A 57671-nucleotide genomic window follows, 5' to 3' on the forward strand; every position below is an offset into this window, starting at 1 on the left:
CACCCCCAGATCGGTTGTGGGTGACGACTGTCGCTTTTGGCTCTTTGCGCTGGGTGGCAAAGGGGGAGGGGGGGGGGGGGGGGGGGGGCCTTCCCCCCCCCCCCCCCCCCCCCCTCCGCCGTCTCGCCGAACGCGATGTTCCACGTGGAACATCGGCGTCAGCTCAAAGGCATCGGCATGGCGCCATCAGCTCAAGGACGTCAGCTCAAGGACGTCAGCTCAAGGACGTCAGCCCACGCGCGTCAGGCAGAGCGCGTAGTCGCCGCCGCGCCCCGAGTGGTCGTACTCGGCGTCGCCGTTGGAGCAGGCGTCTCTGTAGTGCTTGCCGCCGTGCCGCTCCACGACGCGGTACGCGGCCGAGCCCGACGTGCAGTCGACGACCTTCAGGGTCGGGTCGGAGTCGGAGCCGCTCTTGCTGACGCAGTCACCGGCGGACGCCGAATTCGCGTCGTTGCCGCCCATCGCGACTCCCGCGACGATGAGGGCGAGCACCAGCAGCGGCGCCAGCATGACGTACGCGCCGCCGCGCAGGAAGATCGGCTTGCCCGGGTTCATGGGCGGTCCGAAGCCGCCGTTGGGCGCGGGCAGCTTGTTGAACTTGCCGCGCGGCCCGAGGTTGATCAGCACCGTGATCGGCGTGATGACGAACGAGGCGATGCTCCACCAGCCCTGCCACAACGTCTTGGTGGTCATCTCCCGGTGCGTGGCTATCCCGCAGGTGCGGCAGTAGTTCGCCCGTCGCTTCAGGAAGCGCATGATGATCAGGAAGCCCTGGTGGCCGCGGACCGTGGCCTGCACGGCGGGGAAGCCCCCGCAGAAGGTGCACGCCGGGCCGCCGTCCGGCGCCGTCTGCGGCCCGGTCTGCGGGTAGCCGAACGGCTGCTGCCCCTGGCCCTGCGGCGGCCCGTACGGGTTCTGGCCCGGCTGGCCCTGCCCGTACGGATTCTGCCCGTACGGATTCTGGCCGTAGGGGTTCTGGCCGTACGGGTTCTGTCCCTGCTGCGGAGGCGCGGGCGGAGGCGGTGCTGTCTGCTGTGCGTACGGCTGGCCGTAGGGATTGCGGCCAGGAGGTGGCGGAGTAGCCACGGTTTCCCCCATGTGTGGTGTGCGTCCCGGCGCGACGCCGGGGTCAGGAGCGGAGTCGGGTCATCGTGGCGGCCACCCCGGCGTAGAGCAGGGCGAGGACGGTGATCAGCGCTGGGGAACGGCCGTCGGGCGGCAGCATCAGGGCGGAGACCGCCGCGGCGCCTACGAAGGCGACGTTGAAGGCGACATCGTAGAGGGAGAAGACGCGCCCGCGGTAGGAGTCCTGGACGTCGGTCTGCACCACGGTGTCGGTGGCGATCTTCGCGCCCTGCATGGTGAAGCCCAGCACGAAGGCCGCGACCATCATCGGCCCGACGGCGAACGGGAGCGCCAGCGGGAGCAGCAGCACGGCGGACGCGGCGGCGCACACGGTGATCCAGCCGCTGGTGCCGAAGCGGCCGGTGGCCCACGGGGTGAAGACCGCCGCGGTGAAGAATCCGGCCGCGGACAGGCCGACCGCCAGGCCGAGCAGGGCGAGACCGGCGTCGGTGTCCGAGGGGTCGGACCAGGCGTAGCGGCTGAGCATCAGCAAGGTGACGGTCAGGGCGCCGTAGCAGAAGCGCATCGCCGTCACCGCGCCCATCGCCCGTCGCGCCGCGGGCCGTTGGCGCAGATGCCGCCACCCGGCGGCCAGGCCCTGCGCGGTGCCCGCGAGCGCCGTGCGCAGCCGCTGCCGCACCTCGGAGGGATCGGGCCCGAGCCGGTCGCGGCCCAGCGTCAGCGCGGACAGCCCCGCCACCAGATAGACGCCCGCGCCGAGCAGCACGGTCGCCGCGTTGGCCCCGGCGCCCTCGGGCAGGAAAAGGTGCACGACGAAGGCGACGCCGCCGCCCGCGGTCGCCGCGAGCGTCCCGGCCGTCGGGGACAGGGAGTTGGCGATCACCAGCCGCTCGGCGTCCACGACCCGCGGCAGCGCGGCGGACAGCCCCGCGAGCACGAAGCGGTTGACGGCGGTGACCGACAGGGCGGAGAGATAGAACAGCCAGTCCGGCACGTGCAGCAGGATCAGCGCGGCCGTCCCGCAGGACAGCACCGCCCGCAGCAGATTGCAGGAGAGCAGCACCTGCCTGCGCCGCCAGCGGTCGAGCAGCACGCCGGTGAACGGGCCGAGCAGCGAGTACGGCAGCAGCAGTACGGCCATGGCGGAGGCGATGGCGCCGGGCGAGGTCTGTTTCTCGGGCGAGAAGACGACATAGGCGGCCAGCGCGACCTGGAAGACGCCGTCGGAGAATTGGGACAGCAGGCGCACCGCGAGCAGCCGCCGGAAGCCCGACAGCCGCAGCAGCACGCGAAGATCGCGCACAACAGCCATGGTCACAGCCTCACATGACGCGGAAGGCCCCGGGCACGCGACCCGGGGCCTTTCCTTGGTACTGCGGTGGTGCCGTCCTGCGGCGGTGCGGTCCCGCGGTGACGCTGTGGCACCGTGCCGCCGGACGCGGCGTTGTCCGGCTCAGCCGGTCAGCGCTCGACCTCGCCGCGGATGAACTTCTCCACGTTGTCGCGGGCCTCGTCGTCGAAGTACTGCACCGGCGGGGACTTCATGAAGTACGAGGACGCCGAGAGGATCGGGCCGCCGATACCGCGGTCCTTGGCGATCTTCGCCGCGCGCAGCGCGTCGATGATGACACCGGCGGAGTTCGGGGAGTCCCAGACCTCCAGCTTGTACTCCAGGTTCAGCGGGACGTCACCGAAGGCGCGGCCCTCGAGGCGGACGTACGCCCACTTGCGGTCGTCCAGCCACTGCACGTAGTCCGACGGGCCGATGTGGACGTTCTTGGCGCCCAGCTCACGGTCCACGATCTGCGAGGTGACGGCCTGCGTCTTGGAGATCTTCTTGGACTCCAGGCGCTCGCGCTCGAGCATGTTCTTGAAGTCCATGTTGCCGCCCACGTTGAGCTGCATGGTGCGCTCCAGCAGGACACCGCGGTCCTCGAAGAGCTTCGCCATCACGCGGTGCGTGATGGTGGCGCCCACCTGGGACTTGATGTCGTCACCGACGATCGGCACACCGGCCTCGGTGAACTTGTCCGCCCACTCCTTGGTGCCGGCGATGAAGACCGGGAGGGCGTTGACGAAGGCGACCTTCGCGTCGATGGCGCACTGCGCGTAGTACTTGGCCGCGACCTCGGAGCCGACGGGCAGGTAGCAGACGAGGACGTCGACCTGGCGGTCCTTGAGGATCTGGACGATGTCGACCGGGGCCTCGGTGGACTCCTCGATCGTCTCCCGGTAGTACTTGCCGAGACCGTCGTTGGTGTGGCCGCGCTGGACGGTCACACCGCTCTGCGGGACGTCGCAGATCTTGATCGTGTTGTTCTCGCTGGCTCCGATGGCGTCCGCGAGGTCGAGGCCGACCTTCTTCGCGTCGACATCGAAGGCGGCCACGAACTCGACGTCACGTACGTGGTAGTCGCCGAACTGCACGTGCATGAGACCAGGCACCTTGCTGTCCGGGTCGGCGTCCTTGTAGTACTCGACACCCTGCACCAGCGACGCGGCGCAGTTGCCTACGCCAACGATGGCTACGCGAACCGAACCCATACCGGTTGCTCCCTGTGTAATCGTCACGCGGTTCCCCGGTTTTCGGGTCGGCCGCCGTTCTCTTGGTTGTTGTCGTGTGTGTCCTGCTCGGAGTCCGGGCGCGTGGTGCTGCGTCCGGCCCGCTCGGTCTCGATCAGCTCATTGAGCCAGCGGACCTCGCGTTCCACCGATTCCATGCCGTGCCGCTGAAGCTCGAGCGTGTAGTCGTCGAGCCGTTCGCGGGTGCGCACGAGTGAGGCGCGCATCTTCTCCAGCCGTTCCTCGAGGCGGCTGCGCCGCCCCTCGAGGACCCGCATCCTGACGTCCTTCGACGTCTGCCCGAAGAAGGCGAAGCGAGCGGCGAAGTGCTCGTCCTCCCAGGCGTCCGGGCCGGAGTGGGCGAGCAGCTCCTCGAAGTGCTCCTTGCCCGCGGCCGTCAGCCGGTAGACGATCTTCGCCCGGCGACCGGCGAGGGGTGTCGCGGGCGGATCGCTGTCCACCACCGACTCCTCGATCAGCCACCCCTGAGTGACCAGCGTCTTCAGGCAGGGATAAAGACTGCCGTAGCTGAAGGCGCGGAACACCCCGAGCGAGGTGTTGAGCCGCTTGCGCAGCTCGTACCCGTGCATAGGGGACTCGCGCAGCAGACCGAGAACCGCGAATTCGAGGATTCCGGAGCGCTTGCTCAATCCCTCGTCCCCTCGTTCCGGCCGGTCGCCGCTGTCCCGTACTGTGTGCCGACCCGATGCCTCCGCACGATGCATCGGAGCGATGTGTCGGTGCGATGTATCGAGTCGATACATCGGGACGATAGAACGGTTCGACACATCATGCAAGGCGGTCCGCGGTGACCGCCGTCACAGCGGGTGTCACAACATGAAACCTGTGAGGCGTCAACCGTCCGTTATGTGATGAACGCTCGCATCGTGCGTCTTTTGACCGTGCGTACTCTGTTCGCCATGCAGAGCACCGGGAACCCTGGGACGTCGGCGTGCGTCTTGGTCCTGGGTGCAGTGCGGCCTGACACAGCCGCACTCAGGGGGACAGACCGGAATGTCATCGATGCCTGCAGGCGATCCCGCCTGTCGAGGAGTAGCTGTTCATGAGCGAGCACCGTCGCAAGCCGCCGCAGTCGCCCTCCGGCGGCCGTGCTGCCGCCAGGCGCGGGGGACAGCAGCCGACGCCCCCTGCGTCAGGCGGCCGACGCGCGGTCGGCGGCCCCCCCGCCGGTTCCCCTAGCGGTATGCCCAGTGGCGGTACGCCGCCCGGCGGTACCCCGGGCGCCGTACCCGGCCGTCCCCCCGGCCCTCCCGGCGGCGTGCCCAGCGGTTCCCCTTCCGGCACCGGCGGCCCCGGTGTCCCCTACGAAGGACGCGCCGCGGCCCGCCGCGCCGCCCAGGGACGCGGCGGTGGCGGCAACGGCGGCGGTCGCCGCAGAGGCACCGGCGGCCCCGGTGAACCCGGCGGCCCCGCGGGCCGGGGAGGCCGCAGGCCCGCCAAGAAGCGCTTCATCGACTACCCGCGCTTCGGCAAGCAGGGCTGGCGGCACTGGGTGCCCTCCTGGCGCCAGGTCACCGCGCTGTGCATCGGCTTCGTCGGCACCCTGGTCGGCATCGCGGGCATCGCGTACGCCATGGTCGACATCCCCGACGAGAACAAGGCGGCCGTCGCCCAGAACAACGTCTACTACTGGGCCGACGGCACCCGCATGGTCGCCACCGGCGGTGACTTCAACCGGCAGAACATCACGTACGACCAGATCCCCAAGGCCATGCGCTACGCGGTGATCTCGGCCGAGAACAAGACCTTCGAGACCGACTCCGGTGTCGACCCGATGGGCATCACCCGCGCGCTGTTCAACATGGCCAAGGGCGGCGAGACGCAGGGCGGCTCGACCATCACCCAGCAGTACGTGAAGAACTCGATGCTCGACCAGTCGCAGACGGTCAGCCGGAAGTTCAAAGAGCTGTTCATCTCCATAAAGGTCGGCGCGAAGGTCGGCAAGAACGACATCATCACCGGCTACCTGAACACCTCGTACTTCGGCCGCGGCGCCTACGGTCTCCAGGCCGCCGCGCAGACGTACTACGGCGTGGACGCGGTCAAGCTCGACCCCAGCCAGTGCGCCTTCCTGGCGGCGTTGCTCAAGGGCCCGACGTACTACGACCCGATAGGCGCCACCAACATCGACACGTCGGCCACCGCCGAGGCCAACACCAAGCGCTCCACGCAGCGCTGGGCCTGGATCCTTGACCAGGAGGTCAAGTACGGCCACATGACGGCGACCGAGCGCGCCAAGTACACCAAGTACCCGATGCCCCAGGGGCTGAAGGTGCAGGCGGGCATGAGCGGTCAGATCAGCTACCTGGTCGACACGGTGAACAACTACGTCACCACGCACTCCTCGCCGAAGATCACCCAGAAGGACCTTGACCTGGGTGGATACCAGATCTACACGACCTTCGACAAGGCCAAGGTCAACGCCCTGAAGAAGTCCGTCGAGGCGGTCCGCAAGGCGAACATCAAGCCCGGCGGCTCGCACAAGTACCTGGGCGACGACCCCGACTACAAGGGCACGGACGCGGACAGCAATGTGCAGTTCGGCGCCGCCTCCGTGGTGCCGGGCGACGGCAAGATCGTGGCCATCTACGGCGGCGAGGGCTACGAGCACAACGAGTTCAACAACAACGCCAACACCGCCGGTGTGCCGGTCGGCTCGACCTTCAAGCCGTTCGTGCTCTCCGCGGCCATGATGTACGGCACCAACCACAGCGACGGCAAGCCCATCACGCCGGACAGCAAGTACAACGCCAACGACCTGCTGGTGATCAAGGACCACGACGGCAATGTGGTCCTCGACAAGGAGAACAAGCCGTTCCGGCAGAAGAACGAGGACTCGATCAAGCACGGCTACGTCACGCTGACCAAGGCCATGCAGAACTCGATCAACACCCCGTTCGTCCAGCTCGGCGAGGACGTCGGCCTGCCCAAGGTCAAGGCGACGGCGGAGAGCGTGGGCCTGCTCGACGAGAGCATGGCCACCATGGTGCCGTCGTTCTCGATCGGTACGTCCACGCCCAGCGCGATCCGGATGGCCGACGCGTACGCCACCTTCGCCAAATCCGGCGTGCAGGTGGACCCGTACTCGGTCACCAAGGTGATCCACAACGGTGACCAGATCAACGGCTTCTCGCGGCCCAAGCCCAAGCAGGCGCTGCCGGACAACATCGCCAACAACGTCACCAAGGTCCTGCAGAACGTGGTCGAGAACGGCACCGGCACCAAGGCCAAGGCCCTGGGCCGTACCGCGGCGGGCAAGACCGGTACCACCGACAGCCCCGGCGGCACCCGGTCCGCGTGGTTCGTCGGCTACACCCAGCAGCTCTCCACGTCCGTGGTGATGTTCCGCCAGGACACCAAGGCCAAGAAGCTGCTGCCGATGTCCGGCACCGGCGGCAACTCCTCCATCCACGGTGGTGACCTCCCGGCCACCATCTGGACCGACTACATGAAGGCCGCCCTCGGCAACTCCGAGGACCCCGGCTTCCCGGACGCCAGCAAGATCGGCGAACCGCAGAACGAGCCCGGCGCCCCGTCGCCGACGCCGTCCATGACGACGCCGCCGCCGAGCCCGACCGACACCGCGACCACCCCGCCGCCCACCACGACGACGCCGCCGACCACCCCGCCGACGACGCCGCCCACCACGCCGCCGACCACGCCGAGCGGCCCGTGCCTGCCGTGGGACCAGACCTGCAACACGCCGACGCCGAGCGACACCCCGACCACGTCGGGCAGCACCGGAGGACCGGGCGGCGGCGGAGGCAACAGCGGCGGAACATCCACCCGCAAACCCGGCGACGGAGGATGACGGACGGCGGCTGACGGGGGACACCAACCGTCGCTGACAGCAGACAGCGACGGTTGGTGTCCCCGGGGACTCTCGCTCACACAGACCGGTACGGCAGGATGTTCGCCATGACGAGCGTGCGCGACCGCGAAGAGGCCGACCGGCGAGAGCTCCCCGTGCGACCCTCCGACGAGGACCCGGTCGCCGCGGCCGGCAGTGAGTTCCTGGGCGGGCCCACCGGACGGTGGGCCCGCTCCGGCGGTTACCGCTGGTGGAACCCGGTCCGCGTGATGGTGCTCGTCGTCATCGGAATGTTCGCCCTCGGCATGGCGCAGAAAGCGTCCTGCTACTCCGGCGGCTGGTTCCAGGGCGGCTCCCCGCAGTACATCCACGCCTGCTACTCCGACATCCCGCACCTGTACTCGCAGCGCGGCTTCGCCACCGACCTGGTCCCGTACTTCGACCGCATCCCGGACTCGGTCTCCGGCAGCGGCTTCCACTACCTCGAGTACCCGGTGCTCACCGGCCTGTTCATGGAGGTCGCCTCCTGGCTGACCCCGCACGGCGGCGACCTCCAGCACCGCGCGCAGATCTACTGGATCGTGAACTCCGCGATGCTGATGATCTGCGCGGTCGTCCTCGTCACGTGCGTGGCGCGCACCCAGCGGCGGCGCCCCTGGGACGGCCTGCTCATCGCCCTGTCCCCCGCGCTCGCGCTCACCGCGACCATCAACTGGGACCTGTTCGCCGTCGCCCTGACCGCCGTCGGCATGCTGCTGTGGGCCCGCAGCCGACCGCTGGCCGCGGGCATCCTGATCGGCCTGGCCACCGCGGCCAAGCTCTACCCCGTCCTGCTGCTGCTCGCGCTGTTCCTGCTGTGCCTGCGCGCCGGGCGGCTACGGGCCTTCGGCACGGCGCTCGGCGGCGCCGTCCTGTCCTGGCTGGTGGTCAACGGCCCGGTGATCCTGCTCGCCCGGCACGGCTGGTCGGAGTTCTACAGCTTCAGCCGCACCCGCGGCGTCGACTACGGCTCGCTGTGGCTGATCGTCATGCAGCGCACAGGCAACCCGCTGACCGGCGTGAGCGCGTACGTGGCCGCCCTGATGCTGCTGCTGTGCGCCGGGATCGCCGCCCTCGCGCTGTACGCCCCGCGCCGCCCGCGCTTCGCACAGCTCGCCTTCCTGCTGGTGGCCGCGCTGGTGATCAGCAACAAGGTCTACTCGCCGCAGTACGTGCTGTGGCTGCTCCCGCTCGCCGTGCTCGCCCGCCCGCGCTGGCGCGACCTGCTGATCTGGCAGGGCGCCGAGGTGCTGTACTTCATCGGCATCTGGATGCAGCTCGCGTACGTCACCGGCGGCACCAAGCACCACGGTCTGTCCGCCGACGGCTACCACCTCGCCATCGCCGTGCACCTGCTCGGCACGCTCTACCTGTGCGGCATGGTCATCCGCGACATCCTCCTGCCGCAGCACGACGTACTGCGGCAGGACGGCGACGACGACCCCTCGGGCGGAATCCTGGACGGCGCGGAGGACGTGTTCGTGCTCGGCGCCGTCCACCACGAGCCGCGGCACGCGGCGCCCTTCGCCGGACAGCGGGTCGAGTGGGGCACCACGATGCCGACGGACTCCGCGCCCACGACGCCTTCGCCCGCGACGACTTCGCCCGCGGTGGACGAGAAGGACTAGACGGCTGGAGAAGAAGCCGAGGAGGGAGCGACAGGCGTCCTACGACGGGTGGCGGTCCACGACCCGGTCGAACTGGGTCGTGGTGTGCCGCAGGTGCGCCACCAGCTCGTCGCCCACCGCGGGCGGCGCCACGTCACCCGGCAGGAACAGGATCGACACCTGCATGTGCGGCGGCTCCGCGAACCAGCGCTGCTTGCCCGCCCACACGAACGGCGACAGATTGCGGTTGACGGTCGCCAGGCCCGCCCGCGCGACCCCCTTGGCCCGCGGCATCAGACCGTGCAGCGCCTTCGGCGCCTCCAGGCCCACACCGTGCGAGGTGCCGCCCGCCACGACCACCAGATGGCCGTCGGCGGCCGACTTCTCCTGCCGGTAGCCGTACCGGTCGCCCTTGACGATCCGCGTGACGTCGAGCACCGCGCCGCGGTACTCCGTCGCGTCGTGGTCGCCGAGCCACATCAGGGTGCCGATCCGCGCCCGGAACCTGGTCTGCGGGAACTGCTGCCTGAGCTGCGCCAGTTCGGCCGCCTTGAGGTGGCTGACGAACATCGTGTGCAGCGGCAGCCGGGCCGCCCGCAGCCGCTCCATCCAGGCGAAGACCTCCTCGACCGCGTCCGTACCGTCGGTGCGGTCCAGCGGCAGGTGGATCGCGAAACCCTCCAGGCGTACGTCGTCTATCGCCGTGTGCAGCTTGACCAGGTCGTCCTCGGCCACGCCGTGCCGGCGCATGCTGCTCATCACCTCGATGACCACCCGCGCGCCGACCAGACCGCGCACACCCTCCACCGAGGACACCGAGCGGATCGCCCGGTCCGGCAGCGGCACCGGCTCCTCGCCCAGCCGGTACGGGGTCAGCACCAGCAGGTCGCCGCTGAAGTAGTCCTTGATCCGGGCGGCCTCGTACGTCGTGCCGACGGCGAGCATGTCGGCGCGCAGCCGGGTCGCCTCGTCGGCGAGGCGCTCATGGCCGAAGCCGTACCCGTTCCCCTTGCATACCGGCACGATGCCGGGGAACTGGTCCACCACGGACTGGTGGTGTGCACGCCAGCGTGCGGTGTCGACGTACAGGGTGAGGGCCATGGCCTGGTCGGGACCTTTCCTTGAGCGAGCCTTCGGCGGGCCGCGCGCGGGCCTTGTCGTGGCCCATGCGCGGGCCCGGGGTCAGCGACGCGACATGTAGATGTCGAGCGCCTTGTGGAGCAGCTTGTTGAGCGGGAAATCCCACTCGCCCAAGTATTCGGCAGCCTGCCCGCCCGTGCCCACCTTGAACTGAATCAGACCGAACAAATGGTCGTTCTCGTCCAGGGAATCGCTGATTCCGCGCAGATCGTAGACGCTGGCGCCCATCGCGTACGCGTCCCGCAGCATCCGCCACTGCATCGCGTTGGACGGCCGCACCTCACGCTTGTGGTTCGCCGAGGCGCCGTAGGAGTACCAGACGTGCCGGCCGACGGTCAGCATCGTCGCCGCGGCGACCGCCTCGCCCTCGTGCACCGCCAGGTAGAGCCGCATGCGGTTGGGGTCCTCTGCGTTCAGCGAGGTCCACATCCGCTGGAAGTACGACAGCGGGCGCGGCCTGAAGTGGTCGCGCTCGGCCGTCACCTCGTAGAGCTTCTGCCAGGTCGGCAGGTCGTCGTAGCCGGCCTGGACCACCTCGACACCGGCCTTCTCGGCCTTCTTGATGTTGCGCCGCCAGAGCTGGTTGAAGCCCTTGAGGATGTCGTCCAGCGAACGGTTCTCCAGCGGGACCTGGTACACGTACCGCGGCTGTACGTCGCCGAAGCCCGCGCCGCCGTCCTCGCCCTGCTGCCAGCCCATCCGGCGCAGCTTGTCCGCGACCTCGAAGGCGCGCGGTTCGATGAAGTCGGCCTCCACGTCGCGCAGCCGCTTGACGTCCTGGTCGGCGATGCCGGTCTTGATGGTGTTCGCCTCCCACCGGCGGATGATCACCGGCGGGCCCATCTTCACGGTGAAGGCGCCCTGCTGCTTGAGGTGGGCGAGCATCGGCTTCAGCCACTCGTCCAGGTTGGGCGCGTACCAGTTGATGACCGGGCCCTCGGGCAGATACGCCAGGTACCGCTTGACCTTCGGGATCTGCCGGTAGAGCACCAGACCGGCGCCGACGATCTGGCCGGTCCTGTCGTCGATCCAGCCGAGATTCTCCGACCGCCACTCCGACTTCACATCAGCCCATGCCGGGACCTGGCAGTGGCTTGCCGAGGGCAGGCTCTGGATGTACGCCAGATGCTGCTCGCGGCTGATGGTCCTCAGGGTCAGGCTCATGCGGGGCGCTCCCCAAACTCACGACGAACTCACGACTGCGGGCTGGAATGCTCACTACTTGCTTGTGGTGGGTTTCCGGTGCTGTTTTCTGGCCCGAAGCCTACTGCGCGGGGGAAGCGCCCTCGCTACTGCTCGCCGGTGCTGTCGGCGACTGCCGGCCGCCGCTACCAGAGCCCGCCGAACAGCCCGCCGTGCGCGACACCGATGTAGAAGCCGACCGCCGCCATGCCGAGGCCGATGACGAGAGCGAACCGCTCCGCCGTGGTCGCCGAGATGAACTGGCCGTAGCCGCCGGTGAGGATGCCGACCAGACCGGTCCAGGAACTGAGCAGATGCAGGCTGTTAAAGGCCGAGGAGATGATCGCGATCGCGCCGAGGACGACGGTCACCGCGACCAGCGTGTTCTCCAGCGGGTGCGGCCGGCCGTCGGTGTTGAAGGTGAGGTGGTGGGTCCGTTCCGCGTGCTGTGCCATGGGGCACCTCCGTGACGGAGTAGATGTGTCCAGATTGGGGGCAAAAGGGGGCGGATTTCAACCCGGGGGACCTGTGCGGGTAGTCTGTACGGTCTGCACCGGTGTCTGTGCGTGGGCCGGGCCTCGCCCGACTCGGCGGAACGGTCCTCGGACCGATCCGCCGCTCGACTGTCTGTCACTCGACTGTCAGTGCCCCGCGCTACCGTTGCGACGCAGATACAAACCCTCCTGCCACGGAAACGCCGTGGCCGCCTGAGTCCAAAGGAGGTGGGTTCCCCTATGCGTCACTACGAGCTCATGCTCATTCTCGACCCCGATCTTGAGGAGCGCGCTGTCTCCCCGCTGATCGAGTCCTTCCTCGCCGTCGTCCGCAATGGTGGCGGCAGCGTGGAGAAGGTCGACACCTGGGGCCGTCGTCGCCTCTCCTACGAGATCAACAAGAAGCCCGAGGGCATCTACTCGGTCGTCGACCTCAAGGCCACGCCTGAGGTCGTCAAGGAGCTCGACCGTCAGCTCAACCTGAACGAGTCGGTTCTGCGGACCAAGGTCCTCCGCCCCGAACTGCACTGAGCTCTCCGCTCAGCGCACCGGGGCAGTAACCGAGTAGTAGCCAGCAGTAGTCAGTAGCAGCAGCCAGAAGCAGTCAGCACACCGCCGAGAGGTCATCCCATGGCAGGCGAGACCGTCATCACGGTTGTCGGCAATCTTGTCGACGACCCCGAGCTGCGCTTCACCCCGTCGGGTGCGGCGGTCGCGAAGTTCCGAGTCGCGTCCACTCCGCGCACCTTCGACCGGCAGACCAACGAGTGGAAGGACGGCGAGAGCCTGTTCCTCACCTGCTCGGTCTGGCGGCAGGCGGCCGAGAACGTCGCCGAGTCGCTCCAGCGAGGCATGCGCGTCATCGTGCAGGGCCGGCTGAAGCAGCGGTCGTACGAGGACCGTGAGGGCGTCAAGCGGACGGTCTACGAACTGGACGTCGAAGAAGTCGGCGCCAGCCTGAAGAGCGCGACGGCCAAGGTCACCAAGACCAGCGGTGGCGGTCGTGGCGGTCAGCAGGGCGGCGGGTTCGGCGGAGGCGGCGGCCAGGGCGGCGGCGGCAACTGGGGCGGAAGCTCCGGTGGCGGCCAGCCCCAGGGCGGCGGCGGTGCTCCCGCCGACGACCCGTGGGCGACCAGCGCGCCGGCCGGCGGCGGCCAGGGCGGCGGTGGCGGTAACTGGGGCGGCGGCTCCGGTGCCGCTTCTTCCGGCGGCGGCTACTCGGACGAGCCGCCCTTCTAGGGCGGGCATCCTCACTTCTTGATCGCAAGATCGCATTAGGAGAATCACCATGGCGAAGCCGCCCCCGCGCAAGCCGAAGAAGAAGGTCTGCGCGTTCTGCAAGGACAAGACCGTGTACGTGGACTACAAGGACACGAACATGCTGCGGAAGTTCATTTCCGACCGCGGCAAGATCCGTGCCCGCCGCGTCACCGGCAACTGCACGCAGCACCAGCGTGACGTCGCCACGGCCGTGAAGAACAGCCGTGAGATGGCGCTGCTGCCCTACACGTCGACCGCTCGATAAGGAAAGGGTGACCTGAAGCATGTCGAAGATCATCCTTACCAACGAGGTCAGCGGCCTGGGTGCCGCGGGCGACATCGTCGACGTCAAGCCGGGCTACGCCCGCAACTACCTGATCCCGCGTGGCTTCGCCATCGCGTGGACCAAGGGTGGCGAGAAGGACGTCGAGCAGATCCGCCGCGCCCGCCGCATCCGCGAGATCCACTCGCTGGACGACGCGAACGCGGTCAAGGCGCAGCTCCAGGGCGTCAAGGTCCAGCTCAGCACCCGCGCCGGTGACACCGGCCGGCTGTTCGGCTCGATCACCCCGGCCGACATCGCCGCGGCGATCAAGACCGCCGGTGGTCCGGCCGTCGACAAGCGTCGTCTCGAGGTCGGTTCGCCGATCAAGACGCTGGGCGCGCACAAGGTGACGGTGCGGCTGCACCCCGAGGTCGAGGCCGTCCTCGACCTGGAGGTCGTGGCCGCGTAATCGCGACCGCTGTGTTCCACGTGGAACAGGGAGGGCCGGGCACCCCGATTGCGGGGGTGCCCGGCCCTTCGTCGTTCCGGGGTTCCGGGGGCGGCGGGCGCTGTGAGGTCTGGCCGCTCGCTGTGAGGTGTGTCGGCGGGCGGCTCGGCGGGCGGCTCGGGCTCTCGGCGAGTGCCTCGGGCTCCTCGGCGGGCGGCTCGGGCTCTCAGCGGGCGGCGCCCGTGACGATCCAGCGGCCGGAGCGGGCCCGGAGCCACAGGGCGGCGAGCCGGGTCAGCATCATCAGGGTCATCGCCCACCAGAGCGCGGTCAGCCCCCAGCCCAGGGCGGGCACGGCCAGCGCGGCGGGCGCGAAGACGGCCAGCGTCCCCAGCATCGACCAGGCGAGATACGGCCCGTCGCCCGCGCCCATCAGCACGCCGTCCAGGACGAAGACGATGCCGCAGACCGGCTGCGCCAGCGCGACCACCAGCAGCGCGGACGCCAGCGCGTCCCGTACGGCCGGGTCCGAGGTGAACATCGGCCCGATCAGCGGCCGGGCCAGCGTCACCAGCAGCCCCAGGACGACCCCGCAGGCCACTCCCCACTCGATCATGCGGCGGCAGGCGGCGCGGGCGCCCTCGGGGTCGTCCGCGCCCAGGTAGCGGCCGATGATCGCCTGTCCCGCGATGGCGATGGCGTCCAGGGCGAAGGCGAGCAGGGACCAGACGGTGAGGGTGATCTGGTGGGCGGCGATCTCGGCGTCGCCGAGCCCCGCGGCGACGGCGGTGGCGATGAGCAGGACGGCCCGCAGGCTGAGGGTGCGGACGAGGAGGGGGACGCCGGCTCGGGCGCAGGCGCGTATGCCGGCGGGGTCGGGGCGCAACAGGGTCCACAGGGCGGAGCGTGCACCCGTACGGGCGTCCGTCGCGGGGTCGTGTGGCGCGGGGTCGTCTCGCGGCGCGAGGTGCGGCTTGGCGAGGTGCCGCTTGGCGCCGCGGATCACCACCCACACGTAGACGGCCGCCATGCCGTTCTGGGCGATGACCGTGCCCCACGCGGAGCCCGCGACGCCGAGTCCGGCGCCGTAGACCAGGCCCGCGTTGAGCCCCGCGTTGGCGGCGAATCCGCCGACCGCCACGTACAGCGGGGTGCGGGTGTCCTGGAGGCCGCGCAGGACGCCGGTCGCCGCCAGCACCATCAGCATCGCGGGGATGCCGAGCGAGCTGATCCGCAGATACGTGGTCGCGTACGGGGCGGCGGTCGGCGACGCGCCGAACAGGTCGACCACGGCCGGGGCGGACGGGAGGACGACGGCGATCACCAGCGCGCCCAGCAGCAGCGCGAGCCAGATGCCGTCCACGCCCTGGCGGATCGCGGCGGGCAGGTCGCCCGCGCCGACCCGGCGGGCGACGGCGGCGGTGGTCGCGTACGCCAGGAAGACGAAGATGTTGACGGCGGTGGTGAGGAGCGCGGCGGCGACGCCGAGGCCCGCGAGCTGGGCGGTGCCGAGATGGCCGACAACCGCGCTGTCGGCCATGACGAAGAGGGGTTCGGCGACCAGCGCGCCGAAGGCGGGGACCGCGAGGGCAAGGATCTCCCGGTCGTGGCGGCCCCGGGCGGGCGTGCGGGGGGACGAGGCCGGATCCTTCTCCACTGCGGGCTTGGCGAGCGGATTCACATGCACAGGGTAATCGTCCACAAGTAAGAGGTAAAGGCCGCCCTCGACTATTACGGGTGACTGCGTAGAGTGATCTCCTCCGCGTTGTTTGTGGCGATCTTGGGCCGACCGTGAATTTTTTTCTCCTGCACAGGCTATGGATGGAGAAAGGCCAGGTCAGAGCCGTTCCCTTGAGTAGATTGTCAGCTTGTCCACAGCGTCGTCCCAAGGGCTGTACACAGGTTGGGGCCACTTCTCCACAGGTATGCCGCCGCCGTCCACACCCCCTGTGGATAACCGGGTTGGTCAGGGCCGCCGAGAGCCCTACCGTGGACCGTCCCCCGACGCGCCGCGAGCGGCCCCGGGTGACTCAAATGTCGGCGCCGTGCCGTAAGAAAGAGCCGTGCCCCACGAACGCGTGGCACGTAACGGGGTGCGGTCGAACGCGGTCGAACGGTCCGCAGGGACGGGAGGAGGTGGCGCGGATGAGCCAGCCCGAACCCGCGGACGAGCACTGGGGGGAAGCACCCCCGGAAGCCGGTCCGAGCGACCGGCCCCCCGTCACCCGCTTCCGCAAGAAGAACGGCAACGACGACAGCGACAGCAACCGCTGGTCCGAGGGCGGCGGCGGCTTCGAGCGCGTCCCCCCGCAGGACCTCGACGCCGAACAGTCCGTCCTCGGCGGCATGCTGCTCTCCAAGGACGCCATCGCCGACGTCGTCGAAGTCCTCAAGGGCGCCGACTTCTACCGCCCCGCCCACGAGACGATCTACGCGGCGATCCTCGACCTCTACGCCCGCGGCGAGCCCGCCGACCCCATCACCACCGCAGCCGAACTCACCAAGCGCGGCGAGATCGCCCGCGTCGGCGGCGCCCCCTACCTCCACACCCTCGTCAACGCCGTCCCCACCGCGGCCAACGCCGAGTACTACGCCGAGATCGTCCACGAACGCGCCGTCCTGCGCCGCCTCGTCGAAGCCGGCACCCGCATCACCCAGATGGGATACGCCGCCGACGGCGACGTCGACGAGATCGTCAACAACGCCCAGGCCGAGATCTACGCCGTCACCGAACAGCGCACCTCCGAGGACTACCTCCCCCTCGGCGACATCATGGAGGGCGCCCTCGACGAGATCGAGGCCATCGGCTCCCGCAGCGGCCAGATGTCCGGCGTCCCCACCGGCTTCACCGACCTCGACTCCCTCACCAACGGCCTCCACCCCGGCCAGATGATCGTCATCGCCGCCCGCCCGGCGATGGGCAAGGCCCTGGCGCTCGACACCCCTCTGCCCACCCCGACCGGCTGGACGACGATGGGCGCGGTCCAGGTCGGCGACCACCTCCTCGCCGCCGACGGCACACCGACCCGAGTGGTCGCCGCCACCGACGTCATGGTCGGGCGTCCTTGCTACGAGGTCACGTTCTCCGACGGTACGAAGGTCCTGGCTGACGCGGACCATCAGTGGCTCACCTGGGACCGGAACACTCGCGAGGCATTCGACCACGCGAGGCCAGAGGCCACCTCCTACCCGGACAACTGGCCGTCCTGGTCTCCCTCACGGTCATCCGCCGGCACCAAACCCGGCAGGACCGCGGGAGCCGCCCAGGAGCAGTGGAATCGTCCCGAACCCGAGAGCAAGGCAGTCAGGCCGCGCAGCACCAGGGAGATCGCCGCCACGGTCCGTGCGCTGCACGAGAACAATCACGCGATCCCGGCCACGAGGGCTCTCGTCGGCCCTGAAGTCGATCTGCCCGTCGATCCGTACGTGCTCGGCTACCTCCTCGGAGACGGCGATACCGCCGGAAGCGGGCGTGTCGCCTGCGATCCACAGGACCGCGACTGGCTGATCAAGGAGTTCGACGCGGCGGGGTATGACGCTCGTCGGCACAGCAGCACCGGCCACTTCGGTGTGCGTGGGCTGAGGGACGCGTGGAGCCAGCTCGGTGTGTCCGCTGGCAAGCACATCCCGGCCGGGTACCTGCGCGCGTCCTTCGACCAGCGTCTGGCGCTGGCGCAGGGCATGGTGGATTCGGACGGGACCGTCGATGGCGACGGGGCCTATCGGTTCACGAACACCCATCGCGAACTGGTCGACGGATTCTGTGAGCTTGTCGTCTCCCTCGGTTGCGTCCCGCGGGTTCACCACCGCACCGGGCGTACCAGGGCCGACGTGATCGGCGCGGACTCCTGGGACGTCATCGTTCCGACGAATCTTCCTCTTGCCCGGATTCCGCGTAAGGCGAGTTCCGCTCGAGGGCAGTGGAAACGCGAGCAGGTCACGCGGTACATCACTTCCGTCACCCCGGTCACGAGCGTCCCGGTCCGCTGCGTGCAGGTGGACAACCCGGACCACCTGTACCTGGCCACCCGCTCCATGGTGCCCACCCACAACAGCACGCTCGCGCTGGACTTCGCGCGGACGTGTTCCATCGCCAACAAGATGCCCAGCGTCATCTTCTCGCTCGAAATGGGGCGCAACGAGATCGCGATGCGGCTGCTGTCCGCCGAGGCGCGGGTGGCGCTGCATCACATGCGGTCGGGGACCATGACGGACGACGACTGGACGAAGGTGGCCCGGCGGATGTCGGACGTCACCGAGGCGCCGCTCTACATCGACGACTCGCCGAACCTGTCGATGATGGAGATCCGCGCCAAGTGCCGTCGCCTCAAGCAGCGCAACGACCTGCGCCTGGTCGTCATCGACTACCTCCAGCTCATGCAGTCGGGCGGCTCGCGCCGCCCCGAGAGCCGTCAGCAGGAGGTCTCGGACATGTCCCGTAACCTCAAGCTCCTCGCCAAGGAGCTCGAAGTCCCGGTCATCGCGCTCTCCCAGCTCAACCGTGGCCCCGAACAGCGCACCGACAAGAAGCCCATGGTCTCCGACCTGCGCGAATCCGGCTCCATCGAGCAGGACGCCGACATGGTGATCCTCCTCCACCGCGAAGACGCCTACGAAAAGGAGTCCCCCCGCGCGGGCGAGGCCGACCTGATCGTCGCCAAGCACCGCAACGGCCCCACCGCCACCATCACGGTCGCCTTCCAGGGCCACTACTCCCGCTTCGTGGACATGGCCCAGACCTGATCGGGGACGCTGTAGGGTCTCAGATTTCGTGTCCAAATCTCAGTATGGATGTCCGGACTGAGGCCGGTAGGACGCAAATCTGAGACTGGCAGCTCAGGGCCGTCACCCGTTCGGATGAACAGCACGCAGCGCTGCCCGTCTGAGACGAGCGTGCTGGCACCGTGGGTCTATGGGCAAGGGTCCATGGGCCGGGGGTGTGCGCGATGGACAGTGCTACTGCAACTGTGAGTGTTCGCTGCCGAGATGGCGAAGTGATTGATGATCAGGAATGGGCTGCGGTCTCGATTGACCTGCTGCAGTCCGCAGTGCCGTGGCGGACGTTCCGCTGGTACAAGGGGCAGAAGCATTACTCCGGCACCTACTGGTCCGCGACCATGCAGGACCACGTGATCTACGAGTCGCGCTTGGAGCTGAGCCGTTTACTCCTTGCAGACTTCGCCCCCTCGGTGAATCGCATCATCGCCCAGCCGTTTCTGTTGACGGTCACGGTGCGAGGGAAGGCGCGAAGGCACATACCGGACTACCTGTTGATCACTGATCAGGGCCCGGTGGTGGTAGACGTCAAGCCGCTGCGTCGGTTGTCCAGGCCCGAGGTTGTCTTCACTTTCGACTGGACGCGAGAGCTGGTGGAGGCTCGGGGGTGGACGTACGAGGTGTCGAGTGAGCCGCCGGTTGTGGAGCTGGAGAACATTCGGTTCCTGGCCGGCTACCGCAGGGACTGGCTGGTCAGCCAGGAGCTCCTGGGATGAGATCCGCAATGCCGAAATGGACGGTGTCGCAACGGCCCAGGCGATGTCGTCCCTTCTTCCGTACCCGGAGCCGTTGGTGCGAGCGGCAATCCATCACCTTCTCTGGACCGGCTACTTCACTGTCGACCTCGGTAGACCCCTCAGCTCTTCGAGGGTGCTGAGGAGGGCCGCATGAGCAGGGCTGGAGCCCGAGTGGGAGTCGGCAGCCGCCTTCGCTATGACGGGGAGACCGTCGAGGTAATCGAGATGGCTGCAACGACGGCGGGCAACGAGGTGGTGTTGAAGGACGGCCGAGGCCGACTTCTGCGTCTGTCCCTGAAGGAGCTGTTGTTCTCCGACCGTGCCGCTGTCATTCCTGACGAGCCCGGGGCATCGGCGGACGATGTCGACGTGATCGCCTCGGTGGTTCTCGGGCAGCTCGATACAGCGGAGAGAAGCAGGGTTCTGGACCGAGCCGAGCACGTCCGTGAGGTTCTGACGGGCTTTCGCTCGGGCTTCTCCGAGCTCGCTCGTGAGGGTGAGCCGCGCCCGGAGTACGTGTCCACGCTGTCGATGGAGACACGGCAGGAGGCGAAGGCGACTGAACTGGGTATCGCCGCACGCACGGTGAGGCGATGGGTCGCTGATTTCCGTGAGCACGGCGAAGCCGGCCTGGTAGCGAAGAGCGGACCTTCCCGGAAGTCCCATGGCAGGGCCGATGACCGTTGGGTGGAGACCGCCCTTGAGGTGATGGTCGAGCACACCGAGGAGTCGAAGCCGTCGCGGACCATGGTGATCGAGCGGACCCGGGCCCGGGTCATTGCGAGGTACGGTCCGGAGGTCGTTCCGCAGCCGAGTCGAGCAGCAGCTTTCCGGGTGCTGGCGGAGTTGGAGCGGCGGCATCCACTGTTCCGGCTGAGCACGAAGCGCAACCGCGATATCGCGGGCCGGCCGGACGGGGTCTACGGCAAGCTGCGTCCGACCCGGCCGGGCGAGTACCTGGTGATGGACTCCACCCGGCTGGACGTCTTCGCCTTCGATCCGTTGACGCTGCGATGGGTTCAGGCCGAGCTCAGTGTCGGTATGGACTGGTACACCCGGTGCATCACCGGGATCACGCTCACGCCGGTGTCGACGAAGGCAGTGGATGTCAGCGCGGTGCTCTACCAGTCCTTCCGGCCTCGGCCGGCTGGGCAGGACTGGCCCAGCCACGCGGTCTGGCCCGAGCACGGCATTCCCCGCACGGTCCTGGTGGACGTTGAGAAGGCTGAGGGCCCGGGGCTCGCCTCCCCGCCGCTGGTGCCGGAGACCCTGGTGGTGGACCACGGCAAGGTCTACGTGTCGGAGCATCTGACGAGCGTCTGCCCCCGGATGGGGATCTCGATCCAACCGGCGCGGCTGCGGACGGGACGGGACAAGGGACCCGTCGAGCGGTTTTTCCGGACCATCCGCGAGGACCTGCTGCAGGCGCTGCCCGGCTACAAGGGGCCCGACATCCACTCCCGGGGAGAGAAGCCGGAGGACGAAGCGTTCTTCTTCCTGGACGAGTTGGAGACGATCATCCGTGAGTGGACCGCGACGGCCTACCACTCGCGACCCCACTCCAGCCTCCTCGATCCGGGTCTGCCCGGGATGAGGATGTCTCCGGCGAAGACGTTCGAGCACGGCATGGCCAGGGCCGGCTACATCGAGGTCCCCCGGGACCCGGACCTTGCCTTTGAGTTCCTTGAGACCAAGTGGCGCACGATTCAGCACTACGGCGTTGAGATCGACCGCCGCCGCTACAACGGTCCCGGGCTCAACGCCTGCCGCAAGCTCAAGAGCCCTTACGACGGCCCGGGCAAGAACAGCTGGCCGTTCCAGGTCGACCCGGACGACGTCACCCGGATCTACTTCCGGGATCCCGACACCAGGCGATGGCACACACTGCTGTGGGAGCATGCGCCGTCCATGCAGATGCCGTTGAGCAAGGAGGCCCTGGACTTCGCCAGGAAGCTGGCGGCCTCCAAGTACCGCTACCCAGATGACCGGCTCGCGGTCGCCGACCTGCTGGAACGCTGGAACCTCGGACTTGGTACGACCGTGCCCGAGCGACGCATGGCCCTGCGACTCTCCCGTGAGCAGGCGGCCATCGAATTGCCGGAGACCGAAGCCGAGACCGTCATTTCGCTTCCCTCGGTACGCAAGGCCCTCGGGGTGGCTCCGGAGATGCCGAGAGGCGAACTGCCGGAGTCTGCGGAGGGTGGGGACGACGACGAGGCTGACCTGGAGGACCTCACCGACGAGGACGACTTCTACGAGGACGCGTTGGAGGACGTGTGACCGACACGGCAGGCATGCCCAGCCCGGCGAACCTGGCCCTATCGCGCAAGGAGGACTTCAAGGCGTTCGCCGAGGCCCCGCGCCGCATCCGGCCCGAGCATCTGACCATGGCACAGGTCGCGGCGCTGAGCCTGGCCGCGAAGGCTGAGTACGACCTGCTGAGACGTGAGTGGCATGCCAATCTCGGGCCCATCAGGACGCCGCAACTGTCCGAACTCCACGAGGACTTGTGGGACATCGTCGACAGCAACCTGCAGGATGGCGACAAGGCCAAGGGCGCCGTCGCACTCGATGCCTTCCCGGGCCTCGGCAAGACCACCTCAGTGCTGGCGTTCCTCCAGGAATTCCACCGCAGGGAGATCGCCGAGCGGGGACAGCTGACCGCCCAAGGACACGAACGCCTGCCCGTCTGTCGCGTCGGCCTGACCGGCAACACCGGCATGAAGGACCTCAACCGCTCCATGCTGGAGTTTTTCGGGCACCCCGGTCGCAACCGTGGAACCACCGCTCAACTTGGTCATCGGGCCCTGGACTGCATGCTCTCCTGCGAAGTCCGCCTGCTGGCTCTCGACGATCTGCACTTCCTGAAGTGGCAGAGGACGAACGGCATTGAAGTCAGCAACCACCTCAAGTGGATCGCCAACGAGTTCCCGGTGACCTTGCTGATGATCGGCGTCGGACTGGCCGACAAGGGACTGTTCAGCGAGGGCGAAACCAGAGGCGACGCCGCCATGGCTCAGACCGGCCGCCGCACCACTCGTCTGGGGATGCGGCCGTTCACCATCGAGACCGAGGAGAACCGCCGGGAATGGCGGCAGATGCTGCTGGCCTTGGAGCAACGCGTGGTCCTGGCCGGCAAGCACCCCGGCATGCTCGCCGACGATCTGTCCGACTACCTCTTCGCCCGCAGCACCGGCCACATCGGCTCATTGATGACGCTGATCAATCGAGGTTGCCAGCGAGCCGTCCGCAACGGGCAGGAATCGCTCAGCCGAGACCTGCTGGACGGCGTGAAGAACGATGAGGCATCCGAGCAGGCACGCAAGGAACTCGAAGCCGCTCTAGAAACAAGGAAGTTGACCAGTCGGCCCCGGGTCACCCGCAAGAAGGCTGCGTGACAGCCGCCCGCAGAACGCTCCCCGTCCGACTGGCCCCCTTACCCGGCGAAGCCCTCGACTCATGGCTCGAAGCCCTGGCACTGCGCCTGAGCACCCCCCTGGGCGATGTCCGGTCGCACCTCGGGTTCCCGGTGAGGAACAGGTCCGGGAACCACCTGCGGGACATCCCGCCCGACTGGACAATCGCGCTGCGAGAACAGGAAACCGCGGCCCTCGCCCATAGCAGTGGGCTTTCGTCCACCGCGATCACGGCCATGACACTGGCCCACTACGACCAACGGGCCCTTCTCATCGACCTGGAGCACCGGCACGTCAACCGCCGGGTGTTCTGGGGCAGGGCACGAGGCTCGCGGTTCTGCCCCGACTGCCTGGCGGACTCCGGCGGCCGCTGGCAGCTCACCTGGCGTCTGGGCTGGGCCTTCGCCTGTCTCCTCCACCAACGCCTTCTGGCCGACTGCTGCCCAAGGTGCGACCGTGTACAGCGCGAGCGGCCTCGCTCTGGCTGGACAGTCCCTCAGCCAGGCATCTGCGGCAATCCCCCCACCGCCCCGGACCGGGACCCCTCCGGCGGTTGCGGCTTCGACCTGACCCTGACCCGGACCCTTCCGCTGCCTGCAGACCATCCGGCACTGAGGGCCCAAGACCTCCTTCTGCAGGTCATCGAGTCCGGGACGGCCGCCTTCGGTTCCTACGTCAGCAACCCGCAGCCGGCACACAGCGCTCTCGCGGACATCCGAGCCATCGGCGGCCGTGTGCTGGCAGACCTCCCGGGCGGCACCATCGCGGACATGGTGCCGCCCGATCTCGCCGAGGGGCATCTCGTGCCGAATGCCGGTTCGCGCCTGGCATCCCGGGCCATCGAACGGCCCGGCTTCATGGCTCCTCCGCGGGCCGTGAGCACAGCTGTTGCGGTGACCATCGCGCTCCGAGTCCTCGAACACCGCGATGTCCATGAGGCCGGGGCCGAGATGCGGGGCCTGCTGGAGACGATGCGCGAGGAACTCGGGCAGGTCAGCGCCACCAGCATTGACGATTGGGGGCGCGGCCTGAGCCCCATCCTGAACGCCGTCCACCTGGCGGCTCTTGGCCCTTCGCTCCGGCCCAGCGACCAACTTCGCTTCCGCGCGGTGACCGCCATGCCGAGCAGGCCGAACCTCACCGATGCCGAAGCGACGCGGCGGGCCCGGAAGATCCCCGGTATGTTCTGGCCGTCCCTGGCAGTACGACTTGCGCCGCCCGACGGTGTCTACCCCCGAGTTCTCGCCCCCGTTCTGGCCAGCGCACTGCTGGTCATCGGAAACAAGATCAAACTCGACGCCGCCGCCCAACGCCTCGGCGCGGTCACCGAGGGCATCGATGTCTCTCGCATCCTGCAACTGCTGGACAATCAGCCGCACTGGCCGGCCACGATGACTGCCCTGATTCGGTTGGCCGACTACCTGGACACCCACGACGTCCCCATCGACTACCGGCGTCGCCGCCGCTTGAACTACACCGGCCTGATGCCGCATGAGCACTGGGTGGCCGTCTGCCGGCGCACCGGCACATCACCGGGCCATGGTCGGCGCGAGCTGGTCATCCGGTCGCAGTTGTTCCAACGCATCAGCGGCCATCCCATCGAAGCCGCACCTGGATACCCCAGCGGAAGCGAAGCACACTTCAGAGCGGATGCCGCCCGCACTGCTGCCCTGCACACCCCCGAGCTGGCGGCAGAACTCGACCAAGTGGCATACGAGTTCCTCGCCGACCAGGGCATCCGCGATGAGCCGGTGACCTGGCAGCCACCCGTGTCCCTGCTCGACGGACTCGACCTTCCCGGCCCCGACCCTGCGCGCATCGACCTTCCCCACCTGCACCGCATCGTCCGTCAGCAGAAGAACCCGGTCCAGTACGCGGCGGAATTCCTCGGCACGAGCATCGAGGCGATCCGCCTCATCCTGGACGAGCACCCCGCGCCAGCCGCACTGCTGTCATCATCCGCAGCCAGGGCGACCGGCGGCATCCGCCACAAGGCCCGCCAGGACCTACCCAGAGAGGCTTTCGCCCGCCTCTACCTTGACGAGCACCAGTCCCTGAACGAGATCGCCGTCCTCACCGGATTCGGTCGCGGCGTGCTGACCAGGCTCGCCCACGAGTACGACATCCCCCTGCGAGACGGCCCCCAGGACTACAAACGCCGAGGAGAGGTCGAACGCGACTGGTTGATCGAGCAGTACGTCAACCAGCGTCGGACTCTGCCCAACCTCGCCCGCGAGAAGGGCATGAGCACCGCGAACATGGCCCGCTGGGCCAAAATCCACGACATTCCGCGGCGATCACCTGGGGGAGCCAGCCACAACCAGACTCTTCGCGCTGCTGACGAAGTCCACCAGGCACCGCGAATCCTCCGCCCGGCATTCCTCGGTCAAGGTGACCGTGAACGCCTGAACCGATTCGCAGCCGCTTCCGCCTACCCCAGCATCGGCGCGGCGGCAGCTGACCTCGGACTCAACACGTTCGCCCTCGTCGCACAGATCAACCGGATCGAACGAGAACTCGGCGAACCGCTGTTGGTCAGAGCCGAACGCGGCCGGCCCATGGTGCTGACCCCCTTCGGGAGGAGAGTGCTCCGAGCCATTCGCACCCTTCGGGATAGTGCAACGTGATGAAGACCGCCGCAGAGCGCACCGTCCGCAGGAGGGGCCAGGTTCGATAGATTGGTAGTCGACACGAGAGAAGAGTTCACATGGACTCCCGCATACCCCGCCTGCGGCGCAAGCTGGCCAAGGTTCCGTTTGCTCCGCAGCGAAGCCACTCGTTCGGTGAGGAAAAGCACCAGTTCCGGCTTGCTCCGCCCCTGTCCGCAATCCAGGTGATGCGTTTCGAGGCCGAGGCCCAGATCGAGCTCCCCGTCGCCTATCGCGCGTTCCTCACCGAACTCGGCGGCAGCGGGGCTTCACCCTTCTACGGCCTGTTGCCCTTGAAAAAGTGCGAGCTGTTCACCATGAACCCCCAAGGGGAGCACGGCAGCCCGCGGGCCTTCACAGAAACCAACCGAAGGAGGGCAGAGGGCGACCTCTTCCTGAACATCATCGAAGCCGGGTGCAGCGACCTCGTGCTCCTCGGCATCACCGGACCGCTCACCGGGCGAATCCTCACTGGGAACAGCGACGGTTTTTGGGGACCCGACGTCTCCTCGGCGAGTGATTTCCTGGCCTGGTACGAGCGCTGGCTCGACCAGATGGCAAGCGGATGCGACAACCGGGCACTGGAACTCACCTCCCCCGCTGCGCGACACCAATCAAGCCGCCTCGCCGTGCGAAGTTCTGCCGCCAGGAGTGACTGACCACGTGACGACCAGGATCCGCTGCTACTGGGGCGCGGAAGACGTCTGGTTCTATTCGAGGTCGACTCCGAAGGCTGGGTGACCCGGCAGGTCGAACTCCAGGGGCCTGACTTGACACCGATCGCAGCCGCCTCCCTCGATGAACGGCAGCAGGCCCGCGACGCAGGCCGCCTCGATGAGTACCAGCAGGTTCGGGATCACAGCCGAGCTGCCCGTCTCAGAATGGGAAGACTACGATCCCGAACAGCTCACCGCCGAAGAGTTCGAGGAAGTCTGGGGTCCGGCCCGGCGTCAGATCGCATCCCGGCCCCGCTGACCCCCGGCATGACCCGTACCCTGGCTGGCAAGATGCGCTCGTGAACTGAGTTGCTAGCGGGCGCCGTTTCCTTTACCGAGACACAACTTGGTCCATGAAGGTCTCATAGGTAGTTCGGTTGTGCTTACGTGCTGCTACCACCTGAGAGCGGAAATTACGCAGCGCCGTGTCGACCGCCTGCCGGTTGCGAAGAGACGCTGTCACCAGCGGGTCTCTTAGCTGGCCTGGGGCAAAGGCAAGCAGGGACTCCACGATCGGCTCCCACACTTTGGCCGCCTCGGACATAGCTAGGTTCTTCTTGAACCGCATCACGTAGGCATCGCTGACGGCCTCTCCAGCGAGAGTTTCCCGCGTGATTCCGATAGCCTCTGCAGCGATCATGATCGACCCACGCAGACTGAACCACTCAAAGAGCTCGCTCTCGTCCTCGGTCCGCGCACTCTCGGTGATTCGGCCGAGTCGTCCCTTCTCCGTCTCGATGGCACGGAGCAGACTCGCTACGAACACGATGTGCTCGGCTGTGACGCGTTCGGGGAAGACTCTGCTGTAAAGGGCGTCCTGCTCCCAGATCTTGCTCTTCTCGTGATACGCAACGCCGGACTCCCCGTGGAACGCGGCAAGAGCTTGTGCTGCGACCTCGGCGGAGAGCTGGTTTTCTCCCGGACGTCGGATCACATCTTCGGCGCCGCCTCGCCGTCCCCCGTTGTAGCCGACAACCCCCAACTGTTGAAACTCGCGGACAAGGCGCCTTTGTACGCTGTCGTTGCTGCGAAAGTCTGACGCCTGGGTGGGATTTTGACGATTATTGAAGCGAACGATGCTTCCAACGGTCTCGGGGTCGTTGCAGCGGATGAACCGGGTGAGGACATGACTATCCTGACCGATGTCCTCCGCAGGGACCGAGCCGATCGCTCCGGTCGTCTGGGCACCATTGACGATGCCGAGTCCGGTGATCTTGACGACACCTTCGATGAAGCTGAAGTCGTGAACTAGTGCAGTGATGCCGTTGTTGTAGGCCCAAAGGTTTGATGGCTCGGTGAGTACGGTTTCCTGGATACCATTGTTGATGTTGCTCTGTGACCGGCGGCTTCCCAGGTAGTCGCGAACGTTCGACGAAAACAGCGAGGCACCATGCTGCTCGAATTGCTCATGCAGCCAGCGGACTGGCACGCTCGTGCACAAGGCTGTCCACTTGTCGCCACGTTCCTCGAACGCCCCTGGAACTTCGATCGTGAAGGTGTCCGCCACGAGGATCGGCGTCTGTGAGTTCTCGTAGCGCTCGGAAAGCCGCTCGCGGCCAAGTTCTTCGCAAGAAACATCGATCTCACTGTGCGGATAGCCCTGGCGCAACTGGGCGTACGCAGCATCGCGAGCTGCTTGGAGTTCTCCGAGGACCTGTTCAGACTCGGGGAGGTTGTGGACGTACCAGATCGCCACATCGCCGATGACGTCGTCTGTCAGCGCATCGTGAAGTTCGCGCCAGGCGACGCGTAGGGCGTCCGGCACGCCGCTGGGCTCACTCTTGCTGAACAACCAATTGACCGCCTGGTGAAGGCTGGCGGCCTTCCTCCCTGGTGCCTGCAACTTCGTGTTGTTCGCGGACTCATAGCCCTGGGCGAGAACAACACGGCCGGTGCCGCGATCGATGTAGAGCAGATCGCACGACTTGTCGTTGGGGTGGTCTGTCAGCGAGGTGGCCGCAACCGTACCGATGTCCTCAATATCGAACATGAGTTGCAGCGCAAACAGGAGGCGCTTGTTGGAGCCGTACTGATCGAGGTCAGCGCGCTTCTGCAGGGCAACTTCAAGGCCATCCGTCACACCGTCAGAGTACTGGCTCATCGCAAGCTCGACTGACGCTGCCCACCGCTGCCCGAACGCGATCTTGAGCAGTAAGCCGACAACGTCCCTGTGGCGTGGGTCAAGCCAAACGCATAGGTCGTGCCTGCCGCACGTCAGGTACTCATCCCGGCCGGCGGCTGCAGCCGATACCGTCGCCGCTGAACCGACCACAAGGGGGAACCGATGCGTAGCAAATGGCTATGGGCCGCGCTGGGCGCAGCCGTAGTTGTCAGCCAACTCGCCGTAAACGCACGGCCGCGCGCCGCCGGCGAGTCAGACGAGGCGGTCATCCGCAGATTTCGCGACGACCCGGGCAGCTTCGGTACCCACTCGAACAGCGGCTCCGGCGGGTACCGGGCGTGCGGCCACGATGCGTGCAGCAAGAAAGCGAAGGATTCCATCACGAGTCACGACTGCTGTGGCCGGTGCCGGATGGCGAACTACCGAGACTGCGCGGGCAAAGCGATGCGCGACTACGACGGGCCGGGCAGTTTCTACCATGACTTCCACGACGGGATCATGCAGCCTGGGGTATGTACCACCTGCGGTGAACCGCAGGAAGCGCACTGACTCGAAGCGATCCGATTCCAGCGCATTACGTATTCACTGACGTCCGCTTAGTCGCAGGTCAGCGGCCCGGGGCGGCTCCGCCGCGCGCCGTGGGGTAGACACATGAGCGGGCCGAACTCCCCGGGCCTTGATCAACACCGCATCGCGGGGGCGACGCAGAAGGCGGAGGTCAGCTGGTCAGCTACCTGCGGTTTTACCGACGTCGGCTGGTACTTATGCGCCAGCGGATCGCGCTCGGTGAGCTTGCCGAGGATTTAGACACGGTCCTGAGACTGAACTGCTAGACACGGCGTAAGACTTCACGAGAAGCCGCAGGTCACAGCCTCAGCCTAGGCCACGAGCCGCGAGATCCTACAGACGCTGTGGGATCCCAGGTCCCGTGTCCTTTTCCCACCGGAGATGTCCACCGCGTGGCCAATAGGATAGGGGGATGGGATTCATGCCCCGTGAGCGAGCAGTTCCCCTCTTTGTGTACGGGACCGCCCCGTTCAGCGTCTGCGTGCGTGGCTGGGGCAAGACCCCGGCGTTACGCGGCCAGCGGGGCCACCTCCGGAAACGCGGGGTTGGTGGTCCGATGGGTACAGCGGTGGCCGCGCCGGTACGGCAGAGTGTCCGGCGTGGTGACGAGTCCGTGGTGGAGGACCTGGAGTGGCCGTCGGTGCCGCTCGGGCTGCTGCGGGAGGCCCGGCCGTGGCGGATGTTCCGCTGGTACAAGGGGCAGCAGCACTATTCGGGCACGTACGGGTCGGCGACGGTGGGCGACCACGTGATCTACGAGTCGCGGCTGGAGCTGGGGTGGCTGCTGTTCGCCGACTTCGCCCCAGAGGTGCGGCACATCATCGCCCAGCCGTTCATGCTCAAGGCCGACGTGGATGGCAAGGTTCGCAAGCACATCCCGGACTATCTGCTGGTGCCGGACGACGGGCCGGTGGTCGTGGACGTCATAGCCGCGTCACCGGCTTGAGAAGCCGGAGATCGCGTTCAGCGCACGTCTGGCCCCGTTGGTGTTCCGGCTGGCAGCCACCCCGCGCAGTTCGTTGGCTCAAAAGCGCAGAGAATGGCCACGTGACCATATTTCGCTGCGCCAACTGCCGACAGCCTCTAACGAACGAGTTGGTAGCAGGAGAGCCAGTCAGGGGCCCCGAGCGGCATCCGAGCCACGAGGTGGTCCCACCCCGGATGGCCCCAGGAAACTTCAAGGTCAACTTCGATGCCAGCCTCTTGATCCTTCACCCGGACGACGCTCCGGGGACTGCGGTTCATACCGATCCGCGGCGTCTCGCTGGTTGCTGCGGACTCGCCGGCCAGGACGGACCTAACCTCATGTGTATTGGCTGCGGTGTTGAAGTCGCCACCAAGGAGTCCGACTGCTGGACCGACAATCTTGTGGCGCTTGTCGCCGCTGCAGTGACCGGTGAGCCCGAGGTGTTGTAGGCCTGGAACGCTCGACGGCCTCCCGAGGCATGGCGGCTGTGGATGATGATGCGGTGACGAACATCAGGGACGACCACATAAAGGTCCACTTCCGGCTGGAGACAGATGAGGACGGCTGGCCGCCGGTGAGTGTGGAGAGCCTTTGAGCGGTAGACCTCGGCGACGGCACCGTGCGCTTGGAGTCACCGCTGCATGGAGGGCCACAGCCGCAGCATGACCGCCTTCTGGGCGGCGAGTCTTCCTCCCACTCCGCCGGGCAGGCTAGGTAAATGACACGGAACTGGGATTCCAGCGGATGACATGGCGTGGGATGCCCGAGAACTGACCAGGTCAGAGGCGCGGCAGATGACACCGGCCGTGGGAACCTACAACGCTGTAGGGTCTCAAATTTCGTGTCGGAATCTCACGGTCGATGTCGGATGGAAGTCGGATCCGACATCGACCGTGAGACACCGCAGTTCAGCGGAGCGCGGTGCCTGCAGGGGTGCCGGGTGTTCGTAGAGTCGCTCGGCCGAGCGAAGAAGTGGAGGAAGCATGCGGGTCGCCATTGATGGGGCACAGATCGGAAGCCAGGCGGACCTGCACCGGCTTCTTGCCGGGCCTCTGGACTTCGGTCCGTACTACGGGCACAACCTGAGCGCCCTGTGGGACCGTCTGAGCAGGGATGTTGAGCGCCCAGTCGAGATTGTCTGGGAGAACGCAGCAGTCAGTCGTGACCGCGTGGGCGATGAAGCGTTCGAGGCAATCGCGTCCGTCCTGGTTCGAGCTGCCGCGGAAGACGAGTCGAACGCGCCGGACGAGAGGCTGACCGTGCGCTTCACCTGATGTGGAGTCCGGCGGCCGGCGCCGCCTGCGACTTCCGACGTGGAGCTGAGACGCTGAGCGTCCGACACAGCGTGAGACGGCGGACGGGGCCGTAGGTCATGCCCTATCGAGGGTGATCGCCCGGTTCGGCACGGAGGTGGTGCCGCGGCCGAGCCGGGCAACCGCGTTCCGGATCCTCCGAGAACTGGAGGGCCGCCATCCGCTGTTCCGGCTGAGCACGAAACGGAATCGGGACATCGCCGGCCGACCGGAGGACCGTACGGGAAGCTGCGGCGCACGCGGCCGGGCGAGTACGTGCTGATGGACACCACGCGGCCGGACGTATTCGCGCTCGACCCGGTGACACTGCGGTGGATGCAGGCGGAGTTGACTGTTGCGATGGATTGGTACACCCGCTGCATCAGCGGTTTGCGGGTGACTTCGGTGTCGACAAAGGCCATCGACGCGGCCTGACCGTCCGTGAGCCCGTTCGTGGGCGGCGGGTGCCGGGGGCGGGGTTTGTTATGGGGTGGGCGGGGTGTGGTGGTAGAGGGCTACCAGGACGCCGTGGACGGGCTGGGATTCGGTGTTTTCGGGGGTCTCGTCGACGAGTTGGGTGAGGGTGTCGCCGAGGTGTTTCGCCTGGGCGGGGCTGAGGCGGAGGTGGCGGAGGGTCAGGTGGGGGGCGACGGGTGAGCGGTCCAGTTCGTGGGCGACGGCGGCGAACATCGCGGCGGTGCCTGCCGCTTGGGGTTCGGCGACGAGCATGCGGCGGGCCGTGCGCTGGTAGGAGTGCTCGGTGCCGCCGCGGACCTGGCGGGTCTCGGCGATGTGGACGAGCCCGGCCTCGCGGAGCACTTTGAGGTGGTGGGCCACGTTGCCCTTCTTCGCGTCGAGTTGGGCCGCGAGCCGGCTGACGGTGGCGGGCCGCTGGCCCAGGGCGAAGAGCAGCCGCTGGCGCAAGGGGTGGGAGAGCGCCGCGAACTGCTCGGGCGCGCTGATCTCCAGGACGTCCTCGGGAGGCGGCGGGTAGGTCGGCTGATCGGACATACCGAAAGTGTCTAAAGTCTTTGACGCTTTCGCAAGGACGGTGCTCTACTCCCAGCCATGACGATTCCGACGAACCTTCACCCGGCCCCTGTCATCGACGAGACGGCCCGGCTGCTCACCGAGCACTACGTCTTCCCCGAGACGGCCGAGCAGCTCGCCGCCCTGCTGCGACGGCGTCTCGCCGAGGGCGCGTACGGCGTCGACGACGCCGAGGAGCTGGCCCGGCTGGTCACCGCGGACCTCCAGTCCGTCAACGGCGACCGGCACTTGAGGCTGAAGCACCACGCCGACCCGGTCTCCCCGGAGCAGGGGGCGGCCGGCCTGGCCGCCATGCGCCGGGACTTCGACACCTCGCTGGGCGGTGTGCCCCGGCTGGAGCTGCTCGACGGCGGCGTCGCCGTACTGACGCTTGGGCCGATGCTGTTCCCGCTGGAGTGGGCCGCGGAGCCGCTGGGCGCCGCGCTCACCCTGGCCTCCCGCGCCCAGGCGCTGATCGTGGACCTTCGCGCCAACCGGGGCGGCGACCCGGACACGGTCGCCTTCGTGTGCAGCTACCTGCTGGACGAGCGCACCCACCTCAACACCATGTACTGGCGCGGCGATGAGCGCGGCGATGGGGGTGGCGATGAGCGCGGCGGCGAGCGCAACGGCGAGCGCGGCGAGCAGTCCTGGAGCCTGCCCCACGTCCCCGGCGCCCGCTTCGGCGGCAGCGGCCCGGTGTACGTGCTGTCCAGCGAGAGCACCTTCTCCGCCGCCGAGGAGCTGGCCTACGACCTGCAACAGCTCGGCCGCGCCGTCGTCGTCGGCGAGCGCACCCGCGGCGGCGCGCACCCGTGCAACGGCTGGACCGTACACCCGCACCTGGAGGCCACCATCCCCGTGGGCCGCGCGGTCAACCCCGTCTCCGGCACGAATTGGGAGGGCACCGGTGTGCGGCCGGACGTCTTCTGCGCCGCCGCCGACGCCCTGGACCGCGCGCACGCGCTGGCCCTCGCGCGACTGGCGGGCTGAGTCCTGCCGGGCGGTCAGGCCGGTTGGAAGAACGCGAGCATTCTCCGGCCGGCGTCGGGCGACGTCAGGATGTCGTGGACGCGGGCCGACTCGCGGGCGGCGGCGCCGGTACGGGCGAACATCTCGCGTTCGTACTCCGCGACGGCGCGGGGGATGTCCTCCGGGTGCGCGGCCAGGGCGAGGCCGAGGAGGGCGCCGTCGAGGAGGGCCATGTTGGCGCCCTCGCCGACCGGTGGCATCAGGTGGGCGGCGTCGCCGATGAGCGTGACGTCCGGTGTCGACGGCCAGGTCAGGCCGACCGGGAGGGTGGTGATCGCCCGTGGCACGACGGTGTCGTCGCAGGCCGCGATCAGGGCGGTGAACCGTGGGTGCCAGCCGGGGAGCAGGTCGATCAGGCGCGCCCGGGCGGCGGCGGGGTCGTCGAAGGGGATCTTGCTGGTGGCGAACCAGTCCTCGTCGGTGTTGTAGAAGCTCAGGCCGATACGGACGCGGCCGTCGCCGTTGCGCTGTGCGGCCAGCGACAGTCCGCCGCCGAGCACCCAGTAGTTGCCGCGACCGACCATGGCCGCGAGGTCGGGGTGCGTGCGGTCGATGTCGGGGATGCCGAGCTCGACGATGTTCTGGCCGATGTGCGCCGGGCGGGCGTCGGTGAGCAGGGGGCGGACCCGGGACTGCGCGCCGTCCGCGCCGACCAGCAGGTCGTACGTCGTACTGCCGCCGTCGGCGAAGCGCAGCAGGCCGTCGGCGGCGGAGGTGAACGCGTGCCCCCAGCGCACCGTGTCCTCGGGGAGGGAGTCCAGCAGCAGGTCGCGCAGGTCGGCGCGGTCGACCTCGGGGCGGTCGAGCGGGGCGTCCTCGGGGGTGTCCTCCTGGAGCAGCAGGGTGCCGTCCGGTTCGAGCAGGCGCATGTCCTGGCCTTCGCCGCGGGCTATCGCGTGGAATCGGTCGATGAGCCCGGCCTCGCGCAGCGCCCGCTGCCCGGAGTGGATGTCGAGCATGCCGCCCTGACCGCGCGCGGCGCGTGACGCCTCGCGTTCGTACACGACGGCGTCGATGCCGTTGACGTGCAGCACGCGGGCGAGGGCCAGGCCGCCGAGGCCGGCCCCGACGATGGCGACGGCCGCGGTCGGGCTCGGGCTCGGGGTCGGGGTGGTGGTCGTTGGCATGGGTGTCTCCTTCGGTTCGATACACCGTACGAGTCGATACACTGTATCGTGACAATGCGATGTACCGTATGCGGCATGTTGGTGTGGGAGCGGCCCGAGCCGCCGAATCGACCCGTACCGGCCCCCCTGGACCGGGAGCGGATCGTCCGCGCCGCGATCGAGCTGGCCGACGCGGACGGCCTGGACGCGGTGTCGCTGCGCAAGGTCGCCACCGCGCTGGGCGTCGGACCGATGCGGCTGTACGGCTACATCGAGAGCAAGGACGAACTGCTCGACCTGATGGTCGACGCGATCCACGCCGAGATCCGGCCGGTCGGGGACACCTGGCGGGAGGTTCTGCGCTCGCTCGCCGAGACCACCCGGCAGGCCGCCCACGACCACGAATGGCTCGCCGACCTGCTCGGCGGCCGGCCGCAGCTCGGCCCGCACGCGCTGGCCAGGGGCGAGGCCGTGGTCGCCGCGCTGGACGGGGTCCACGTGGACGCCGTCATGCCCGTGGTCACCGCGGTCGACGCCTACGTGACCGGCGCCGTCCGCCGCGAGATCGCCGCCCGCCGTGCGGAGCGGACCACCGGCCTGGACGAGAAGCGCTGGCAGGCCGCACTGGGCCCCTACCTGGAACGCGCCTTCGCCACCGGCCGCTTCCCCGCCCTGTCCACCGTGATCCACGACGCCGCCCACCTCGACGCCGACCACACCTTCCGCCTCGGCCTCGACTTCCTCCTCGACGGCATCGAGGCCCACATCTCGCGCTAGGGCTGGCGCGGGCGCCGCGTCTTGAGCGCGGTCTCGAAGCTGCGGACGCAGGCGTGGTCGCCCTCGACCGCGATGCTCACCGGGGAGGCCCCGGCCCCGGCGCCCCCGCGGGAGGGCACCGGAGCCGGAACGGAACCGGCTAGGTGGCCGTCCAGACGAACGTCACCGGTGCGGACGCCGCAGCCGAGGACGTACGGGCGGTGACCGTCACCGTGTACGTACCCCGCTCAGTGGCCGCGCCCGTGAACCGCCCCGCCGAGCTGAGCGAGATCCCCGGCGGGAGACCGGTCGCCGAGAAGGCCGTGCCGCTCGGGGCCTTCCGGTCCAGCGCCCAGTCCACCGCCGTGTGCAGCGGGCTGCTCATACCGTGCGGATTGGGCACGGCGTACGAGGCGTCGCCGCCCCCCACCCGCGCCGCCGCGGCGTTCACCTGCGTCGGCACGCTGAGCGTGCCGCTCAGCGGGAGATTCCGCGACGAGTCCCCCACCAGGATCTGGTAGCTGCCCGCCGCCGTCGTCCACCCGTTGGTGCCGGTGTTCCAGTACGCCAGGTCGTGCGTGGACACCGTGAAGGTCAGCGTCTGCGACTGGCCCGGATTGAGCGTGACCCGCTGATAGCCGCGGAGCTGGTGGACCGGCTCGCCGGTGGAGGCCGGGTCGCCCACGTAGAGCTGCGCGACCTCGGTACCCGCCCGCGTCCCGGTGTTGGTCACCGTCGCGCGCACGGTGGCGTTCCCACCGGACAGCGCGCCGACCTGGAGCCCGGAGAAGGAGAAGGTGGTGTACGACAGGCCGAAGCCGAACGGATACAGCGGCTCGATGTTCTGCGCGTCGTACCACTTGTAGCCGACCTTCAGCCCCTCGCTGTACTGCACCGTGCCGTTGGTCCCCGGCCACTGCGCCGGGGTGTGCGCGGGCACGTCCGCGAGCGACTTCGGGAAGGTGACGGGCAGCTTGCCCGACGGGTTGACGTCACCGAAGATCAGCGCCGCCATCGCCGTGCCGATCTGCTGGCCCGGATAGAAGCCCTCGAAGACGCCCGCGACCTGGTTCAGCCACGGCATGTTGATCGCCGAGCTGTTGTTGAGCACCACGATGGTGTGCGGATTGGCCGCCGCCACCTGGGCGATCATGTCGTTCTGGTTGGTCTGGGCGTTGCCGACCGGCGGCAGGTCGAGCGTGGTGGTGTCGTGCTCCTCGTTGCCGTAGTTGTCGCTGGCGAAGACGATCGCGACATCGGAGGAGCGGGCCAGCGTGACCGCCGACGCGAGATTCGACGCGTCGTTGTACTGCACGGTGGTGCCGGTGCCCGCGACCCGGTTCTGGATGCCGGTGATCGGCCAGACCGTGCCGGAACTGGTCACCGTCGCACTGCCGCCGCCGATGGACTGCACGCCCGCGCCGCCGTCCCAGCCGATCACCGCGATCGAGTGGGTGGTGGCGGTGGACAGCGGCAGGATGCCGTTGTTCTTGAGCAGTACGGTGCCCTCCTCCGCGCCCTGGAGCGCGGTCGCCACATGCGCCGGGGTGGTGACGACGGCGTCCCGCGAACCGCTGGGCGCCTTGTCGAAGAGACCGAAGGCGAAGAACTGCGTCAGCAGCCTGCTCACCATCGTGTCCAGCGTGGCCTGGCTGACCGTCCCGTTGGCGACCGCCTGCGCGAGGAAGTCCGCGTAGAAGTAGCCGTTCGGCATCTCCACCGTCAGACCGGCGTTGGCGGACTCGACCGTGGAGTGCGCGCCGCCCCAGTCGCTGGTGATGAAGCCGCCGAAGCCCGCCTGCTGGTAGAGCCCGACGTTCATCAGCGCCGGATTCTGGCAGGCCGGTACGGAGTTGACGACGCTGTACGCGCACATCGCCGCCGCCGGCGAGCCCTGCTGCACCGCCGCCTGGAACGCGGGCAGATACAGCTCCTGCATGGTCCGGCTGTCGACGACGACCGTCCCCGCCGGATTCTCGATGTTGTAGACGGCCACGTGCTTCATCTCGGCCATCACACCCTGGCTCTGGATGCCCCGGATGTCGGCCGCCGCCAGCCGCCCGTTGAGGTACGGGTCCTCGCTGAACGTCTCGAAGGCCCGGCCCCAGCGCGGGTCGCGCACGATGTTCAGCGTCGGGCCGAGCGCCACCTGCACACCCTTGCCCGCGAACTCCGCGCCGATCGCCGCGCCGTACTGCTGCTCCAGCGCGTCGTCCCACGTCGCCGCGGACGCGTTCGCCGACGGCATCTGCGTGACGCCGCCGAGGCCGTCACCGACACCGTGCGGCCCGTCCTGGAGGCCGATGTTCGGGATGCACAGCGACGGTACGCCGGTGATGTTGCCGATGTACGGCGTCGCGTTGTTGTTGCCGTGCAGGATCGAGACCTTCTGCGCGGTGGTCATTTGCGCCATGACCTGCTGGACGCGGGTGGCCACCGGAGCCGTGGAACCGACCCACGGGCAGTTGCCGTTGCCCCCGCTCGGCGGCGGGGAGGTCGTACTGCCACCGGGCGTCAGGATCGTGAACTCCCACAGCGAGTAGCCGTACTGCGTCGCCCGCTGCGTGCCGTACATCCGCACATAGCGGCCGGTCGCGTTGAACGACAGATTCTCGGTGCCACCGGCCCCGGTCGTCGTGGAATACGCGTTGTTCCACGTGGAACCATCGGTCGAGACCTGGATCTGATACGCCTTCGCGTACGCCGTCTCCCACGTCAACTGCGCGCCGCACAGCGTCTGCGACGAGCCGAGGTCGACCTGGACCCACTGCGGGTCGGAGGCCGCGCTGGACCAGCGGGTGCCCGCGTTGCCGTCGAAGGCGGCGGAGGCGGGGGTCCCGGCGTTCTCGGTCGAGGACGCGGTGGCGGGCCTGCCGAGCGCGGCGGTCGTGGTGCCGCAGGTCGCCGGGGGCGTACCGCCGCCGGAACCGCCGTAGACCTGGAACTCCCAGAGCGAGTAACCCCATTGGGTGGCGCGCTGGGTGCCGTACATCCGCACGTAGCGGCCGGTGCCGGTGACGCTGAGCGTCTGGATGCCGCCGGTGCCGGTGGTGGTGGAGTAGACGTCGGTCCAGGCGGTCGCGTTGTCCGAGACCTGGATCTTGAAGGCTTTGCCGTACGCCGTCTCCCAGTTGAGGACGACCTGCGTGATCGGCTGCGACGAGCCCAGGTCGACCTGGAGCCACTGCGGATCGGACGCGGCGCTGGACCAGCGGGTACCGGTGTCACCGTCCACGGCGGCGCTCGCGGCGAACGCGTCCTGGACGGATGACGCGGTCGCCGGCTTGCCCTGCGAGAGCAGGGTCGGCGTCGCCGCGTGCGAGGAGGTGGGCGCCAGGGACAGATACGCCGAGGCGATCAGCACCAGCGCCATCAGCAGGACGCCCTGCGGTGACCGTGCGAGAGGGAACCGGAAACGTTTACGGTGCGCGGAGAGCCCTCGTGGGGTGACCCTCATGTGTGCTCCTACGTGTCTACGTGTCGGATGACGGCTCGCGGAAGCCCGCGAGCACGGGCGCGAGAGGTGAGAAACCGACAACGAGGGCACGTACCGCCGTCCTTGCGGAGATCCGCGCGTGGCGAGCGCGCGGCCACGCACGTGACAAGCACGTGACAAGCACGCGGCCGGCGTGCGGCGAGGTGCGCCGCGTACGCGCGAGCCTCCGGTTGGGGGGTGGACGTCGGTGGTGCCCTGCTGCGGTGTGCGGCACCGACCCCGGTCTCGCGGCCACGATCGGCGTTCGTGCGCGGTGCGGCTGTGCGGAGGTGCGGTCGTGCGCGTGCGGTCGTACGGCGGTGCGGTCGTGCGGCGCCCGAGGGCGCTGTCCCGCCGCCTCGCCGGACGGCTGTGAGAGCGCTCTCTGGCCGACGTGATGTCTACGCCTGGCGAAAACCGCTGTCAAGGTTCCGCGCAGCCGTGACCGGACGGCGCCGCTTTCTTCAAGCGGGCCCAACGCGGGCCGGGGGCAACGGGGTTGCGAAGTACCGCCGTGGCGGGCACGGCCGGGCGCGGCGGCGAGTGGGATCGTAAGGGGATGGACGACAACGACGACGTCGGTGGTGGCGTGAGCGGAGACGGCCGGGACGGCGACGGGAGCGGGGCGGCCGGCGGCGACGAGGGCGGGACCGGCGGCGTCGGCCGGTTCAAGGTCGAGCTGGAGGGCGTACCGGAAACGCTGCTGTGGAATCTGTACAACCGGGCCGCCGAGGCCCGGCGGCCGGGGGCGCGACTGCTGGACGACCCGCTCGCGGTGGAGCTGGTCGACCGTATCGACTACCCCTTCGAGCGGTTCGGCGGCTCGGGCATGGCACAGTGGCACGCGCTGCGGGTGCGGTGCCTGGACGACGAGGTACGGCGGTTCGTCGCCGAACACCCCGACGGCACGGTGGTGGCGCTCGGCGAGGGCCTCGAAACGCAGTTCTGGCGGGTGGACAACGGCCGGGTGCGCTGGCTGACGGTGGATCTGCCGGAGACGGTCGAGGTCCGAGACGCTCTGCTTCCGGACGATCCGCCACGGCGCCGTTCGCTGGCCCGCTCGGCGCTGGACCTGGACTGGATGGACGAGGTCGACGACTCCGAGGGCGTACTGGTCACCGCCCAGGGCCTGTTGATGTATCTGCCGCCGTCCGACGTGAAACGCCTGATCGCCGCCTGCGCGGAACGTTTCCCCGGCGGCTGGATGCTCTTCGACGCCCTCCCCCGGGGGATGGTCGCCCGCAGCCAGGCCCAGGCCGACGACCGGGCCCGGGCGGACGCCCAGGCGCGGGCCGAGGCGCGCAGGGACGCGGACGCGGGCGGGACGGGGCCGGAGGCGGGGACGGAGGCGAGCCCAGAGGCGGGGACGGAGGCGGGCGGGAGCGCGGCGCGCCCCGGCTATCGCGCGCCGCGCTGGCTGTGGGGCATGGACGGCAAGGAGTACCGCAAGGTCGCGACCGCCTCCCCGCGCATCGCCGAGGTCCGCAGCCTGCGCCTGCCGCGCGGTCGCGGCCCGTACGCCATCGCGCCCGTCTCGCATCTGATCCCGCTGCTGCGCGGGATGCGGATGTCAATTGTGTCGCTCCGCTTCGGCACCGCCGATTACCGTAACGGCGACCGTCCGTAGGGGAGTCCAGGTCGGCCGGGCGCACGGATCCGGCCACCGGGCCCGCCCCGGACCCCCGTACCGAGACAAGAGGCGCGCGCCGAGTGACGACCGATTCCCAGCACCCACCGCAGTCCCCCGACCGGCCCCGGCCCGCGGCCCCCGCCCCGTACGCGCTGCCGACGCCCGGCCCCGCGCCCGCCGCGCCGGACGGCGAACTGCTGCCCGCCACCCGCCGCGCCCTGCTGCGCCGGATCGCGGTCGGCCAGGCCGAGGGCCGTACGCCGTCGATCGTCGGCGCGGTCGTACGGGACGGGCGGATGGTCTGGTTCGGCTCGCGCAGCATGATCGAGGGACACGCGCCGGACGCCGACACGCAGTACCGGATCGGCTCGATCACGAAGACGTTCACGGCGGTGCTGGTGATGCGGCTGCGCGACGAGGGGCTGCTGGAGCTGACCGATCCGCTGGCGCGGCACCTGCCGGACCTGCCGGACGACGCGGAGGACGTGGCCGGTCTGACGATCGGCCAACTCGTCACCCACACCTCCGGCCTGGCCTCCGAGACGCCGGGCCCCTGGTGGGAGCGGACCCCCGGCGACCTGCGGCCGGAACTGGCCGACATCCTCGGCCCGGCCCCCGTCAAACACCCGGCCGGACGGCGCTACCACTACTCCAACCCCGGATTCGCGCTGCTCGGCGCCCTGGTGGAGGCCAAACGCGGCGTGCCGTGGGCCGAGGCCCTGAAGGCCGAAGTGCTCGACCCGCTGGGCATGCCGCGTACGACGGCGCTGCCGCAGGCCCCGGCCGCCGGGGGCTTCGCCGTCCACCCGTGGGCCGACGTGATGCGGCCCGAGGTCGTACAGGACACCGGACTGATGGCGCCCGCGGGCCAACTGTGGTCGACGGCCCAGGACCTGGCGCGCTGGGCGGGCTTCCTCGCGGCCGGGCACCCGGACGTGCTGGCCGCGGCGACACTGGCCGAGATGCGCGCGCCCGCCGCGCCGCCGGACGCGGCCGACCCCGACTCGGGTTACGGCCTCGGGCTCCAGCTCACCCGGCACGGCGACCGCCCGCTCGCCGGCCATACGGGCTCGATGCCGGGCTTCCTGGCCACCGTGTGGGTGAGCGTCGCGGACGGCGTGGGCGCGCTCGCGATGGCCAACTCCACCTCGGGGCCCGCGATCGGCACCATCGCCGCCGACCTGCTGGCGATCACCGCCGACGCCGAGCCCGGCCTGCCCGCGCCCTGGCGGCCCGCCGACGCGCTCGACCCGGCGCTGCTCGACCTGGCGGGCCCCTGGTACTGGGGCACGTCCGGCTACAGCCTGCGCGTCCACGCCTCCGGCGACCTCGCGCTCGCGCCGCTGACCGGCCAGGGCCGCGGCGCGCGCTTCCGCGCGGAATCCGACGGCACCTGGACCGGCCTGGAGGGGTACTACGCGGGCGAGACGCTGCGGCCGGTGCGGCGCGCCGACGGTTCGGTCGGCCATCTCGACCTGGGGTCCTTCGTGTTCACACGCGTGCCGTACGACCCTTCGGCGCCGCTGCCGGGCGGCCCTGGCCCTGGCCCCGGTCCCGGTCCCGGTCCTGGCTCCGGTTCCGGGCAGGGGAACTGGCCGGTGCGCTGAGGCCGTTGGCCTCGGGAGTGCGGTCGGCGCCGTCCTGAGCGCCGTCCTGAGCGCTGTCCTGCGTGCCGTTCCGCGTGCTGTCCTGCGTGCTGTCCTTCGAGCCGTCCGAGGACGGGGGCCTGAGCAGGACGGCGGCGACCGCGGCGCCGAGGGCCAGCAGTCCGGCGGCGACCACGAAGGCCAGGTGGTAGCCGCTGGTCAGGGCGGCCGGTACGGAGTGGCCCGCGGCGAGCTTCCGGTCGGTGCGGGCGGCGGCCAGGGCGGCGAGTACGGAGAGGCCGAGCGCGCCGCCGATCTGCTGGGCGGTGTTGAAGACGCCGGACAGCAGCCCGGAGTCTGCGGGGGTCGCCTCCGACATGCCCAGCGTCATCAGGGAGGGCATGGCCAGGCCGAAGCCGACGCCGAAGACCAGGATCGCCGGGAGGATGTCGGCGGGGTACGAGGCGTGCGCGGAGGGGGCCCTCGCCAGGATGAGGAAGCCGCCCGCGAAGAGCAGCAGGCTGGGCAGCAGGACGGCGCGCTGGCCGAAGCGGGCGCCGAGCCGGGCGGACAGCAGCAGGGACATCACGCCGATCATCGCGCCGGTCGGCGCCAGCGCGAGCCCGATCCGCACCGGGCCGTAGCCGAGCACCTGCTGGAGGTAGAGGCTGGTCATGAACTGGAAGCCGAAGCCGCCCGCGACCATCAGCGCCAGCACCACGTTCGCGCCCGAGACGATCCGGGAGCGGAAGATCCGCAACGGCATCAACGGCTCGGCCGCCTTGGTCTGACGGATCAGGAACCCGGCCAGCAACAGGGCGGACAGCGCCGCGAGTCCTGCGGTGGCGGGGGACGTCCAGCCCCGGCCGGTGGTCCCGACGATGGTGTAGACGCCCAGCATCAGGGCGGCGGTGACCAGGACGGCACCCGGCGCGTCGACCCCGGGACGCGTGCTCCCGGCGCGGGGCTCGCGGGGCTCACGGGGCTCACCATTGGGCTCGTGGGGCGTGCGGGGCTCGCGTACGGCGGCCGGGCGGTCGTCGGGCAGCAGGCGCAGGCTGAGCAGGGCGGCGGCCGAGCCGATGGGGAGGTTGACGAAGAAGATCCAGTGCCAGTTGATGGCCTGGGTGAGGATGCCGCCCACGAGCAGGCCGAGGACGCCGCCCGCGGACTGCACGAAGCTGTAGACGCCCATGGCGCGGGCCCGGCCGCGGGGGTCGGGGTAGAGCGCGATGACCATGCCGAGGCTGACGGCCGAGACCATCGCACCGGCCGCGCCCTGGACGAAGCGGGCCGCGATCAGCAGCCCCGCGGAGTCCGCGAACCCGCACAGCAGCGAGGCGACGGTGAACGCCGCCAGGCCGGTGACCAGGATTCTGCGGCGGCCGAACAGGTCGCCGAGGCGGCCGGCGAGCAGCAGCAGCCCGGCGAAGGCGATGAGGTAGGCGTTGACCACCCAGGCGAGGCTCGACTGTGAAAAGCCCAGGTCACGGCGGATGGACGGCAGCGCCACATTCACGATCGTGCCGTCGAGGATGATCATCAGGGTGCCCGCGCTGAGCACCGCGAGAGCCGCGCCGCGCGACGATCCGGCGGCATGGGGACGGAGTGGCATGAGGTCGCCTCCTGGCGAAAGGGATACCAGGAGTGACCGTAGCAGATGGTTTTGTTGGAGACTATCTCTTACGGGCTTACCTTGCGGGTGCGTGCCCGGCGGTGGAGCGGACCGGCGCGGTGCGGTGCGGTGCGGTGCGCTGCGGTGCGGGGTCGGGGGCGGACCGCGGCGGGGCGGGCTACTTGCGGGACTGGCGCGGGCGGCGCACTCCCTGGCCGCCGTCCGGTGCGCCCGCGGGGGTCGCGAGATGGCCGTTGACCAGCCGGTTCAGCGCGGAGACAAAGGCGGTGCGCTCGCTCTCCGGCAGTGCGCCGAGCACGTCCTCGTGCACGTGGTCGACGATCTCCTGGCCCTCGGCCACGACCTTCTCGCCCGCCGGGGTCACCTTGATGATCCGCGCGCGCCGGTCGGTCGCCGACGGCACCCGCTCGGCCAGCCCCGCCCGCTCCAACTGGTCGACGGTGACGACCATCGTGGTCTTGTCCAGGTCGGACAGCTCGGCGAGCTGCGCCTGGGTCCGCTCGGCCTCCAGCGCGTGCGCCAGCACGCAGTGGGCGCGCGGCGACATGCCGATCTCCGCGAGCGCCGCCGACATCTGGGTGGCCAGTACGTGGGCGGTGTGCTGGAGCAGGTACGACATGTCGGCGGTCCGCGCCGACAGGGGGACGTGCGCTGCGGTGGTCACGGCCTCTGCGGTCGCTGCTGTCTCTGCGGTCATGCGTCGAGACTAGCAAAATAGGTCTGCTACGGGACGATCCCGTAGTGGACCTATCGGGGGCGGCGGGACGGGACCCCGTGGAGATCTGGAGACCTGGAGATCTGGAGACCTGGAGACCTGGAGACACGGACTCCGGGGACGGCGCGGCGGATAGTACGCGAAACCGTTTCTCCGGTGGTGACGCTTCGCGCTATTCGTCCGGTGCCCTCACGCAGCGTGGCACGCTCACACGGCACCGCAGGCGAGCTGAGCGAAGGATCGACCACCGGGAGTTCGGGGCCACGTGATCATGGATGCCAAGACCACCGACCCGGCCTCACCGGCGTCTCCGCAGCCCAGGGGGCGGCGCCGCAAGATCGCGCAGCCCCGGCAGGAGCCCGCCGCACCCATGACGCGGCCCGCCGCCGCGCAGCGGCAGGAGCCGGGACCAGCGCCGGAACCCGAGCCGGAGCCGCGCGCTTCGGCGCCGACCGAGCCGTCCGCGTACACACCGGCGTCGATACCGGCGTCGGCGTTCACGGCCGCACCCGCATCCGCATCCGCACCGGCACCGGCACCAGCACCCGCACCGGCACCCGCGTTCGTACCGCCTCCCGTACCGCGGATGCCCGGACCCGAGACGCCCGCGTCCCCGGCGGCCTCCCCGGCCGGGTCCCCGTCGCCCGACGCGCTCCTCATCCGCCGCACCATGGAGGAGATCGGGCCGGTCGCGGACCGGACGGTCTCGTACTTCTACGCGCTGCTCTTCATCCACCACCCCGAGCTGCGCGACCTGTTCCCCGCCGCGATGGACGCGCAGCGCGACCGGCTGGTCAAGGCGCTGCTGACGGCGGCCGAGCACATCGACGACCCGGCGGCGCTCGGCGACTACCTGTCGCACCTGGGCCGGGGGCACCGCAAGTACGGCACCCGCGCCGAGCACTACCCGGCGGTCGGCGAGGCGCTGCTCGGCGCGCTCGCCCGGTACGCGTCGGCGGTGTGGGGCCCGGAGACCGAGGCGGCGTGGGTCCGCGCGTACGCCGCGATCTCGCAGACGATGATCGACGCGGCGGCCGAGGACGAACGGCACGCGCCGCCCTGGTGGCAGGCCGAGATCGTCAGCCACGAGCTGCGGACCCCCGACGTCGCGGTGGTCACCGTACGGCCCGACCAGCCGTACGCCTTCCTCGCCGGGCAGTACACGATGGTGGAGACCCCGTGGTGGCCGCGGATCTGGCGGAACTACTCCTTCGCCGCCGCGCCCCGCGACGACGGCCTGCTGACCTTCCACATCCGCGCGGTCCCGGCGGGCTGGGTCAGCAACGCGCTGGTCGGCAGGGCCCGCCCCGGTGACGTCGTGCGGCTCGGGCCGCCCTCCGGTTCGATGGTGGCCGACCACGCCTCGGACGACGGCATGCTCTGCCTGGGCGGCGGCACTGGCATAGCGCCGATCAAGGCGCTGGTGGAGGACGTCGCCCGGCACGGGCGGCGGCGCCCGGTCGAGGTGTTCTACGGCGCCCGCCGCACCAGCGACCTCTACGACCTCGACACGATGCTGCGCATGCAGCGCGAGCACTCCTGGCTGTCGGTCCGCACCGTCGTCGCCGACACCCCCAGCGACGCGCTGTCCGGGCCGCTGCCGGACGCCGTACGCGCGCACGGGCCGTGGGAGGCGTACGACGCGTATCTGTCGGGGCCGCCGGGGATGATCCGCAGCAGTGTGGACACGCTGGTGCGGATCGGGATGCCGTCGCACCGGATACGGCACGACCTCGTGCAGGAACTGGTCGCGGCGGGGGACTGACGCGACCGGCCGCCGGTCCCCTCACGGCTGTCAGCCGAGGTCGGGGCCGAGCAGGCCCAGCACCCCTTCGATGTTCGCGTCCAGGTAGTGCCGCAGGGTCAGCGGCACGATGTCGACCGAGGCCAGGCCCATGCGGCTGAAGGGCACGCGCACGATCTCGTACTCCCCGCAGGGCTCGTCGATCTCCGGGCCGTGCCGCTGGTCGAGGTCCATCGACTCCAGGCGGCAGGCGAAGAAGTACTGCACCTTCACGCCGTGCGAGCCGTCGTCCGCGATGTGCTCGACGGTGTCGACGAAGGCGGGCACCACATCGGTGACCTTGGCGCCCAGCTCCTCGTCGACCTCGCGGTGCATGGCCGCGACCACGCTCGCGTCGTCGTCCTCGACCCCGCCGCCCGGCGTGAGCCAGTACGGGGCGAGGCCGGGCTTGGTGCGCTTGATCAGTACGAGCCGGTCGCCGTCGAGAACGATGGCGCGGGCCGTGCGCTTCACCACCGGCCGGGTGGTGGGGCCGTCATGCGTGTCCGGGGGCATGGTGGACATCTGCCGCAGTGCGCGCGGCGGCAAACTTGCCGCACCGCACAATTCCCGGCGCCGCCCCGGCGAATCGGAGCGCACCCCTCCGCCGCCGTGCCACCGCCGTGCCGCCGTGCGCCCGCGCGCCCTCACCCGTACGAAGACGCGACTGAGCGCGCGGACGACCACACGCTCACCCGTACGAAGACACGCTTCGGCCCACGACGCCCACGCCTTCACCCGTACGAAGACGCGCCTCGCCCCCCGGCGCCCGCGCGCTCACCCTGACGAAGACGCCGCTTCGTCCAGCGCGCGCAGCACATCGGCCACGATGTCCTCGGGGTCCTCGACGCCCACCGAGAAGCGGACGAAGCCGGGCGGTACGGCGTCGCCGCCCCACCGTCCGCGGCGCTCCGCGGTGCTCTGGACGCTGCCGAAGCTGGTGGCCTCTGAGGTGAGGCGCAGCGCGGCCAGGAAGCGTTCGGCGTGGGCGCGGTCGGGGAGGGTGAAGGAGACGACGCCGCCGAAGCGCCGCATCTGGGTGGCGGCCACGGCGTGCGCGGGGTCGGACGGCAGGCCCGGGTGACGTACGTCCGTCACCTCGGCGCGGTTCAGCAGCTCACTCGCGAGGGTGAGCGCGTTCGCGGACTGCCGGTCCACGCGCAGGGCGAGCGTCGCCAGCGAACGGTGGGCGAGCCACGCCTCCATCGGCCCCGGAATGGCGCCGACCGTCTTGCGCCACTGCCTCACGCTCGCGTTCAGCCCGGAGTCGCGCGTGGTGACGTAGCCCATCAGCAGGTCACCGTGCCCGTTGAGCGCCTTGGTGCCGCTGGCCACGGAGAAGTCCGCGCCCAGGGCGAGCGGGCGCTGCCCGAGCGGCCCCGCGAGGGTGTTGTCGACGGCGACCAGCGCGCCCGCCGCGTGCGCGGCGTCCGACAGCCGGCGGATGTCGCACACGTCCAGGCCCGGATTCGACGGCGTCTCCAGCCACAGCAGCCGCGCGCCCTCCAGCGCCGCGAGCTGCCCGTCGCCGACGGTCGGCGCGAGCCGTACCGTCACGCCGTACGACTCCAGGCGCTCCCGCAGCGAGCGCGTCGCCTGGTAGCTGTCGGACGGCAGCACCACGGTGTCGCCCGCCCGCACCTGGGAGAACAGCACGGCGGCGACCGCGCCCATGCCGGAGGCGAAGGCGAGCGTCGCGGCGGCCGGGTCGCCGGGGCACTCCAGCTCCGAGACGGCCGCCTCCAGCCGCTCCCAGGTCGGATTCTCGTCCCGGCCGTACGTGTACGGGCCGCTGGCCTCGCCCGGCAGGTGGTAGTGCGAGACGAAGACCGGGCCGGGGAGCGAGGGTTCGTACGCGGTCGCCGGGGGCCGTCCCGCGTGCACGCTGCGGGTGCTGTCGCCAGCGGCCTCCGGCCGGGCGGCCTGATGCCGTTCGGCCGCCCGCTGTGCCGCTTCGTGTCCCGCGGACCCCTGGTCGGTCCCCCGCCCGGTCTCCTGGTCGGTCCCCAGCTCGATCTCCCGCCCGGTCTCCTGGTCGGTCCCCAGCTCGGTCTCCCGCCCGGCCCCTTGTGCCGCCCCCTGCTCGGTCCCCTTCTCAGGGTGGTGACTGGTCACTCGTCGTCCGGAAGGACGACGGCCAGCGCCCAGGAGACGATGCTGATGATCAGACCGCCGAGCACCGCGGTCCAGAAGCCGTGGACGTGGAAGTCGAGGCTGAGTTTGTCGGCCAGCCAGGAGGTCAGGAGCAGCATCAGGGCGTTCACCACCAGGGTGATCAGCCCGAGGGTGAGGATGAACAGCGGGAAGGACAGAACCTTCACGACCGGCTTCACGAGCCAGTTGACGACGCCGAAGACCAGGGCGACGAGGATGAGGGTGAGGACCTTGTGCCAGGTGCTGTCCCCGGTGAGCGTGATGTCCTTGAGCAGCCAGACGGCGACCGCGAGGGCACCGGCGTTCGCCAAGGTCTTGACGATGAAATTCTTCATGGTGTGATCGTCGCAGACCTGATCACGCAAGCAAGAGACCGGACAAGTACCGGACGGAGTCCGGACAAGGGGAGTACGCGATGAAGGTGTTCCGGCTGGACGACCTGGACGCGGAGCGGGCCGCCAACGAGGGGGCGTATCTCCGTTTCCTGCGCGAACGCACCATGTCGGCCGGGCTCTACGCGCTCAAGGCCGGGGAGAACGACCCCCAGCAGCCGCACGCCCAGGACGAGATCTACCTGGTGGTCAGCGGCCGGGCGGCGATCACCGTGGGGGAGGAGACGACCACCGTGGGTCGCGGCAGCGTCGTCTACGTACCGGCCGGGACCCCGCACCGCTTCCACCACATCACCGAGGACCTCAGGGTCATGGTGGTCTTCTCACCCCCGGAGCCCTAAGGGTGCGTTCAGGGTCGTATCCGGCCTCCTGGCCCTCCGCCGGAGGCATCGGTGGCCCTACAGTCGAAGTATCGGCGGAACACCGCCAGGACCCGAGAAGGAGAAGGAGACCGAGGACATCATGGAGAAGCTGCTGAAGGGCCTGCCGTGGTGGGTGAAGTGGGTGGCCATCCCGGTCATCGCGCTGATCGTCTTCGGCTCGCTGATCGCCAGCCTGGTGAGCATCGTCTTCGGACTGCTCTTCAAGGTGATCGTGTTCGTGGTCCTGGTCGGGGCGCTGGTGCTGGTCGTCAAGCGGGTCACCGGCGGCGGTGGCTCCTCCGGGTCGGGGCGGGACTGGTAGGTCCGGCGGGGCCGGTCGCGCCCTTGCCGCCGTTGTCGTCACCGTTCTTGCCGCCGCTCCTCTCGTGCCGGTCGGCGCTGACCACCAGCGCCGCCAGGGCCGTGGTCAGCGGCACCGAGGCGACCAGGCCGATGCTGCCCACCAGGGTGCGGACGATCTCCTCCGCCACCAGTTCGCTGCTGGCCACCCGCAGGACGCCGCTGCGCGCGATCGAGAAGAGCAGCAGCAGCGGCAGCGCGGCGCCCGCGTACGCCATCACCAAGGTGTTGACCACCGAGGCGATGTGGTCGCGGCCGATCCGCATACCGGCGCCGTAGAGTTTGCGCCAATTCGCGCCGGGATCGGCGTCCTTCAGCTCCCACACCGCCGAGGTCTGGGTGACGGTGACGTCGTCGAGCACGCCGAGCGAGCCGATGATGACGCCCGCGAGCAGGACGCCCTTGATCTCGATGCCGGGATAGAGGCTGTGGATCACGCCCGTCTCGTCCGAGGTGTTGCCGGTCAGCCGCGCCCAGTCGATGAAGACCGAGCCCAGGACGCCGATCAGCAGCAGTGAGCAGAGCGTGCCGAGGACGGCCACCGAGGTGCGGGCGTTGACGCCGTGGCACATGTACAGCGCGATGAGCATGATGGCGCTGCCGCCGACCACCGCCACCAGCAGCGGATTGTCGCCGCGGAGGATGGCCGGAAGGATGAAGAGGGTCAAGATCCCGAACGAGACGATCAGTGCGATCAGGGCCATCAGACCGCGCAGCCGTCCGACGACGATCACCGCGACCGCGAAGATCCCGGCGAGCAGCGCGAGCGGGAAGCCGCGGTCCACGTCGGTGACCGAATAGCGCAGCCCGGCGGGGGCGTTGGGCGCGTACGCGAGGACCACGCCCTCGCCCTTGGTGTAGCGGCGGGACTGGTCGGGGTGCACGATCTCGGTGAAGGTCGTCCCCTTGTCGGGCCCCGACTCGACCTCGATGGTGGCCTTCTGGCAGGTGTCGCTCGCGGCCGACGACGACTGGCCCGGGTTCTCCGCCTTGCAGGACACGTCGACCAGTCGCACCACCTTGCCCTGCCGGGTCTGCTGGTCGAAGCCGACGCCGCTGCGGGCGTGTTGGGGCGCGCCGCCCGGCCACAGCACGATCAGGCCGACGACGACGGCGGCGGCGAAGGGGACCAGGATCGCGGCGATGACCTTGCGCAGGTGCTGGGAGACCGGCGGCACGGGGCCGTGACCGTGGCCATGACTGTGGCTGTGTCCGTGACTGTGCCCGTGGCTCGCGCCGGGGCCGGGGCCGGGGCCAGGGCCGTGGCCGGGTCCGGGGCCGGGACTTGGGCTCTGCGGGGGCTCTTCCACGGGCTGATCATCGCAAGATCCCTGGTGCCTGTCCTCGCCGAACCGCTACCGTGGGGGCACCTTTGCAAACGCGGGAGCTCGGAGCACCGGGCTGAGAGGGCGCTGAACCTGTTGCCGGCACGGCATGACCGCCGGGACGAACGCTGCGCCGACCGCTGAACCTGTTACCGGGTAATGCCGGCGTAGGGAGTGGGTCTCATGACCATGCAGGACGCGCACACGCCTGGATCCGACGGGGACGAATCCGCCCGTACGGAGTCGGTCGGCTCGAACCGTACGGAAGCGGAGGGCTCGATCCGTACGGAGTCGGCCGCCTCGAACGGTACGGAAGCGGACGGCTCGAACCGTACCGAAGTGGACGGTCCCGTACGGGACATCGGCTGGCACAAGTCGTACGTCGTCGGATCGCGGCCGGACCTGCGGGTGCCGGTCCGGCAGGTGCACCTCACCAATGGGGACGACGTGACGCTGTACGACACGTCGGGCCCGTACACCGATCCGTCCGTGGAGACGGACGTCCGGCGCGGGCTCGCCCCGCTCCGGGAGCACTGGATCATCGCGCGCGGCGACACCGAGGAGTACCCGGGACGGCCGGTCCGCCCCGAGGACGACGGCCTCAAGCACACCTCGCCGCGCGGCGGGCTCCGCAATCTCGACGCGGTCTTCCCCGGCCGCCCCCGGCTCCCCCGCCGAGGCCGTACCGGGACGCCCGTCACCCAACTCGCCTACGCCAGGCGGGGCGAGATCACGCCGGAGATGGAGTACGTCGCGCTGCGCGAGAACGTCCCGTCCGAGATCGTCCGGGACGAGATCGCCGCGGGGAGGGCCGTACTGCCCGCCAACATCAACCACCCGGAGATCGAGCCGATGATCATCGGCAAGTGGTTCCTGGTGAAGGTCAACGCCAACATCGGCAATTCGGCGGTCACTTCCTCCATCGAGGAGGAGGTCGACAAGATGACCTGGGCCACCCGCTGGGGCGCCGACACGGTCATGGACCTGTCCACCGGCCGCAACATCCACACCACCCGCGAGTGGGTGCTGCGCAACTCCCCCGTCCCCATCGGCACCGTCCCGCTCTACCAGGCGCTGGAGAAGGTCGACGGCCGCGCGGAGGAGCTGAGTTGGGACGTCTACCGCGACACCGTCATCGAACAGGCCGAGCAGGGCGTCGACTACATGACGGTGCACGCGGGCGTGCTGCTCCGCTACGTCCCGCTGACCGCCCGCCGCAAGACCGGCATCGTCTCGCGCGGCGGCTCGATCATGGCCGCGTGGTGCCTGGCGCACCACCAGGAGAGCTTCCTCTACACGCACTTCGAGGAGCTGTGCGAGATCCTGGCCGCGTACGACGTCACGTACTCGCTCGGCGACGGCCTGCGCCCCGGCTCCATCGCGGACGCCAACGACGAGGCGCAGTTCGCCGAACTGCGCACCCTCGGCGAGCTGAACACCATCGCCAAGCGGCACCAGGTGCAGACGATGATCGAGGGCCCCGGGCACGTGCCCATGCACAAGATCAAGGAGAACATCGACCTCCAGCAGGAGATCTGCGAAGAGGCCCCGTTCTACACGCTCGGCCCGCTCACCACCGACATCGCCCCCGCCTACGACCACATCACCTCCGGCATCGGCGCCGCGATGATCGCCTGGTGGGGCACCGCGATGCTCTGCTACGTCACCCCCAAGGAACACCTCGGGCTGCCCGACCGCGACGACGTCAAGACCGGTGTGATCACCTACAAGATCGCCGCCCACGCCGCCGACCTCGCCAAGGGGCACGAGGGCGCCCAGGCGTGGGACGACGCCCTCTCCGACGCGCGCTTCGAATTCCGCTGGGAAGACCAGTTCAACCTCGCCCTCGACCCCGCCACCGCCCGCGCCTTCCACGACGAGACGCTCCCCGCCGAGCCCGCCAAGACCGCCCACTTCTGCTCCATGTGCGGCCCGAAATTCTGCTCGATGAAGATCTCCCACGACATCCGCCGCGACCACGGCGCCCCTGTCGCCCCCGCCCCCGCCTCCGAGGCCGAGCTGGGCATGGCCCAGAAATCCCGCGAATTCGCCGCCGCCGGCAACCGCGTCTACCTGCCGCTGGCGGACTGACACCCGAGGGCCCCGGCACCCCGGTGCCGGGGCCCTCACCCCAGATACGGCCGCTCCCGGCCCTCCAAGTAGTGGGCGATCCGGAGGCGTTGGGTGTGATGCATCGGCAGCTCGTCCACCTCCCGGGCCGCGACGAAGCGCACTTCCGTGGACTCGTCCGAGACGGCCAGCTCCCCGCCGATGGCCCGGGCGGTGAAGCAGACGTTGAACTGTCGGCGTACCTCCCCGTCCGTGTACGCGATCACGTGGCGCGGATCGGTGTACGTGCCGACGAGCCCGGTGATCTCCACGTCCAGGCCCGTCTCCTCCTTGACCTCGCGCACCGCCGTGCCGGGCAGGGAATCGGTCATCTCCATGCCGCCCCCGGGCAGCGCCCACAAGCCGTTGTCGCGGCGCCGCTGGAGCAGGATGCGACCCTGCTCGTCGGTGACGACGGCAGACGCGGCGACGACGAGACTGTTCGGTGCGGGGGCGTCCGGATCGTCGTAGAACTCGGTGCGTGCCATGGCGTCAGTGTTCCCGAGGCGCGGGCTGCGCCGTGGCCCATACGGCGTCGAAGCTGTCGGCGTAGGTGTCGAACAGGCTGCCGTCGCCGTGCTGCCGCAGGTGCCAGACGGGAGCGCTGTACGCGTTCACCCCGAAGACGTGGGCATTGACGACGACCTGGTCGTCCGCGCGGTAGAGGGAGTTGTAGAGCGTGGTCCCGTGGGTGCGGATGTCGATGCCCGGAGTCCCGATGAGGGGCCGGTAGTGCATGAGGGCGAGTCGGCAACGGGACTCGATGCCGTGGCCGAATCGCTCTTCCCGGCCGCGTTGTCGGACGTTGGGGCTGTCGGCGTCGCCGACCGCGATCCGGACGGTGCAGCCGTCGGCGGCTCGCTCCCGCAGGAGGTCGTTGAGGCGCGGGTACGCCTCGTGGAGGAAGACGGCCGCGTAGACCAGTACGTCGATCTGCTCGCGTGCCTGCGACAGCACGTCCACGATCGTTGATACGGGGACGTCGGCGCGTTGATCGTAGAGCGCCACCAGTTCCGGGCTGACCGCCCGTGCGGCCCGTGGCTGGCGGAGCGTTGGCCATAGCGCGTGCACGTCTTCTCCTAGCGTCTCCGCCGCCAGCATGGCTGTCGCCCGGCGCGGGGTGCGGCCGAGGTTGACCCAGCGCTCAACGGATTTGGGGTCGACGTCGGTCTTCGCTGCCAGTGCGGCGTACGTCCAACCGCCGCTTGCCATGGTGGCGCGCAATCTCTCGTTCGGCATCGCAGTCTCTCCCTCTGACGTGGGACGGCGCTAGGGACGTTCTATCCGACATGGGACGTCCCAAAGTGGGGAATGGTGGAGGTTCCTCCGTCCTGATGAACTCGGCGACGCTCGCCGCATGGGTGACACGGAATTGACCGGTGGAGACGACGAATCGACGCCGGGTCGCGAGTGGGAGCGCGCCTCGGACTCGGTGTTCGTGAAGAGATGGGCACGTAGCCCTCGATGCGTGGGCCGGGCGCGTCACGAACTCCGGCTGGCGGTGAACGCGTGGGGCATGACCGGACTGGCGGACACCGCCGTACTTGTCCTGTCGGAGTTGTTCACCAATGCCGTGCGGCACGCGCGGGGGCCGGAGGACCGGCTGGTCGAGACCCGGTACGAGCGGCTGACGGACGGCGCGCTGCGGATCGAGGTGCACGACGCCAACAGCGTCCGGCCCGAAGCCCGGGAGCCGTCCGTGGACGCCGAATCCGGGCGCGGCCTGGCCCTGGTCGACGTACTGACCGCCGGACGCTGGGGAGTGAGTGAACGCTTAGGCGTCGGGAAACTCGTCTGGGCCGTGTGCGCCGACGACACCGCTGACGAGGTGCCCCGGTGAGCCTGCGGGAAGCACTGCGGCTACGGGCACGGGAACCGTCGTACGAGGCGGGCGACCCGTGCGAGGACTGCGGCAACGCCCTCGTGCTGTGCGTTCAGTGCGGTGAGGACGTGCGCTGTCCGAACTGCGTTCCGTACGAACGGCCCTCGGCAGGGGACGAGGCCCTGCGCGCCACGGTTCGGCTGGTGCGGGACCGTCCCGAGGCGGGACTGCTGGCCGGGGCGCTGGCCTGTTCGCCGCCCGCCATGCTCGGCTGGGTCGGTATGACGTTCGTCGCACCCGGCCTGCTGCGCACCGGGGGCGCTCTGGCAGGGGCCGTCGCGTGCGGTGCCTTTCTCGCCATGGGCGCGACGGCGGGCGGGTTGCCGCTTGCCGGGGAGGTTCCCACCTGCCGGATCAACCGCACGACAGCGCCGTACGACCGCTGGTCGTGGACCGGAGCCGGGGCGGTGGCGGTCCAGATCGTCCTGGTGTCCCTCGGTGTCGCGGCTGCCTGAGCCCGCCCCGATCCCTGACGGCCGCTTCGGGCACCGGCCACGCACTAGCCTGAAGCCGAAGGCCCCGGCGCGATATGTCGGGGCCCTCGGCTTGTGTACGGCCGCTTCCGCGTGCGTACGGGAGGCCGGCGGAGGCGGCTCCGGCCTTGCGGCGCAGCTTGCGGCGGGCTGGCTGGCGCTGCTCGGCGAACAGCACGAGGGGCACCTCGGTGAAGACCTGGTGGACGGGCTGTTGGGGGAAAAGGGGGGTGGGGGAGAATCGGGCGGGTCGGGTGGTGGGTGGGGAAGAGGGCAGGGGATGGGGCAGGCGAGGGGTGAGGGGCGGGATATCGAGTCCGCCGTCGTGATCTACACGGCGGTGGCGAACGGCGGTGGGGCTCCGTACGCGGGGCTGGCGGGGCTGGTGGGGCTGGACGAGGGGCGGCTGGAGTCGGGGCTGCGGACCTTGAAGGGCATGGGGCTGGTCCGGCTGGTGGAGGGGCGGGTCGAGACCGTCGACCCGGACGCCGCGCTGGCGGTGGCGATGGACACGTATCTGGGCACGGCCGCGGCGCAGTTGCGGAACGCGGCGGAGCTCAGCGAGACGACGCAGGCGCTGCTGACGGTGTTCCGGCCCGCGGCGGCGCGGCTCCAGGAGCAGGTGGTCGTCCAGAACTTCGAGGACCTGGAGACCCGGCTGAGCGCGCTGGCCGACATCGACGCCACCGCGCGGGAGTCCGTGGACTCGCTGCACCCGGGCCCGATGCCGCAGGACATGGCGGTGCTGGAGCACTCCCTGGCCGGGGACGCGGCGATGGTACGGCGCGGGGTGCGGGTCCGCGCCCTGTACCCGCGCTCGCTGCTCCAGATCCCGAAGTACAGCAAGTATCTGAACGACCTGACCGACGTGGGCGTCGGCGTCCGGCTGATCGACCACGGCCCGCACGACCTGCTGGTGGTGGACCGGCACACCGTCGTCCTGCCGGGCGTCCCGCACGTACGGTCGTCGATGACGCTGGTGCGCGGCGCGGTGCTGGCCCGCTCGTACGTCTCGGTCTACGAGGACTACTGGCTGCGGGCGAAGCCGATGCCGCACATGGCGCGCGGCGGCCAAGCCACCCCCGCCCCCGACAGCGACGACGACCCCGGCGCCGCCACGGACTTCACCGACCAGGAGCGGACCATCATCCGGCTGATGGCCAACGGCTACAGCGACGACCGCATCGCCAGGACGCTGGGCGTCGCCCGGCGCACCGTGCAGCGCGTGATGACCAAGCTGATGGAACGGCTCCAGGTCTCCAGCCGCTTCGAGGTCGGCCTGAAGCTGGCCCGGCTGCTCGACCCGGACGACCTCTGACCGGCCGCACCGTCCCCCGCGGGCCGCACCGTACGGCCGTGCGCCGCCACCGTCCATCCACCGCATCCGGGACGCCCACCGCACCCGGGACACCCACCGCACCCGGGACACCCACCGCACCCGCGTGACCACCGCATCCGCGTGACCACCCCGCGTGACCACCCCACCGTACTGGTGAACCACCCCACCACCCCACCACCGAAGTGTGTCGCACTTGGGACAGTGCCCGATGTGGACAAGGCGATTCCGGCGGCTCGCGAGCATCCCCGCTTAGCATGAGCGGGGGCGCGAAATCGCAGGCCGCGGACGCCGGGTGACCCCTCACCCCCAAGGACGCGGCAGCCGAGAAGATCCGGGGGACAAGCCATGGACCGTCGTTCCGACGAGGACCCACCGCTGATCCAGGAGTTCCTGCGCGAGGCCCGCAGAAATTTCGTGGGCGAACCCGAGCCCATCACGGGCCACAACGGTTACCGCCCGCCGGGCCTGAGCCAGCACGCGGTGGCCCAGCGCCTGGGCATATCACCGCGCCTCTACCAGGACTGGGAGGGCTGCGGACGCCCCATCCCCGCCCACCGCCTCGACAGCCTCGCCAACGCGCTGCGGCTGGACTCGCGCAAGCGCGACGAGCTGTGGTTCATCGTCACCGGCGGCTACCCGCCGCGCGGCCCGGCGGAACCCGACCCCGAGGCCGTCACCGGCTGGACGTCGTACCTCCACGCGCTCCAGGTCCCCGCCCTCACCGTGGACGGCGCCTGGCGGATTCTGGAGACCAACCAGGCGTGGCGCCAGCTCTTCGAGCCCGCGGGCCAGCCGCCGCCCGCGAATCTGCTGCGCTTCGTGCTCTTCGCGCCGTACGCGCGGCAGTTGTGCGCCGAGTGGCGGACCGGCTGGGCGACGGCGTTCCTGCGCCAGCTCCGGCTCCAGGCGCAGACCGCGCACCACCAGCCGCAGACCGGGCCCGACCAGGAACTGCTCCGCGTCATCGCCGAACTGCGCGAGGACCCCGAACTGGCCCGGCTGTGGCAGGCGGAGAGCGAGTCCACCCGGGTCGCGCTGCACCACGACGGCCAGGTACGGCTGCTGCGGCCACCGGCCGGCGGTTACGTCCAGCGGGTGCGCATGCTCGTGTCGTCCCCGGCGCACGATCCCCGGCGCCGAGTGCTGATGTTCATGCCCGCCGTGACGGCGCCCGGCCTGGCGGGGCCCGCCGGGACAGCACCCGGTACGACGGCGTCCGCGACGACGGCGCCCGGTACGGCGGGCCCCGCCGTCCCGACGCTGCGCAGGACCGGCCCCTACTCGGGCGTGTTGTCGGGACCGCCGAAGTCCGGGCTGGTGAAGTCGGGACTGCTGTAGCGCGGACCGGAGAAGCGCGGCGCGGCGGGCGGC

The 57671-nt window shown here is 69.6% G+C and carries 48 protein-coding genes and 2 pseudogenes (1 of these 50 cut by a window edge); 29 read left to right on the forward strand and 21 right to left on the reverse strand.

Features of this window, described 5'->3' with window-relative positions; all coding sequences use genetic code 11:
* Nucleotides 1–228 precede the first annotated feature (228 nt).
* From ACZ37P_RS22080 to ACZ37P_RS22095, 4 genes are all read right to left on the reverse strand, one after another.
* Nucleotides 229–1086 (reverse strand): LppU/SCO3897 family protein, encoded by an 858-nt coding sequence (locus ACZ37P_RS22080; RefSeq protein WP_355336656.1) that lies wholly within the window; start codon nt 1084–1086, stop codon nt 229–231.
* Between the two features lie 43 nt (nt 1087–1129).
* Nucleotides 1130–2398, reverse strand: coding sequence for an MFS transporter (locus ACZ37P_RS22085; protein WP_467348215.1), 1269 nt, complete (start codon nt 2396–2398; stop codon nt 1130–1132).
* 149 nt (nt 2399–2547) lie between these two features.
* Entirely contained in the window at nt 2548–3630 is a 1083-nt protein-coding gene (locus ACZ37P_RS22090; protein ID WP_355336654.1) for an inositol-3-phosphate synthase, read from the reverse strand.
* Nucleotides 3631–3653: 23 nt separating this feature from the next.
* Entirely contained in the window at nt 3654–4298 is a 645-nt protein-coding gene (locus ACZ37P_RS22095) for a PadR family transcriptional regulator (RefSeq protein ID WP_355336653.1), read from the reverse strand.
* A 413-nt stretch (nt 4299–4711) separates the two neighbouring features.
* On the opposite strand from ACZ37P_RS22095, the gene ACZ37P_RS22100 reads away from it, so the two are divergent.
* A complete protein-coding gene (locus tag ACZ37P_RS22100; protein ID WP_467348218.1) occupies nt 4712–7480 on the forward strand; it encodes a transglycosylase domain-containing protein in 2769 nt (922 codons plus the stop codon).
* 107 nt (nt 7481–7587) lie between these two features.
* A complete protein-coding gene (locus ACZ37P_RS22105; protein ID WP_401851316.1) occupies nt 7588–9147 on the forward strand; it encodes a glycosyltransferase family 87 protein in 1560 nt (519 codons plus the stop codon).
* Nucleotides 9148–9186: 39 nt separating this feature from the next.
* On the opposite strand, the gene ACZ37P_RS22110 is transcribed toward ACZ37P_RS22105, so the two are convergent.
* From ACZ37P_RS22110 to ACZ37P_RS22120, 3 genes are all read right to left on the reverse strand, one after another.
* Nucleotides 9187–10227 (reverse strand): alanine racemase, encoded by a 1041-nt coding sequence (locus ACZ37P_RS22110; RefSeq protein ID WP_401851313.1) that lies wholly within the window; start codon nt 10225–10227, stop codon nt 9187–9189.
* 81 nt (nt 10228–10308) lie between these two features.
* Nucleotides 10309–11430 (reverse strand): lipid II:glycine glycyltransferase FemX, encoded by a 1122-nt coding sequence (locus ACZ37P_RS22115; protein ID WP_355336650.1) that lies wholly within the window; start codon nt 11428–11430, stop codon nt 10309–10311.
* A gap of 164 nt (nt 11431–11594) precedes the next feature.
* Nucleotides 11595–11903 (reverse strand): hypothetical protein, encoded by a 309-nt coding sequence (locus tag ACZ37P_RS22120; protein ID WP_355336649.1) that lies wholly within the window; start codon nt 11901–11903, stop codon nt 11595–11597.
* A gap of 279 nt (nt 11904–12182) precedes the next feature.
* On the opposite strand from ACZ37P_RS22120, the gene rpsF reads away from it, so the two are divergent.
* From rpsF to rplI, 4 genes are all read left to right on the forward strand, one after another.
* A complete protein-coding gene (rpsF, locus tag ACZ37P_RS22125) occupies nt 12183–12473 on the forward strand; it encodes a 30S ribosomal protein S6 (RefSeq protein ID WP_093711983.1) in 291 nt (96 codons plus the stop codon).
* 99 nt (nt 12474–12572) lie between these two features.
* Nucleotides 12573–13181: a single-stranded DNA-binding protein gene (locus tag ACZ37P_RS22130; RefSeq protein WP_355336648.1), complete on the forward strand. Its 609-nt coding sequence runs from the start codon at nt 12573–12575 to the stop codon at nt 13179–13181.
* Between the two features lie 49 nt (nt 13182–13230).
* Complete coding sequence (gene rpsR, locus ACZ37P_RS22135) at nt 13231–13467, forward strand: 30S ribosomal protein S18 (protein WP_031512678.1); 237 nt, start codon at nt 13231–13233, stop codon at nt 13465–13467.
* A 19-nt stretch (nt 13468–13486) separates the two neighbouring features.
* A complete protein-coding gene (gene rplI / locus ACZ37P_RS22140) occupies nt 13487–13936 on the forward strand; it encodes a 50S ribosomal protein L9 (protein WP_355336647.1) in 450 nt (149 codons plus the stop codon).
* Between the two features lie 205 nt (nt 13937–14141).
* Here rplI and ACZ37P_RS22145 read toward each other — a convergent pair whose 3' ends face one another.
* Entirely contained in the window at nt 14142–15572 is a 1431-nt protein-coding gene (locus tag ACZ37P_RS22145; RefSeq protein ID WP_467348367.1) for an MATE family efflux transporter, read from the reverse strand.
* Nucleotides 15573–16261: 689 nt separating this feature from the next.
* Between ACZ37P_RS22145 and dnaB the strand changes: the two genes are divergently transcribed.
* From dnaB to ACZ37P_RS22180, 7 genes and pseudogenes are all read left to right on the forward strand, one after another.
* Nucleotides 16262–18658: a replicative DNA helicase gene (gene dnaB / locus ACZ37P_RS22150; RefSeq protein WP_467348369.1), complete on the forward strand. Its 2397-nt coding sequence runs from the start codon at nt 16262–16264 to the stop codon at nt 18656–18658.
* Between the two features lie 251 nt (nt 18659–18909).
* A complete protein-coding gene (locus ACZ37P_RS22155; protein ID WP_402710241.1) occupies nt 18910–19407 on the forward strand; it encodes a TnsA-like heteromeric transposase endonuclease subunit in 498 nt (165 codons plus the stop codon).
* A 171-nt stretch (nt 19408–19578) separates the two neighbouring features.
* Nucleotides 19579–21708 (forward strand): helix-turn-helix domain-containing protein, encoded by a 2130-nt coding sequence (locus ACZ37P_RS22160; RefSeq protein WP_402710242.1) that lies wholly within the window; start codon nt 19579–19581, stop codon nt 21706–21708.
* Nucleotides 21705–22826: an ATP-binding protein gene (locus tag ACZ37P_RS22165; protein ID WP_402710243.1), complete on the forward strand. Its 1122-nt coding sequence runs from the start codon at nt 21705–21707 to the stop codon at nt 22824–22826. Before ACZ37P_RS22160 ends, ACZ37P_RS22165 begins: the two co-directional genes overlap by 4 nt.
* Nucleotides 22823–25471, forward strand: a complete 2649-nt coding sequence (locus ACZ37P_RS22170; protein ID WP_402710244.1) for a TniQ family protein — start codon at nt 22823–22825, stop codon at nt 25469–25471. The genes ACZ37P_RS22165 and ACZ37P_RS22170 overlap by 4 nt, the downstream gene beginning before the upstream one ends.
* A gap of 80 nt (nt 25472–25551) precedes the next feature.
* A complete protein-coding gene (locus ACZ37P_RS22175; protein ID WP_402710245.1) occupies nt 25552–26151 on the forward strand; it encodes an SMI1/KNR4 family protein in 600 nt (199 codons plus the stop codon).
* Nucleotides 26152–26155: 4 nt separating this feature from the next.
* Nucleotides 26156–26467: pseudogene (locus ACZ37P_RS22180) on the forward strand (hypothetical protein).
* A 72-nt stretch (nt 26468–26539) separates the two neighbouring features.
* On the opposite strand, the gene ACZ37P_RS22185 reads toward ACZ37P_RS22180, so the two are convergent.
* The gene (locus tag ACZ37P_RS22185; RefSeq protein WP_402710246.1) at nt 26540–28288 is read right to left on the reverse strand and encodes an AIPR family protein; all 1749 of its coding nucleotides are present in this window, start codon (nt 28286–28288) and stop codon (nt 26540–26542) included.
* A 204-nt stretch (nt 28289–28492) separates the two neighbouring features.
* On the opposite strand from ACZ37P_RS22185, the gene ACZ37P_RS22190 reads away from it, so the two are divergent.
* The 4 genes and pseudogenes from ACZ37P_RS22190 to ACZ37P_RS22205 all read left to right on the forward strand — a co-directional run.
* Entirely contained in the window at nt 28493–28879 is a 387-nt protein-coding gene (locus ACZ37P_RS22190; RefSeq protein ID WP_467348223.1) for a hypothetical protein, read from the forward strand.
* Between the two features lie 574 nt (nt 28880–29453).
* Entirely contained in the window at nt 29454–29843 is a 390-nt protein-coding gene (locus ACZ37P_RS22195) for a TnsA-like heteromeric transposase endonuclease subunit (protein ID WP_467348224.1), read from the forward strand.
* A gap of 1004 nt (nt 29844–30847) precedes the next feature.
* On the forward strand, nt 30848–31138 hold the full coding sequence (locus ACZ37P_RS22200; RefSeq protein WP_467348226.1) for a barstar family protein: 291 nt from the start codon (nt 30848–30850) through the stop codon (nt 31136–31138).
* Nucleotides 31139–31244: 106 nt separating this feature from the next.
* Nucleotides 31245–31588: pseudogene (locus ACZ37P_RS22205) on the forward strand (transposase); the annotation flags it as partial.
* A 51-nt stretch (nt 31589–31639) separates the two neighbouring features.
* On the opposite strand, the gene ACZ37P_RS22210 reads toward ACZ37P_RS22205, so the two are convergent.
* Nucleotides 31640–32167 carry an ArsR/SmtB family transcription factor gene (locus ACZ37P_RS22210; RefSeq protein WP_355336643.1) on the reverse strand — a complete coding sequence of 176 codons (528 nt, stop codon included), beginning with the start codon at nt 32165–32167 and terminating at the stop codon, nt 31640–31642.
* Nucleotides 32168–32224: 57 nt separating this feature from the next.
* On the opposite strand from ACZ37P_RS22210, the gene ACZ37P_RS22215 reads away from it, so the two are divergent.
* The gene (locus ACZ37P_RS22215) at nt 32225–33178 is read left to right on the forward strand and encodes a S41 family peptidase (RefSeq protein WP_467348227.1); all 954 of its coding nucleotides are present in this window, start codon (nt 32225–32227) and stop codon (nt 33176–33178) included.
* Nucleotides 33179–33192: 14 nt separating this feature from the next.
* Here the strand turns inward: ACZ37P_RS22215 and ACZ37P_RS22220 are convergent, their stop codons facing one another.
* The gene (locus tag ACZ37P_RS22220; protein WP_401305438.1) at nt 33193–34344 is read right to left on the reverse strand and encodes an FAD-dependent oxidoreductase; all 1152 of its coding nucleotides are present in this window, start codon (nt 34342–34344) and stop codon (nt 33193–33195) included.
* 75 nt (nt 34345–34419) lie between these two features.
* On the opposite strand from ACZ37P_RS22220, the gene ACZ37P_RS22225 reads away from it, so the two are divergent.
* The gene (locus tag ACZ37P_RS22225; RefSeq protein WP_467348230.1) at nt 34420–35100 is read left to right on the forward strand and encodes a TetR/AcrR family transcriptional regulator; all 681 of its coding nucleotides are present in this window, start codon (nt 34420–34422) and stop codon (nt 35098–35100) included.
* Nucleotides 35101–35239: 139 nt separating this feature from the next.
* Here ACZ37P_RS22225 and ACZ37P_RS22230 read toward each other — a convergent pair whose 3' ends face one another.
* On the reverse strand, nt 35240–38452 hold the full coding sequence (locus ACZ37P_RS22230; RefSeq protein ID WP_467348371.1) for a discoidin domain-containing protein: 3213 nt from the start codon (nt 38450–38452) through the stop codon (nt 35240–35242).
* A gap of 661 nt (nt 38453–39113) precedes the next feature.
* Between ACZ37P_RS22230 and ACZ37P_RS22235 the strand changes: the two genes are divergently transcribed.
* Nucleotides 39114–40181, forward strand: a complete 1068-nt coding sequence (locus ACZ37P_RS22235) for a class I SAM-dependent methyltransferase (protein ID WP_467348231.1) — start codon at nt 39114–39116, stop codon at nt 40179–40181.
* Nucleotides 40182–40378: 197 nt separating this feature from the next.
* Nucleotides 40379–41791, forward strand: coding sequence for a serine hydrolase domain-containing protein (locus ACZ37P_RS22240; protein ID WP_467348372.1), 1413 nt, complete (start codon nt 40379–40381; stop codon nt 41789–41791).
* On the opposite strand, the gene ACZ37P_RS22245 is transcribed toward ACZ37P_RS22240, so the two are convergent.
* Together ACZ37P_RS22245 and ACZ37P_RS22250 are read right to left on the reverse strand one after the other, a co-directional pair.
* Nucleotides 41676–43385 carry an MFS transporter gene (locus ACZ37P_RS22245; protein WP_467348233.1) on the reverse strand — a complete coding sequence of 570 codons (1710 nt, stop codon included), beginning with the start codon at nt 43383–43385 and terminating at the stop codon, nt 41676–41678. The two genes, ACZ37P_RS22240 and ACZ37P_RS22245, sit on opposite strands and share 116 nt — an antisense overlap.
* 178 nt (nt 43386–43563) lie before the next feature.
* Nucleotides 43564–44025: a MarR family winged helix-turn-helix transcriptional regulator gene (locus ACZ37P_RS22250; protein WP_355336767.1), complete on the reverse strand. Its 462-nt coding sequence runs from the start codon at nt 44023–44025 to the stop codon at nt 43564–43566.
* 682 nt (nt 44026–44707) lie between these two features.
* Between ACZ37P_RS22250 and ACZ37P_RS22255 the strand changes: the two genes are divergently transcribed.
* Nucleotides 44708–45886 carry a globin domain-containing protein gene (locus ACZ37P_RS22255; protein WP_402710255.1) on the forward strand — a complete coding sequence of 393 codons (1179 nt, stop codon included), beginning with the start codon at nt 44708–44710 and terminating at the stop codon, nt 45884–45886.
* Nucleotides 45887–45916: 30 nt separating this feature from the next.
* On the opposite strand, the gene ACZ37P_RS22260 is transcribed toward ACZ37P_RS22255, so the two are convergent.
* The 3 genes from ACZ37P_RS22260 to ACZ37P_RS22270 form a co-directional block, all read right to left on the reverse strand.
* Nucleotides 45917–46420 carry an NUDIX hydrolase gene (locus ACZ37P_RS22260; protein WP_355336765.1) on the reverse strand — a complete coding sequence of 168 codons (504 nt, stop codon included), beginning with the start codon at nt 46418–46420 and terminating at the stop codon, nt 45917–45919.
* 261 nt (nt 46421–46681) lie between these two features.
* Entirely contained in the window at nt 46682–47914 is a 1233-nt protein-coding gene (locus ACZ37P_RS22265) for a cystathionine gamma-lyase (RefSeq protein ID WP_467348373.1), read from the reverse strand.
* A 101-nt stretch (nt 47915–48015) separates the two neighbouring features.
* The gene (locus tag ACZ37P_RS22270; RefSeq protein ID WP_355336636.1) at nt 48016–48393 is read right to left on the reverse strand and encodes a phage holin family protein; all 378 of its coding nucleotides are present in this window, start codon (nt 48391–48393) and stop codon (nt 48016–48018) included.
* An 80-nt stretch (nt 48394–48473) separates the two neighbouring features.
* Between ACZ37P_RS22270 and ACZ37P_RS22275 the strand changes: the two genes are divergently transcribed.
* Nucleotides 48474–48791, forward strand: coding sequence for a cupin domain-containing protein (locus tag ACZ37P_RS22275; protein ID WP_355336635.1), 318 nt, complete (start codon nt 48474–48476; stop codon nt 48789–48791).
* A 121-nt stretch (nt 48792–48912) separates the two neighbouring features.
* The gene (locus ACZ37P_RS22280; protein WP_355336634.1) at nt 48913–49134 is read left to right on the forward strand and encodes a DUF5326 family protein; all 222 of its coding nucleotides are present in this window, start codon (nt 48913–48915) and stop codon (nt 49132–49134) included.
* On the opposite strand, the gene ACZ37P_RS22285 is transcribed toward ACZ37P_RS22280, so the two are convergent.
* Nucleotides 49091–50482, reverse strand: coding sequence for a YibE/F family protein (locus tag ACZ37P_RS22285; RefSeq protein WP_467348237.1), 1392 nt, complete (start codon nt 50480–50482; stop codon nt 49091–49093). The genes ACZ37P_RS22280 and ACZ37P_RS22285 overlap by 44 nt on opposite strands.
* A gap of 198 nt (nt 50483–50680) precedes the next feature.
* Here ACZ37P_RS22285 and thiC point away from each other — a divergent pair, with 198 nt between their 5' ends.
* Nucleotides 50681–52588, forward strand: a complete 1908-nt coding sequence (gene thiC / locus ACZ37P_RS22290) for a phosphomethylpyrimidine synthase ThiC (protein WP_467348239.1) — start codon at nt 50681–50683, stop codon at nt 52586–52588.
* Nucleotides 52589–52623: 35 nt separating this feature from the next.
* On the opposite strand, the gene ACZ37P_RS22295 is transcribed toward thiC, so the two are convergent.
* Both ACZ37P_RS22295 and ACZ37P_RS22300 read right to left on the reverse strand, forming a co-directional pair.
* Nucleotides 52624–53094 (reverse strand): NUDIX domain-containing protein, encoded by a 471-nt coding sequence (locus ACZ37P_RS22295; RefSeq protein ID WP_402710259.1) that lies wholly within the window; start codon nt 53092–53094, stop codon nt 52624–52626.
* Nucleotides 53095–53098: 4 nt separating this feature from the next.
* Nucleotides 53099–53845, reverse strand: coding sequence for an XRE family transcriptional regulator (locus ACZ37P_RS22300; protein ID WP_467348240.1), 747 nt, complete (start codon nt 53843–53845; stop codon nt 53099–53101).
* Nucleotides 53846–54074: 229 nt separating this feature from the next.
* On the opposite strand from ACZ37P_RS22300, the gene ACZ37P_RS22305 reads away from it, so the two are divergent.
* The 4 genes from ACZ37P_RS22305 (at nt 54075) to ACZ37P_RS22320 (ending at nt 57638) form a co-directional block, all read left to right on the forward strand.
* Nucleotides 54075–54446: an ATP-binding protein gene (locus ACZ37P_RS22305; RefSeq protein ID WP_355336630.1), complete on the forward strand. Its 372-nt coding sequence runs from the start codon at nt 54075–54077 to the stop codon at nt 54444–54446.
* Nucleotides 54443–54943, forward strand: a complete 501-nt coding sequence (locus ACZ37P_RS22310; RefSeq protein ID WP_467348242.1) for a hypothetical protein — start codon at nt 54443–54445, stop codon at nt 54941–54943. Before ACZ37P_RS22305 ends, ACZ37P_RS22310 begins: the two co-directional genes overlap by 4 nt.
* 298 nt (nt 54944–55241) lie before the next feature.
* Nucleotides 55242–56279 carry a helix-turn-helix transcriptional regulator gene (locus tag ACZ37P_RS22315; RefSeq protein ID WP_355336628.1) on the forward strand — a complete coding sequence of 346 codons (1038 nt, stop codon included), beginning with the start codon at nt 55242–55244 and terminating at the stop codon, nt 56277–56279.
* A gap of 366 nt (nt 56280–56645) precedes the next feature.
* The gene (locus ACZ37P_RS22320; RefSeq protein WP_391158881.1) at nt 56646–57638 is read left to right on the forward strand and encodes a helix-turn-helix domain-containing protein; all 993 of its coding nucleotides are present in this window, start codon (nt 56646–56648) and stop codon (nt 57636–57638) included.
* Here the strand turns inward: ACZ37P_RS22320 and ACZ37P_RS22325 are convergent.
* Nucleotides 57578–57671: the final stretch of a serine/threonine-protein kinase gene (locus ACZ37P_RS22325; protein ID WP_467348243.1), read on the reverse strand. It continues 887 nt past the right edge of the window; only the last 94 of its 981 coding nucleotides appear in the window; the start codon falls outside the window, past its right edge — the gene reads right to left on this strand; its stop codon occupies nt 57578–57580. The genes ACZ37P_RS22320 and ACZ37P_RS22325 overlap by 61 nt on opposite strands.

The organism is Streptomyces sp. NPDC024632 (genome assembly GCF_055559175.1).

Bases quoted from the DNA above. Each gene is read 5' to 3' on its own strand.
- ACZ37P_RS22085 (WP_467348215.1), bottom strand. From the start codon at position 2,398: ATGGCTGTTGTGCGCGATCTTCGCGTGCTGCTGCGGCTGTCGGGCTTC.
- ACZ37P_RS22090 (WP_355336654.1), bottom strand. From the start codon at position 3,630: ATGGGTTCGGTTCGCGTAGCCATCGTTGGCGTAGGCAACTGCGCCGCG.
- rplI (WP_355336647.1), top strand. From the start codon at position 13,487: ATGTCGAAGATCATCCTTACCAACGAGGTCAGCGGCCTGGGTGCCGCG.
- ACZ37P_RS22315 (WP_355336628.1), top strand. From the start codon at position 55,242: ATGGGGCAGGCGAGGGGTGAGGGGCGGGATATCGAGTCCGCCGTCGTG.
- ACZ37P_RS22235 (WP_467348231.1), top strand. From the start codon at position 39,114: ATGGACGACAACGACGACGTCGGTGGTGGCGTGAGCGGAGACGGCCGG.
- ACZ37P_RS22160 (WP_402710242.1), top strand. From the start codon at position 19,579: ATGAGCAGGGCTGGAGCCCGAGTGGGAGTCGGCAGCCGCCTTCGCTAT.
- dnaB (WP_467348369.1), top strand. From the start codon at position 16,262: ATGCTGCTCTCCAAGGACGCCATCGCCGACGTCGTCGAAGTCCTCAAG.
- rpsF (WP_093711983.1), top strand. From the start codon at position 12,183: ATGCGTCACTACGAGCTCATGCTCATTCTCGACCCCGATCTTGAGGAG.
- ACZ37P_RS22320 (WP_391158881.1), top strand. From the start codon at position 56,646: ATGGACCGTCGTTCCGACGAGGACCCACCGCTGATCCAGGAGTTCCTG.
- ACZ37P_RS22195 (WP_467348224.1), top strand. From the start codon at position 29,454: ATGGGTACAGCGGTGGCCGCGCCGGTACGGCAGAGTGTCCGGCGTGGT.
- ACZ37P_RS22250 (WP_355336767.1), bottom strand. From the start codon at position 44,025: ATGTCGTACCTGCTCCAGCACACCGCCCACGTACTGGCCACCCAGATG.
- ACZ37P_RS22275 (WP_355336635.1), top strand. From the start codon at position 48,474: ATGAAGGTGTTCCGGCTGGACGACCTGGACGCGGAGCGGGCCGCCAAC.
- thiC (WP_467348239.1), top strand. From the start codon at position 50,681: ATGACCATGCAGGACGCGCACACGCCTGGATCCGACGGGGACGAATCC.
- ACZ37P_RS22130 (WP_355336648.1), top strand. From the start codon at position 12,573: ATGGCAGGCGAGACCGTCATCACGGTTGTCGGCAATCTTGTCGACGAC.
- ACZ37P_RS22190 (WP_467348223.1), top strand. From the start codon at position 28,493: ATGCGTAGCAAATGGCTATGGGCCGCGCTGGGCGCAGCCGTAGTTGTC.
- ACZ37P_RS22260 (WP_355336765.1), bottom strand. From the start codon at position 46,420: ATGCCCCCGGACACGCATGACGGCCCCACCACCCGGCCGGTGGTGAAG.
- ACZ37P_RS22175 (WP_402710245.1), top strand. From the start codon at position 25,552: ATGGACTCCCGCATACCCCGCCTGCGGCGCAAGCTGGCCAAGGTTCCG.
- ACZ37P_RS22200 (WP_467348226.1), top strand. From the start codon at position 30,848: ATGCGGGTCGCCATTGATGGGGCACAGATCGGAAGCCAGGCGGACCTG.
- ACZ37P_RS22105 (WP_401851316.1), top strand. From the start codon at position 7,588: ATGACGAGCGTGCGCGACCGCGAAGAGGCCGACCGGCGAGAGCTCCCC.
- ACZ37P_RS22215 (WP_467348227.1), top strand. From the start codon at position 32,225: ATGACGATTCCGACGAACCTTCACCCGGCCCCTGTCATCGACGAGACG.
- ACZ37P_RS22100 (WP_467348218.1), top strand. From the start codon at position 4,712: ATGAGCGAGCACCGTCGCAAGCCGCCGCAGTCGCCCTCCGGCGGCCGT.
- ACZ37P_RS22255 (WP_402710255.1), top strand. From the start codon at position 44,708: ATGCCCGGACCCGAGACGCCCGCGTCCCCGGCGGCCTCCCCGGCCGGG.
- ACZ37P_RS22120 (WP_355336649.1), bottom strand. From the start codon at position 11,903: ATGGCACAGCACGCGGAACGGACCCACCACCTCACCTTCAACACCGAC.
- ACZ37P_RS22230 (WP_467348371.1), bottom strand. From the start codon at position 38,452: ATGGCGCTGGTGCTGATCGCCTCGGCGTATCTGTCCCTGGCGCCCACC.
- ACZ37P_RS22225 (WP_467348230.1), top strand. From the start codon at position 34,420: ATGTTGGTGTGGGAGCGGCCCGAGCCGCCGAATCGACCCGTACCGGCC.
- ACZ37P_RS22220 (WP_401305438.1), bottom strand. From the start codon at position 34,344: ATGCCAACGACCACCACCCCGACCCCGAGCCCGAGCCCGACCGCGGCC.
- ACZ37P_RS22270 (WP_355336636.1), bottom strand. From the start codon at position 48,393: ATGAAGAATTTCATCGTCAAGACCTTGGCGAACGCCGGTGCCCTCGCG.
- ACZ37P_RS22280 (WP_355336634.1), top strand. From the start codon at position 48,913: ATGGAGAAGCTGCTGAAGGGCCTGCCGTGGTGGGTGAAGTGGGTGGCC.
- ACZ37P_RS22115 (WP_355336650.1), bottom strand. From the start codon at position 11,430: ATGAGCCTGACCCTGAGGACCATCAGCCGCGAGCAGCATCTGGCGTAC.
- ACZ37P_RS22210 (WP_355336643.1), bottom strand. From the start codon at position 32,167: ATGTCCGATCAGCCGACCTACCCGCCGCCTCCCGAGGACGTCCTGGAG.
- rpsR (WP_031512678.1), top strand. From the start codon at position 13,231: ATGGCGAAGCCGCCCCCGCGCAAGCCGAAGAAGAAGGTCTGCGCGTTC.
- ACZ37P_RS22245 (WP_467348233.1), bottom strand. From the start codon at position 43,385: ATGCCACTCCGTCCCCATGCCGCCGGATCGTCGCGCGGCGCGGCTCTC.
- ACZ37P_RS22295 (WP_402710259.1), bottom strand. From the start codon at position 53,094: ATGGCACGCACCGAGTTCTACGACGATCCGGACGCCCCCGCACCGAAC.
- ACZ37P_RS22110 (WP_401851313.1), bottom strand. From the start codon at position 10,227: ATGGCCCTCACCCTGTACGTCGACACCGCACGCTGGCGTGCACACCAC.
- ACZ37P_RS22300 (WP_467348240.1), bottom strand. From the start codon at position 53,845: ATGCCGAACGAGAGATTGCGCGCCACCATGGCAAGCGGCGGTTGGACG.